This window comes from Dokdonia sp. PRO95 (assembly GCF_000355805.1).
In the GTDB taxonomy this organism is placed as follows: Bacteria; Bacteroidota; Bacteroidia; order Flavobacteriales; family Flavobacteriaceae; genus Dokdonia.
Genome location: NZ_CM001837.1, coordinates 2,114,512 through 2,172,182 on the forward strand (window position 1 = coordinate 2,114,512; position 57,671 = coordinate 2,172,182).

Annotated in this window: 51 protein-coding genes (2 of these 51 only partly in view); 38 read left to right on the top strand and 13 right to left on the bottom strand. The window is 36.0% G+C overall.

The window, feature by feature from the left end; translation table 11 throughout:
- Positions 1 to 728: the start of an ABC-F family ATP-binding cassette domain-containing protein gene (locus D017_RS09550; protein ID WP_035336216.1), read on the bottom strand. The gene continues 1,192 nt to the left of window position 1, outside the view; the window shows 728 of its 1,920 coding nt (coding positions 1-728); its start codon is at positions 726 to 728; its stop codon lies beyond the left edge, outside the window.
- 271 nt (positions 729 to 999) lie between these two features.
- On the opposite strand from D017_RS09550, the gene D017_RS09555 reads away from it, so the two are divergent.
- The 34 genes from D017_RS09555 (at position 1,000) to D017_RS09725 (ending at position 39,114) form a co-directional block, all read left to right on the top strand.
- Positions 1,000 to 1,785, top strand: a complete 786-nt coding sequence (locus D017_RS09555) for a polysaccharide biosynthesis/export family protein (protein WP_035336217.1) — start codon at positions 1,000 to 1,002, stop codon at positions 1,783 to 1,785.
- A gap of 3 nt (positions 1,786 to 1,788) precedes the next feature.
- Positions 1,789 to 4,251: a tyrosine-protein kinase gene (locus D017_RS09560; RefSeq protein ID WP_035336218.1), complete on the top strand. Its 2,463-nt coding sequence runs from the start codon at positions 1,789 to 1,791 to the stop codon at positions 4,249 to 4,251.
- 21 nt (positions 4,252 to 4,272) lie between these two features.
- Complete coding sequence (locus D017_RS09565) at positions 4,273 to 5,133, top strand: ABC transporter permease (RefSeq protein ID WP_225969290.1); 861 nt, start codon at positions 4,273 to 4,275, stop codon at positions 5,131 to 5,133.
- Positions 5,133 to 5,960, top strand: coding sequence for a polysaccharide pyruvyl transferase family protein (locus D017_RS09570; RefSeq protein ID WP_035336220.1), 828 nt, complete (start codon positions 5,133 to 5,135; stop codon positions 5,958 to 5,960). Before D017_RS09565 ends, D017_RS09570 begins: the two co-directional genes overlap by 1 nt.
- Positions 5,957 to 7,246, top strand: a complete 1,290-nt coding sequence (locus tag D017_RS09575) for an ABC transporter ATP-binding protein (protein WP_035336221.1) — start codon at positions 5,957 to 5,959, stop codon at positions 7,244 to 7,246. Before D017_RS09570 ends, D017_RS09575 begins: the two co-directional genes overlap by 4 nt.
- 63 nt (positions 7,247 to 7,309) lie before the next feature.
- Positions 7,310 to 8,128 carry an FkbM family methyltransferase gene (locus D017_RS14975; RefSeq protein ID WP_225969291.1) on the top strand — a complete coding sequence of 273 codons (819 nt, stop codon included), beginning with the start codon at positions 7,310 to 7,312 and terminating at the stop codon, positions 8,126 to 8,128.
- Between the two features lie 7 nt (positions 8,129 to 8,135).
- The gene (locus tag D017_RS09585; protein WP_035336223.1) at positions 8,136 to 8,912 is read left to right on the top strand and encodes a glycosyltransferase family 2 protein; all 777 of its coding nucleotides are present in this window, start codon (positions 8,136 to 8,138) and stop codon (positions 8,910 to 8,912) included.
- A gap of 42 nt (positions 8,913 to 8,954) precedes the next feature.
- Positions 8,955 to 9,971, top strand: a complete 1,017-nt coding sequence (locus D017_RS09590) for a hypothetical protein (RefSeq protein WP_035336225.1) — start codon at positions 8,955 to 8,957, stop codon at positions 9,969 to 9,971.
- Positions 9,972 to 10,117: 146 nt separating this feature from the next.
- Positions 10,118 to 11,599 (top strand): CatB-related O-acetyltransferase, encoded by a 1,482-nt coding sequence (locus D017_RS15195; RefSeq protein WP_225969292.1) that lies wholly within the window; start codon positions 10,118 to 10,120, stop codon positions 11,597 to 11,599.
- The gene (locus D017_RS09605; protein WP_051583861.1) at positions 11,592 to 12,392 is read left to right on the top strand and encodes a glycosyltransferase family 2 protein; all 801 of its coding nucleotides are present in this window, start codon (positions 11,592 to 11,594) and stop codon (positions 12,390 to 12,392) included. The genes D017_RS15195 and D017_RS09605 overlap by 8 nt, the downstream gene beginning before the upstream one ends.
- Before the next feature lie 2 nt (positions 12,393 to 12,394).
- Positions 12,395 to 13,249, top strand: a complete 855-nt coding sequence (locus tag D017_RS09610; protein WP_035336227.1) for a glycosyltransferase — start codon at positions 12,395 to 12,397, stop codon at positions 13,247 to 13,249.
- 5 nt (positions 13,250 to 13,254) lie between these two features.
- Positions 13,255 to 14,034, top strand: a complete 780-nt coding sequence (locus D017_RS09615) for a glycosyltransferase (RefSeq protein ID WP_035336229.1) — start codon at positions 13,255 to 13,257, stop codon at positions 14,032 to 14,034.
- Positions 14,034 to 15,047, top strand: a complete 1,014-nt coding sequence (locus D017_RS09620; RefSeq protein WP_035336230.1) for an acyltransferase — start codon at positions 14,034 to 14,036, stop codon at positions 15,045 to 15,047. Before D017_RS09615 ends, D017_RS09620 begins: the two co-directional genes overlap by 1 nt.
- A gap of 52 nt (positions 15,048 to 15,099) precedes the next feature.
- The gene (locus D017_RS14980; RefSeq protein WP_051583862.1) at positions 15,100 to 16,167 is read left to right on the top strand and encodes a glycosyltransferase family 2 protein; all 1,068 of its coding nucleotides are present in this window, start codon (positions 15,100 to 15,102) and stop codon (positions 16,165 to 16,167) included.
- 2 nt (positions 16,168 to 16,169) lie between these two features.
- Positions 16,170 to 17,114 carry a glycosyltransferase gene (locus tag D017_RS09630; protein ID WP_051583863.1) on the top strand — a complete coding sequence of 315 codons (945 nt, stop codon included), beginning with the start codon at positions 16,170 to 16,172 and terminating at the stop codon, positions 17,112 to 17,114.
- Positions 17,111 to 18,229 carry a glycosyltransferase gene (locus D017_RS09635; RefSeq protein WP_035336231.1) on the top strand — a complete coding sequence of 373 codons (1,119 nt, stop codon included), beginning with the start codon at positions 17,111 to 17,113 and terminating at the stop codon, positions 18,227 to 18,229. The genes D017_RS09630 and D017_RS09635 overlap by 4 nt, the downstream gene beginning before the upstream one ends.
- Positions 18,226 to 19,371: a hypothetical protein gene (locus D017_RS09640; protein ID WP_035336232.1), complete on the top strand. Its 1,146-nt coding sequence runs from the start codon at positions 18,226 to 18,228 to the stop codon at positions 19,369 to 19,371. The genes D017_RS09635 and D017_RS09640 overlap by 4 nt, the downstream gene beginning before the upstream one ends.
- A 30-nt stretch (positions 19,372 to 19,401) precedes the next feature.
- Complete coding sequence (locus D017_RS09645; RefSeq protein ID WP_225969293.1) at positions 19,402 to 20,313, top strand: glycosyltransferase family 10; 912 nt, start codon at positions 19,402 to 19,404, stop codon at positions 20,311 to 20,313.
- Between the two features lie 44 nt (positions 20,314 to 20,357).
- The gene (locus tag D017_RS09650) at positions 20,358 to 21,278 is read left to right on the top strand and encodes a hypothetical protein (protein ID WP_035336235.1); all 921 of its coding nucleotides are present in this window, start codon (positions 20,358 to 20,360) and stop codon (positions 21,276 to 21,278) included.
- A gap of 64 nt (positions 21,279 to 21,342) precedes the next feature.
- On the top strand, positions 21,343 to 22,206 hold the full coding sequence (locus D017_RS14985) for a beta-1,6-N-acetylglucosaminyltransferase (protein WP_051583864.1): 864 nt from the start codon (positions 21,343 to 21,345) through the stop codon (positions 22,204 to 22,206).
- A 109-nt stretch (positions 22,207 to 22,315) separates the two neighbouring features.
- On the top strand, positions 22,316 to 23,479 hold the full coding sequence (locus D017_RS09660) for an acylneuraminate cytidylyltransferase (RefSeq protein ID WP_035336236.1): 1,164 nt from the start codon (positions 22,316 to 22,318) through the stop codon (positions 23,477 to 23,479).
- On the top strand, positions 23,472 to 24,347 hold the full coding sequence (locus D017_RS09665; protein WP_035336238.1) for an N-acetylneuraminate synthase family protein: 876 nt from the start codon (positions 23,472 to 23,474) through the stop codon (positions 24,345 to 24,347). The genes D017_RS09660 and D017_RS09665 overlap by 8 nt, the downstream gene beginning before the upstream one ends.
- Before the next feature lie 763 nt (positions 24,348 to 25,110).
- Positions 25,111 to 26,517 (top strand): UDP-glycosyltransferase, encoded by a 1,407-nt coding sequence (locus tag D017_RS09670; protein WP_035336239.1) that lies wholly within the window; start codon positions 25,111 to 25,113, stop codon positions 26,515 to 26,517.
- The gene (locus D017_RS09675) at positions 26,518 to 27,660 is read left to right on the top strand and encodes a glycosyltransferase family 4 protein (RefSeq protein ID WP_035336240.1); all 1,143 of its coding nucleotides are present in this window, start codon (positions 26,518 to 26,520) and stop codon (positions 27,658 to 27,660) included.
- On the top strand, positions 27,657 to 29,138 hold the full coding sequence (locus D017_RS09680) for a glycosyltransferase family A protein (protein ID WP_035336241.1): 1,482 nt from the start codon (positions 27,657 to 27,659) through the stop codon (positions 29,136 to 29,138). The genes D017_RS09675 and D017_RS09680 overlap by 4 nt, the downstream gene beginning before the upstream one ends.
- Before the next feature lie 86 nt (positions 29,139 to 29,224).
- Positions 29,225 to 30,016, top strand: a complete 792-nt coding sequence (locus D017_RS09685) for a glycosyltransferase family 2 protein (RefSeq protein ID WP_035336242.1) — start codon at positions 29,225 to 29,227, stop codon at positions 30,014 to 30,016.
- A gap of 10 nt (positions 30,017 to 30,026) precedes the next feature.
- Entirely contained in the window at positions 30,027 to 31,058 is a 1,032-nt protein-coding gene (locus D017_RS09690; protein WP_225969294.1) for an exostosin family protein, read from the top strand.
- Position 31,059: 1 nt separating this feature from the next.
- Positions 31,060 to 32,052 carry a glycosyltransferase family A protein gene (locus D017_RS09695; RefSeq protein ID WP_035336246.1) on the top strand — a complete coding sequence of 331 codons (993 nt, stop codon included), beginning with the start codon at positions 31,060 to 31,062 and terminating at the stop codon, positions 32,050 to 32,052.
- 6 nt (positions 32,053 to 32,058) lie between these two features.
- Positions 32,059 to 33,165 (top strand): glycosyltransferase, encoded by a 1,107-nt coding sequence (locus tag D017_RS09700; RefSeq protein WP_035336247.1) that lies wholly within the window; start codon positions 32,059 to 32,061, stop codon positions 33,163 to 33,165.
- On the top strand, positions 33,165 to 34,277 hold the full coding sequence (locus tag D017_RS09705) for a glycosyltransferase (RefSeq protein ID WP_035336248.1): 1,113 nt from the start codon (positions 33,165 to 33,167) through the stop codon (positions 34,275 to 34,277). The genes D017_RS09700 and D017_RS09705 overlap by 1 nt, the downstream gene beginning before the upstream one ends.
- Positions 34,274 to 35,347, top strand: a complete 1,074-nt coding sequence (locus tag D017_RS09710; protein ID WP_035336249.1) for a glycosyltransferase — start codon at positions 34,274 to 34,276, stop codon at positions 35,345 to 35,347. Before D017_RS09705 ends, D017_RS09710 begins: the two co-directional genes overlap by 4 nt.
- A gap of 4 nt (positions 35,348 to 35,351) precedes the next feature.
- Positions 35,352 to 36,698 carry an O-antigen ligase family protein gene (locus D017_RS09715; RefSeq protein WP_225969295.1) on the top strand — a complete coding sequence of 449 codons (1,347 nt, stop codon included), beginning with the start codon at positions 35,352 to 35,354 and terminating at the stop codon, positions 36,696 to 36,698.
- The gene (locus tag D017_RS09720) at positions 36,667 to 37,683 is read left to right on the top strand and encodes a glycosyltransferase family 4 protein (protein ID WP_035336252.1); all 1,017 of its coding nucleotides are present in this window, start codon (positions 36,667 to 36,669) and stop codon (positions 37,681 to 37,683) included. The genes D017_RS09715 and D017_RS09720 overlap by 32 nt, the downstream gene beginning before the upstream one ends.
- A gap of 36 nt (positions 37,684 to 37,719) precedes the next feature.
- Positions 37,720 to 39,114, top strand: a complete 1,395-nt coding sequence (locus tag D017_RS09725; protein WP_035336253.1) for an exopolysaccharide biosynthesis polyprenyl glycosylphosphotransferase — start codon at positions 37,720 to 37,722, stop codon at positions 39,112 to 39,114.
- A 2-nt stretch (positions 39,115 to 39,116) separates the two neighbouring features.
- Here the strand turns inward: D017_RS09725 and D017_RS09730 are convergent, their stop codons facing one another.
- The 11 genes from D017_RS09730 to D017_RS09780 all read right to left on the bottom strand — a co-directional run bounded on the left by D017_RS09730 (position 39,117) and on the right by D017_RS09780 (position 50,342).
- Entirely contained in the window at positions 39,117 to 40,316 is a 1,200-nt protein-coding gene (locus D017_RS09730) for a DUF4105 domain-containing protein (protein ID WP_035338163.1), read from the bottom strand.
- 97 nt (positions 40,317 to 40,413) lie between these two features.
- Positions 40,414 to 40,749 (bottom strand): hypothetical protein, encoded by a 336-nt coding sequence (locus D017_RS09735; RefSeq protein WP_035336254.1) that lies wholly within the window; start codon positions 40,747 to 40,749, stop codon positions 40,414 to 40,416.
- A gap of 423 nt (positions 40,750 to 41,172) precedes the next feature.
- The gene (gene sucC / locus D017_RS09740; RefSeq protein WP_035336256.1) at positions 41,173 to 42,363 is read right to left on the bottom strand and encodes an ADP-forming succinate--CoA ligase subunit beta; all 1,191 of its coding nucleotides are present in this window, start codon (positions 42,361 to 42,363) and stop codon (positions 41,173 to 41,175) included.
- Between the two features lie 93 nt (positions 42,364 to 42,456).
- Positions 42,457 to 42,732: an ATP-dependent Clp protease adaptor ClpS gene (locus D017_RS09745; protein WP_013751571.1), complete on the bottom strand. Its 276-nt coding sequence runs from the start codon at positions 42,730 to 42,732 to the stop codon at positions 42,457 to 42,459.
- A gap of 95 nt (positions 42,733 to 42,827) precedes the next feature.
- Positions 42,828 to 43,688, bottom strand: coding sequence for a 50S ribosomal protein L11 methyltransferase (prmA, locus tag D017_RS09750; RefSeq protein WP_035336257.1), 861 nt, complete (start codon positions 43,686 to 43,688; stop codon positions 42,828 to 42,830).
- A complete protein-coding gene (locus D017_RS09755; RefSeq protein ID WP_035336258.1) occupies positions 43,685 to 45,292 on the bottom strand; it encodes a S8/S53 family peptidase in 1,608 nt (535 codons plus the stop codon). Before D017_RS09755 ends, prmA begins: the two co-directional genes overlap by 4 nt.
- Entirely contained in the window at positions 45,285 to 45,806 is a 522-nt protein-coding gene (locus D017_RS09760; protein ID WP_051583867.1) for a hypothetical protein, read from the bottom strand. The genes D017_RS09755 and D017_RS09760 overlap by 8 nt, the downstream gene beginning before the upstream one ends.
- Before the next feature lie 102 nt (positions 45,807 to 45,908).
- Entirely contained in the window at positions 45,909 to 46,661 is a 753-nt protein-coding gene (gene tpiA, locus D017_RS09765; protein ID WP_035336260.1) for a triose-phosphate isomerase, read from the bottom strand.
- A 243-nt stretch (positions 46,662 to 46,904) separates the two neighbouring features.
- On the bottom strand, positions 46,905 to 47,981 hold the full coding sequence (locus D017_RS09770; protein WP_035336262.1) for an ABC transporter permease: 1,077 nt from the start codon (positions 47,979 to 47,981) through the stop codon (positions 46,905 to 46,907).
- Entirely contained in the window at positions 47,978 to 49,726 is a 1,749-nt protein-coding gene (locus D017_RS09775) for a BT_3928 family protein (protein WP_035336263.1), read from the bottom strand. Before D017_RS09775 ends, D017_RS09770 begins: the two co-directional genes overlap by 4 nt.
- Positions 49,727 to 49,802: 76 nt before the next feature.
- Positions 49,803 to 50,342, bottom strand: a complete 540-nt coding sequence (locus D017_RS09780; RefSeq protein WP_035336265.1) for a DUF1599 domain-containing protein — start codon at positions 50,340 to 50,342, stop codon at positions 49,803 to 49,805.
- 292 nt (positions 50,343 to 50,634) lie between these two features.
- On the opposite strand from D017_RS09780, the gene folP reads away from it, so the two are divergent.
- Complete coding sequence (gene folP, locus D017_RS09785; RefSeq protein WP_035336267.1) at positions 50,635 to 51,459, top strand: dihydropteroate synthase; 825 nt, start codon at positions 50,635 to 50,637, stop codon at positions 51,457 to 51,459.
- A gap of 134 nt (positions 51,460 to 51,593) precedes the next feature.
- Positions 51,594 to 54,227, top strand: coding sequence for a T9SS type B sorting domain-containing protein (locus tag D017_RS09790; protein WP_035336269.1), 2,634 nt, complete (start codon positions 51,594 to 51,596; stop codon positions 54,225 to 54,227).
- A gap of 305 nt (positions 54,228 to 54,532) precedes the next feature.
- On the opposite strand, the gene D017_RS09795 is transcribed toward D017_RS09790, so the two are convergent.
- On the bottom strand, positions 54,533 to 55,561 hold the full coding sequence (locus D017_RS09795; protein WP_051583868.1) for a PorV/PorQ family protein: 1,029 nt from the start codon (positions 55,559 to 55,561) through the stop codon (positions 54,533 to 54,535).
- Between the two features lie 162 nt (positions 55,562 to 55,723).
- Between D017_RS09795 and D017_RS09800 the strand changes: the two genes are divergently transcribed.
- Complete coding sequence (locus tag D017_RS09800) at positions 55,724 to 56,446, top strand: CDP-alcohol phosphatidyltransferase family protein (protein ID WP_035336271.1); 723 nt, start codon at positions 55,724 to 55,726, stop codon at positions 56,444 to 56,446.
- A 46-nt stretch (positions 56,447 to 56,492) separates the two neighbouring features.
- Positions 56,493 to 57,671, top strand: partial view of an aminoacyl-histidine dipeptidase gene (locus tag D017_RS09805; protein WP_035336273.1) — the 5' portion only. The gene runs 285 nt beyond the window's last position; 1,179 of the gene's 1,464 nt are visible here — the first part of the coding sequence; its start codon is at positions 56,493 to 56,495; the stop codon falls past the right edge of the window.

Sequence of the window (57,671 nt, forward strand, 5' to 3'; positions counted from 1 at the left end):
CGCGCATCCTTGTTCTCGAGGTAATAAGCATAGTTACCTTTATAACTATATAGTACACCACCCTCAAGCTCTACAATCTCATTACACACATTCTCCAGAAAGTAACGGTCGTGCGTTACCATAAAGAGTGTGATGTTCTCAGTGCGAAAATAATCTTCTAGCCACTCAATCATCTCTAGGTCAAGGTGGTTAGTAGGCTCGTCTAGTATGGCGAGATCTGGTTTAGTGAGCATCATTTGAGCTAGAGCAAGGCGCTTTTTTTGCCCACCACTAAGTAGCTCAACTTTACGATCCATGTCATTAAGTTTCAACTTGAAAAGGATCTGTTTATATTGTGTTTCAAAATCCCATGCTTGTGCAACTTCCATGGCGTCAAATGCTTTTTGGTAAGCATCTGCATCCTCCATATTGAGGAGCGCCTTCTCGTAGTTTGCAATGGTTTTAAGAATAGGGTTATCGTGAGCAAATATGGTTTCCTCTACGGTAAGATTAGGGTCGAGATCTGGTTCCTGAGGTAAAAACGAAATCACAATACCCTTTCTGCTCACCACTTGACCACTATCTGGAGCTTCCAGTCCGGCGATGATATTGAGGAGAGAGGTTTTACCTGTTCCATTTTTGGCAACAAAGCCTATTTTTTGATCTTTGTTAATACCGAACGCTATGTCTTTAAAAAGATGGTGTTCGCCAAAGGATTTTGATACGTTTTCTACAGAGAGGTAATTCATCAGGAAATAGTGTAGATGCAATACGTTGCACCATTTACGATTAGTTGGTCACATGAGTGCTCAACCAGTATTTTAGTATTGTGGTATGCGTTTACGCTTTCGCGAAAGCAAAAATAACGCTTACAAATAGAAATTACTTGATTTTAAGTCGTTGCGTAGTGTAGTTTTTATTTAATTTCTGATAATTTTAAGCTAATAATTAAGCATCTATCTGTGAACGTTTTATTTTTATCGATGAAGTGCTATATTTGTGATGCCTAACTTTACATAAATGAGATACCTGATCATACTGCTTTTACTCGTAATTGTCGCGAGTACAGCTTCTTGTGTGCCCCTTAAAGATATTACCTATTTGCGCGAGACAGAACGTGCAACTGATAGTATTGTATCTCTACAGCAACAGCAACCACCATATCGTGTGCAAGTAGGAGATATATTAAGCATTCGCTTGAAAGCATTGGATCAACAATTGGTTGACTTTTTTAATCCATCCAGCAATGGAGGAGTTTCACTAGACGAAGGCTTTTATTATGATGGTTTTGCTATAGATACTCACGGAAATATACGTGTTCCCGAACTAGGTGAAATTAACGTCTTGGGAAGAACCACGGACGAAATAAGGGAAATCATCGAAAAAAGACTACTAGCCGATTATATAAAAGACGAGGCAGATTTATTTGTGACTGTAAAACTACCAGGAATACGGTATACACTAGTAGGAGAGATAGGAACCTCTGGAACCCAAAATGTGCTTGCAGAAAAAGTCTCGATACTTGAGGCTATTGCAAACGCTGGAGGCGTACCTCTTACCGGTGACCTTACAGATGTACTGATTATAAGACAATATCCCGGAGGGCAGCGAGTACATCATGTGGACCTTACAAAGATTGATGTGATGCAGTCGCCTTATTATTACATACAACCTAATGATATTATTACGGTAAACCCGCTACCCCAAAAGGCAATTGGTATTGGTACTACGGGGCTTCAGGCATTTACTACCATATTAGGATTAGTAACAACACTAGCCTCTGTAATATTACTAGCAACCCGATAAGTGATGGAAGAAGAATTTGACGTACAAAGCTCTGGTGGTTTCTTTGATTTTAAGGGATTCTTGTTTAGGCTCTTAAGTTTTTGGTGGTTATTTGTAATATCATTGGCTATTGCCTTCTCTATTGCGCACTACATAAATGTGCGTAAAGTGCCTATTTATAGAGAAACAAGTATGATCTCTATAAAAGACGATCAGAATCAAATGTTCGGAGGTAATACAAGTTTGGTTTTTAATTGGGGTGGTACTACAGATAAGGTACAAACAAGTATTATCATGCTTAAATCTAGAACTCATGCAGAGCGTGTTGTTCAATACCTACAATACTACATAAACTACCAGAAACAAGGTAAATACACCATTGAGGATGTGTATGGATACACGCCATTTAAATTAAAACTTAACGACTCATTCCCTCAACTGTATGGAAAAAGAATCACTGTAGTAGACCAAGGCGATGGTAGCATGAGACTTACTATACCTTTTAATGGAGGAAATGCTGCGCTTTTTAATTATAATACCCTTAAGCCATCTGCAATCCCTGCGCCAGCCACAGATTTTGATCAGGTTTTTAAGTTAGGAGATACAATTGATACACCGTTTTTAAAAGGACAATTAATCGCTACAGATGTGTATCCTACCGCCGGTCAGGAGTACTTTGTGAGTATGGGTAATTTTGATGGCACCGCAGGAAGATATCGTGGGATGGGAGTTACTCAAACTCCGCGAGGGAGTTCAACGCTAGAGTTGAGCCTTGTAGGGACTAATAAGAAGAGACTCATTGATTATCTAAATGCAAGTGTGGAGGTGCGTACAGAAGAGCAATTGCGCCAGAAGAATCTATTTGCTACAAAAACTATAAAGTATATCGATAGTAGTCTCAAGTCTAGTAATGTAGATTTAGACAAGGCGCTTAATGATCTTAATTCTTTTCAAAATAAAAATAGTGCCATTACCTTATCAGGAGGCGCAGAACAAATAAGTGAAGAGTTACAAGCTATAGATAACGAGAAAGATGATCTAGCTAGACAACTCGTTTATTATAAGCAACTAGAAGAATATCTAAGAACCCGTACAGATTATACCAATGTGCCAGCTCCATCCGTTACACTTATTAGTGAAGGAAGTATTACAGCTGGGGTGTCAAGTATTATCCAGCTTGCCTTACAACGTAGTAATCTTGCATATACCGCAAAGGAAGGCAACCCGGCTTTTAGAGACCTTGATAGACGTATCGATGCAGAGAAAGCAGTCTTGTTTGAAAATATAAGATCTAGCAAATCTCAGATCAATAGTCAGATTTCTAGTTTAAACAGAGAGATAGGTCAAGCCGAAAGGAAGTTAAGACAATTTCCGAAAGAAGAACAAGAACTTGCAGAGATACAACGCCGTTTCACCATAAGCCAAGAAGCTTATAATTTATATACCGCAAAGCGTAGCGAGGCGGAAATAATAAAAGCGTCAAATGTTTCAGATATCTTATTTATTGATAAAGCAAAGGATGTGGGTAGAGGCCCAATAGGTCCAAATACGCAACTCAATAAAGTGATGGCAGCCACTTTTGGAATTGTTATTCCTTTAGCCTTGGTACTAATTATCTTCTTTTTAGATACAAAAGTTGGCACGCCAGAAGATGTAAAGAAACGCTCAACTATTCCTGTACTTGGAGTGATAGGTAAAAGCAAGCGATCTTCGGGATTAGTGGTGCGTGATTATCCTCGATCTGCAATGGCAGAAGCTTTTAGAGGTTTGCGCTCTGGCCTACAGTTTATGTATAAGAAGAAAGGAGTTGTCGGGGCAAAAACTGTATTAGTGACCTCAAGTGTAAGTGGTGAGGGTAAAACATTTACCTCTATGAATCTTGCTTCCGTTTTCGCTTTAAGCGAAAAGAAAACAGTGCTAGTGGGACTAGATTTACGTAAGCCGAAGATATTTGATGATTTTGAGCTGGAGAATGATAAAGGAGTAGTTAACTACTTGATAGGAGATGCAACACTAGATGAAGTAAAACAGCCTTCTGGTATTGATCATCTAGACGTTATTCTTTCTGGACCTATCCCGCCTAATCCATCAGAGCTTATTATAAGTGACGCGATGGGAGATTTCATTAATAAGCTCAAAGAAGAGTATGACTATATCGTTTTTGATACACCTCCGTTAGGTCTTGTCTCTGATGCATTTGAATTAATGCCTTATGTGGATGCTTCTCTATATATGGTGCGTCAAGGTTATACTAAGAAGGACATGCTCGGTCTGGTTACAGATAAGTATGAAAAAGGACAAATAAAACATGTAAGCTTTGTACTCAACTATTTCCAACAGAAGCGTAAATACGGGTATGGCTATGGTTCAGGCTCTGGGTACGGCTATGGGTACGGCTACGGAACCTATAATAATGGGTACCATGAGGAGGAAAGAAGAGGAGGCTTATTAGGTAAGTTAGGAAGGCTGATAAGAGGTCGTAAGTAGAGAGGGTTTATGGTTGATAAAATGAAAGAGGACGAAGACTGGCTTTACGAGATTAAACCTAAGGGGAGGCTTATAGATTTGAATCTTAAGGAAATTTGGCGCTATAGAGATTTGCTTGTTCTTTTTGTAAAAAGAGATATTGTAACTGTTTATAAACAGACTGTTCTTGGACCTTTATGGTATCTCATACAGCCATTATTTACTAGTGTGGTTTTTACGCTTGTTTTCAACACATTTGCTAATATTAATACCGGTGTTGTTCCTCCATTTTTATTTAATCTTGCTGGAGTTACCTTGTGGAATTATTTCAAAGAATGTCTTAGTACGAGTAGCACTACTTTTACAGCAAACGCAGGACTATTTGGTAAGGTGTACTTCCCTAGGTTTATTGTTCCGGCTTCTAAGGTTATTTCAGGGCTTTTTAAGTACATCATACAGTTATTCATATTTTTTATTTTCTATTTGTATTTCGTCTTTTTTAAGGATGCTTCTATTGCTCCCTCAGTTTATATTTGGTTACTTCCTATTTGCGTTCTTAATATGGCATTATTAGGTTTAGGGGTGGGAATGATTTTGAGTTCTCTTACCACAAAATATAGGGACTTAACCATATTGGTTTCTTTTGGAATCAATTTGTTGATGTATTTGAGTGCAGTAATGTATCCGATAGCAGAGGCTAGAAAGAAGAGCTCTGACTATTCATGGCTTATTGAAGCAAACCCGCTCGCACAAACTATTGAGTTGTATAGGAACCTTTTGTTAGGCAGTGAATACTTAAATTTTAATGGACTTATTATAAGTAGTGTTGTTGCAGTAGTATCTCTTTTAATGGGATTAATTGTTTTTAATAAAACAGAAAAAACCTTTATAGATACTGTCTAATGAGAAATTCAATACGACTATATTGGTGGAGTGAGATACATATCCAAAAGAAGAAAAAAGAGAACTATGGAGACCTCTTAGGGAAATACCTTGTAGAAAAGATCTCAAGAAAATCGGTTAAGTGGGTACGCGCAAATAAATTTCATCTTAAAAATTTATGGAAACCTTTATATGTAACCATTGGAAGTGTTTTAGAGCATATAGGTCCACGTTGTACTGTTTGGGGTAGTGGTATAAACCATAGAGATTCTGTGATTTCTAATGCCACTTTTCTAGCAGTGAGAGGCCCGCTTTCGCGAAAGCGATTACTTAGCATGGGCTATTCATGTCCTGAAGTGTATGGTGATCCAGCGCTATTATTGCCACTTTTCTTTGAGAATACATTTGCTAAAAAAACAAAAATTGGAGTGATACCTCACATCAATGATTATGTAGCTGTAGCACAAATGTTTGCTAATATTCCAGAGGTGAAGGTTATAGATTTTAGAACAAATGACATAGAGTCTACAACTAAAGAAATTCTCTCTTGTGAGCGTATTATAGCATCATCGTTACACGGTGTAATTGTAGCGCACGCTTATCAAATACCTGCCGTTCAAGTAATTTTTTCAAATAAAATTTTTGGAGATGGGGTGAAATATCATGACTATTTTATGTCTGTAGGTTTAGATCCTTACAGAGCATTGACAGTAGATACACCAGAAGATGTAAATCATTGGATTTCTTTTGTTGAAAATCATAAAAATGCACTTCCAGATATAGGGCTCATAGAAAGTTTACAAAAGAAACTTCTTGAGGTATGTCCTTTTAAAGCATTAAATCAATGAACGATATAATATTAAAGGCACAAAATATATCAAAACAATATCGCTTAGGTGTTGTAGGAACTGGAACTTTGGGTCATGACATTAATCGATTTTGGGCAAAGTTAAGGGGGAAAGATGACCCGTACTTACAGATAGGAGCTGTAAATGACCGAAGTGCTAGTGCTAGTTCTGATTATGTGTGGGCATTAAAGGATATTAATTTTGAAGTTAAGAGAGGAGAAATTCTCGGTATTATTGGAAAAAATGGCGCAGGAAAATCAACGTTACTAAAGTTATTATCCAGAGTAACCAGCCCAACTACAGGCAGTATAAAGACTAAAGGTAGAATTGCGAGCTTACTAGAAGTAGGTACTGGGATGCATCCAGAACTAACGGGACGAGAAAATATCTTTTTAAACGGGGCTATTTTGGGAATGACCAAAATTGAAATTACTGCTAAGATTGATGAGATTGTGGACTTTTCAGGCTGTCAAATGTACATTGATACTCCTGTAAAGCGTTATTCAAGTGGTATGCGTGTGCGATTAGGCTTTGCGGTAGCGGCATTCTTAGAGCCAGATATTCTTGTGGTAGATGAGGTACTGGCCGTAGGAGATGCTGAGTTCCAGAAAAAGGCTATAGGTAAGATGCAGGATATATCTCAAACTGGTGGGAGAACAGTACTTATAGTGAGCCATAATATGGGTAGCATACAACAGTTGTGCGATCGTTGTATCGTACTTAAAAATGGCGAAATTAGTTTTGATGGTACTACAAAGGATGGTATCGAAATGTACTTAACAGAAAATGCAGATGATAATACGAGCAATTCTACAGATAACTTTATTATAAACCAGAATGATGATGAATTCAGGTTAGATTCATTTAATATTTATCAAAAAGAATCTCCTGAAGGATTGTATTATACAAATCTGCCAATAACGATTGAGATTAAATTTGAGTTGTTTAAAAGTTTAATAGGTTGTAGGGTGGGGTATGACTTTATCGATGTGAAAACTAACAGTTTACTATTTAGGAGTTATCATGATGATGCGAATACTGAGATAAAAGAGCTAGAAAAAGGAGAGTTTGTATGTAAAAGTGTAATCTCCTCAAACTTACTTAAGGAGGGCTCTTATTTTATCAAGCTGGCCATTGGTGTTCACAACAAAAGGTGGATCATTTATAATGACGGTTTAGGTAAAAATATTGACGTTAAAAATTTAGAAGGAATAAATGCAGTTTACATGGAGGATCGTCCAGGTTTAATAATGCCCTCATTAAATTGGGAGACGATTAAAAAATGATTTACATAACAAAGAATGTTCGATAATATTTTCTACAGGCTAGCTGTTAAGACTGCCAAAGTCTTGAAAAACTATATTTATAAAATTGATTTGAAGAGACATACAATTACTCTTGGACAAAAGGACAAAGAATGGAGTGACTTGTTTAATGGGCAGAGTTCTTTTGTCTATGAATTAAATAATTCTGTAAACATAACCCTATACAGAGACAGTGTTTTATCGCGGTCTATGTACAGAGGGTTTGAAATAGAAGAGATATCTTACTTAGAATATCTTTTGAATGAGGGAGATATTTTTATTGATATTGGGGCAAATGTTGGGTTGTTTTCTCTTTTTGCTTCACCAAAAGTTGGAGCTACTGGGAGGGTAATTAGTTTTGAACCTACACCAATTACCTACAATAGGCTAATCGAAAACATTTCTCTAAATGATTTTAAGAATATAGAAGCTAGACAACTAGCACTTTCTGATAAGGAAGGCGATATGGATTTCTTTATATCTAATAATGGTCATGATGCTTGGAATTCTCTTGCATCTAGTAGCGATAATAAATTACAACAATCCATCAAAGTTTCTGTGAGTACATTAGATAAAGAACTAGAAAGAGTAGATAAGAGTAATATACGTTTAGTCAAAATTGATGTTGAGGGTTGGGAGAAGTTTACATTGCTAGGAGGGTTAAATTTTTTGGAGAATTTTTCACCAATTTTGATGGTTGAATTTACAGAGCAAAATACCTTTAATGCAGGTTACATGGTTCAAGATGTGTACAAGATGATTGAAGAATTAGGGTATAAGTGGTATAGGCTGGAGAATGGTGGATTAGTTCGAGATGTTATGAGATTAAGATATCCTTATGAAAACTTGATTGCAAAAAAATAGGAGAAGTATGATTTTGAGTATTGTCACTGTTAATATGAATGATGTGTTAGGGTTAGAAAAGACTATCACTAGTGTTCAGAAACAATCTTTTGAAGATTTTGAACATATTATTATCGATGGTAATAGTGACGATGGAAGTAAAGAGCTTATTAACAAAACACAAGAAAATTACAGTTATTGGATAAGTGAACCCGATAAAGGGATTTATGATGCCATGAATAAAGGAATAAAAGCTGCTAATGGAGAATATATTCTTTTTTTAAATAGCGGAGATGATTTTTTTTATGACGACGCCTTACAAGATGCAGCAGTTTATCTTAATAAGTATGATTTTGTGTATGCTAATATTAATGTAAAGACTCGTAGCGGGCAATACATAAAGAAATGTCCAGATAAATTGACATTTAGTTATTTATATAAAAATGTTCCGCCACATCAGTCTACATTCATTCGGCTTGATCTTTTTAAAAAAATAGGACTTTATGATACCTCTCTTTCGATTGTTGCTGATTGGAAGTTTTTTATAATAGCTATTAGTAAATACAACGCTACGTATTTTTACCTCGATAAGATCTTTACTAATTTTTATCATGGGGGAATCAGTTCTATTTCAGAAAATGCGAATCTAATTGAAATTGAACGAAATGAAGTTTTAGAATCAGAATTTTCGGTATTTGTAGATGATATGAAATATAGATTTCAACTAGAACGAATTATTAGGAATTTACGTAAATCAAATAAGATTAAATTATTACAATATTTAGGAGTTTTAAGTAGGTTTTAATGGTTATCATTTCTCAAAAAAAAATGTATAGTTATCACAAAAATGAAAAATAAATTTCCTCCTATTATATTTTGTCATTACGGTTGCAGCGATTACTTATGCTATGTATTGAATCAGGCAAGATATTCAAATCCTAATACTAGAATTGTTCTGTTAGGTGATGATAGTAATAAATCTATTGCAGTTAAAGCCAGTGTTGAGCATAGGTGTTTTGATAATTACGCTAATACCAAAGAAATAAATACATTTAATGAAGTATATAAACACGTAGCAGGTAGAAATCACGGTAGAAAGAAGTGGACAAATTTTGTATTCAAGCGATGGTTCTATATTTATTCATTCTTAAAAGAACAAGGTATTAATGATTTTTGGCATTTTGATTCAGATAATATGATTTTGGATAACTTGAATGCACATAGCTATAAATTTGATTCATACGATTGTACTGAGCAATGTGGAAGCTCTTGTTTAAACGGTTATGTTGCAGGAATTAATGTAGTTTTTGGGTATTTGAAGACTATTAATTCGCTTTTTTTAAATGATCAATACATTGCGGAACAAGAAAGCAATTTGATAAATTATCCAACTTTTGCCTTTACCGAGATGCGAGCTTACACAGTTTATAGGGATAAAAATTCAATAAGAAGTACACGCCTTAATAAAATTATTAATGCAGAAACTTTTGATGATTGCATTTGTTTTGAAGATGGGTATGTTCAATATAAATTTCAAATTGATAATAGAAGTTTGAAACAAATCTATTTTAACAATAAAGGAGAAATTTTTTTTAAGAACACTAAGGACGATCAATATGTGAGGGTTGTAACGTTAAACCTGAGTTGGGTACCCATTAAAATTTTTGAAATAGTTACGCAAATTGTGAAAGGTAATTATCAAAATTCAGTAAAATATACGCCTAATAATGATGGAATTTATATGTTGGATTTGACGCAGCTTTCAAAAAATAATAATTATCTCCTAAATTTTTGTAAGTTCTTAACACCTAGAACTTTCAGAAGTAAGATAAGAAAGTACTATAAGAGGATTCGGAAAATATGATTTGTTTGTGGTAATATTTCAAACTTGCTATTTTTTGTTATAATTGAAGCAGATATTCAACAATTACAGTTTTCTTAAATTTAAAACAATAGTTTTTTATGTCCTATGCACCTATCGTCTTATTTGCCTATAATCGTCCTATTCATATGAAGAAGACATTAGATGCATTGGCTCAAAATAGTGAGGCAACCGAAAGTATACTTTATATCTATTGTGATGGTCCTAAGGCTAATTGTAATGAGAATTTATTAGCGAATATAAATGAGGTTAGAGCGATTGCAGATACAGAGTCTAGATTTGAAAAAGTCGAAGTTATCAAACGAGAGGGGAACTATGGACTTGCAGAAAATATTAGAGATGGCGTATCAACAGTTGTAAATCTTTATGATAATGTAATTGTTCTTGAAGATGATATTGTAGTATCAAAAGGTTTTTTGAAGTATATGAATAACGCTCTAGATTTATATAAATATGATGAGCGGATAATGCATATTTCTGGATATATGTATCCTCATAGTGAAGAACTACCAGAAACTTTTTTTTATAATGTGACTTTATGTTGGGGATGGGCTACTTGGAATCGCGCATGGTTCCATTTTAATAATGATGCTATCCATCTTTGGCAAACAATTGAATCTAATGAGCTTTGGAGAGCTTTTGAAAAGTTTGGCGGAGAGCGTTTAAGATCGCAATTAGCTGATAATATAACAGGAAAATTAAACACTTGGTTTGTTAAATGGCATGCCTCTGTATTGTTAAATGGTGGTTATACTTTATTCCCCTCAAAATCACTTGTTCAGAATATTGGATTCGATAATTCTGGAATTCATACTGGGGACCAAAATGATTACTTTCATGCTCAATTAGCTAAAGCAATAGAAGTAGAAAAGATTGAGTTAAGTCAAAATAGTTCTGGAGAAAAAGCAATCAGGAGTTTTTATCAAAACTTAAACAGCGCCTCACAAACTAGACTTTCAAAATCGAAGATTAAAAAAACGTTTAAACTTTTTTTAATTAGTGTAATACCTTCCTTTAAGAAATTATTTGAGGATTCAGTTGACTTTATTAAAATCCGGAGTCATCTTGGTTATAATGTCAAATTAACACCTAAAACTGTTTTAATAGATTCTTTAATAGGTAGCTATACATATGTTTCTCAAAATGCAACATTTAAAAATACTATTGTAGGTAAATTTTGTTCCATTGGTCCAAACTTAATTTCAGGCTGGGGTGTTCACCCTACTATGGGAATTTCAACTCACCCTATGTTTTACTCATTAAATAAACAAAATGGGATAACGTTAAGCACTGAAAATAAATATAGAGAGAGTAAATTAATCACTATCGGTAATGATGTCTTTATTGGGATGAATGTTTTAATTCTAGATGGTGTGACTGTTGGTCATGGTGCAATAATAGGAGCAGGTACAGTTGTTTCAAAAGATGTCCCTCCATTTGCTATCGTAGTAGGTAATCCAATGCGTATTGTGAGATACAGACATTCTGATGATACAATTGAAGCATTACTGAAAATAAATTGGTGGGATTTTCCACCAGAAAAATTAAATGAAGTTGAAAAGTATTTCTTTGATTTAGAGAATTTTATTAATAATAACCTAAGTGAGTAACCTACAAAATAACATAGCTAAAATCTCCATAATCACAATAAACTATAACGACCTTGATGGTCTGAAGAAGACTGTGGAAAGTGTTCAAGAACAAACTTATCAAGATTTTGAGCACATTGTTATTGATGGTGGTTCAGATGATGGTAGTGAAGTTTATATAGAAAAATATAGTACTAGATTTAACTATTCTGTAAGTGAGCCAGATACTGGCGTGTATAACGCCATGAATAAAGGGATTATACAAGCGCAAGGGGAGTATTTACTTTTTTTGAATAGTGGGGATTCATTTTATAAAAAACAATCATTAGAAAATGTAATCAATGATATAGAACCATATGATATTGCCTATTGTAATCAGATGGTTATAGGAAAAGATAAAAAGTATTTGAAAACATATCCAGAAACTTTATCGTTTGCTTACTTCTTAAAAGATAATATCCCTCATCAAGCAACTTTTATGAAAAAAAGTTTGTTTGAAAATTTTGGAGTTTATGATGAGGATTTGAAAATAGTTGCAGATTGGAAATTCTTTATTGACTGTATTTGTAAACATCAAGTTTCATATAAGTACCTTAATAAAACGCTCGTTAATTTTTATTTAGGTGGTATTAGTTCTAATCCCAATAACCAACGACGTATGGAAACTGAAAAGCAAGAAATACTAGCTTCAAACTACAAGGCATTTATGCAAGATTTAGATAATGTGTTGATATATCAGCAAATAATAAATTCTCTAAGAAGATCTAGAATAATTCGATTACTAGTTCAGTTAAAATTTCTCAATAAATTTTAAATATGATTCCAAAAGTTTCCATTATTGTTCCTTGCTACAGACAAGCCCACTTTCTAGATCAGACATTACAGTCGGTAGTGAATCAAACCTTTGTTAGTTGGGAATGTATTATTGTAAATGATGGAAGTCCTGATAATACCGAAGAAGTAGCTCAACAATGGAGCACTAGAGATAGTAGGTTTCATTATATCTACAAGAAAAATGGAGGTCTCCCAGCAGCTAGAAACTCAGGTATCGCTATGGCAAAAGGTACATTTATACTGCCGCTAGATTCTGACGATATTTTACATGAAGATTATCTTAATACAATTATACCTTATTTCGAACAGAACATACATCTTGAAGTAGTATCCTGTTATAGAATGTTTTTTAGTGATCATATTAAAGACACCTTCTACGAGCACAAACCTTGCGGAAAAGACTATCATTCTCTATTATTTGAAAATATTTTAATGCCTTCATCAGTATATAAGAAGTCAAGTTGGGAAAGAGTAGGAGGTTACGATGAGTCAATGCGTAAAGGTTTTGAAGATTGGGAATTCTGGATATCGATTTTGAAAGATGGTGGGGAATTCAAAGTAATAGAGAGATCACTTTTCTATTATCGAAAGGCTAAGGTTTCTATGTTAACAAATACCTTAGCCCACCACGCAGAAGATGTGTCAAAATATGTTTACAAAAAACATCGAGAGATTTATATAGATAAATTTGACACTACGATGGATTATTTATTTTACTTAATAAAAAAACACAGATTGAGTGAAGACAATTTGAAAACATCCTTAGAATATAAAATAGGGAAAGTTATCACAAAACCTTTTAGACTAATAAAAGGGCTACGTAGATCTAAAAAGTGAATTATATGATTTCTGTTGTAATACGTAATAAAAATCAAGAGGTAGCTTTAGCGTTTTTACTTAAAAACCTAAGAGAACGCTATAATGATGATATAGATGAAATAGTAGTTGTAGATAACCTATCTACAGATGGTAGCGAGAAAGTAGCTGCCATATATAATGCACGCTTTGAGACTATTAGAGAGTTTAGTTATGGAGGTAGTGCAAACTTTGCTGCTCAAAAAGCAACTCATGATGTAGTGGTTCTTTTTAGTGCTCATTCATATCCTGTGAGTCATGATTTTTTTAAGCTCATAAAAGATAAATTTCAAAGCAATAATAACCTTGCAGGCTTACGCTGCCTGCATAGTCCTAATGATTACCGCAATTATATCAACAATGTAAGCGCACAGGATGATCCTAATAAATCTGGTTTAATTTTTTCTGGTTCCGCTTTCGCGAAAGCGGTATGGCAAAAACATCCCTTTAATGATAATGTCTCCACTTTTGAAGATAAAGAATGGTCTAAGAGGGTTCTTGAAGCTGGTTACAAAATCGACTTCGTTCCAGCGATATTTAGCTACGAAATTAAACGAACAAAGGCTCAAGAATTTTTTAGATTTAAAAATGATATAATTGGCAACTATCAATTGTGGCATGAAGAGGTTAGTGCTTTTTCTGCATTTAAAGGGCTTTTAGCGACAAGCTGGAGACTTAAGAGAGGGTTTGTTTTAGATTTGTGGTATGCGTTTAAACGCTTTCTATACACGATAAAGTTCTCTTTTAATAAACCAGAAAAATTCTAATGGTTAAGCATAAGAATAACTTTGATTTTCTGAGATTTATGCTAGCCATCTTTGTGCTTATCACACATTCTTTTGCCTTGAAGGGAATGGAAGAAAATCAGGAATGGCTAACTATACTCACAGATAATCAGGTCAGTTTTTCGGCAATAGGTTTAAGCGGATTTTTTACCATTAGCGGTTATTTTATCTATAAAAGCTTAATGCGGAGTGACACTATTAAGAATTATTTTAAAAAAAGGATACTACGCATATTTCCTGGATTATTGGTTGTGTTAATACTATCATTAATAGTTATTCCTTTTTTATACGAGGGGAGAGAGCCATTGTTGAGTAACGTGTCTTACCTTACTTATTTGCCTAATAATCTATCTCTGTATGGTTTCCAAGGTATAGTTACGGGTGTCTTTAATGAGATGCCATATCATTCTGTAAACGGGTCTTTGTGGACTATTCAATATGAGTTTTCATTATACGTGGCTTTAATAGTGCTTTTTTTTCTTAAGTCTTACAAGAAGTTGCAGTTTATCCTATCGATATTAGTTTTTGTATCGATGATTGTCCTCTATAACTTTAATCTTGGAAATATCTATGAGAGGCAGGTGCTTCAGATATTAGGGTTTCACGTATTAAATCTAGGTGCCTTTTTTGTTGCAGGTACCGTACTTGCTCAGGTAAATTTTGATAAATGGAAGCATTCGATAGTATTTTTATCAAGTGGTTTGCTGCTAATTTCAGCTATTTATTTGGGGTTTTATAAAGAGATAAAGCACGTGCTTTTTCCTATATGTATTTTAAGTCTAGGTTTTGTGCCTATTAAACTACTTCAAAAATTTAGTGTTTATGGAGATGCTTCTTATGGTATTTATATTTATGGATTTCCTATTCAACAAATATTGCTCTACTACTTTAATCCGGAAATAGGTGATTTTATTATCTATTCTATTATGATTTCTCTCATCATGGGATATATGTCGTGGCATCTTGTGGAAAAACGCGCATTACAGTATAAATAAAAAGTAGCTTTATTATCTTACGACGCAATGAAAATGACAACACAACGTATCTATGTCTAGCAACCTTACAATAGTAATACCTAATCGTAATCGTGATCTAAAGACGGTAAGACGTAGTATAGCCTCTATAGTATCACAACTGGACCATGTTTCCCGATTAGTGGTTGTAGATTATGGAAGTGAACCGTCATATCAGATAGCGCTGGGTAACTTACTAAAGACTTTTGATAATGTAGTTTTGTTTTTATGTGCTACTCAAGGACAGCTCTGGAATAAGTCAAGGTGTATCAATATGGTATTAAAATCTTGTACGACTTCTCATTTTATGGTTTCAGACATGGACATGATATGGCACCCTAATTTTTCACAAGAAGTAGCATCACTTCTAAAACAAGAAAAAACTATTTATTTCCCTGTTGGTTTTATGCCTGAAATAGAGAGTGAGAAAGATAAATCATTTGATGAGTTTGAAATCAAGGGAGTCTCAGGTGTGGAAGCTACAGGAATAACAATTTTCCCTACAGCGCATATCAAATCAATAGGTGGATTTGATGAGTTTTATCACGGTTGGGGAGGAGAGGATACAGACGTTCATTTAAGACTGCAAAGAGGAGGCTATGATGTAGAATTTATTAAAGATTCCCTGTACTTTAAACATCAATGGCATTCTAAAATGTATAGAAGTGTTAAGAGTAAGTATCCTTTTGCAGAAACGTTAGAGCTTATTAACGGCCAATATCTGAACAGGGTTAAAAAGGGAATAGCTGTTAAAGCAAATCATTTAGGAGAAGTAGGCGTTGTGCCTGAGCCTTATGATTTGAATATGCCCGAGGTTTCTATAGATGTTTATGCTACTAGAGATCAAGTGCTCTCTGCTTTGTATTATATGGATAATTACAAAGGGTATAGAGTTTTTTTCAAAGTTCGTCTACACCCAGAGCGAAAGGATATTGTCAAAAAGATTAAGAGAAAACTTAAAAATAAATCCATTAATTTTATTTCCATCTTAGAAGTAAATAACATAGTTCTAGAATGGATTGTATTCAAGGCTAGAGACTCCTATTATGATTTTAAGCTTATAGGCGAAAACACTGTGGCGCTAGAACTTCACTATAGATAAAGATGAACAAAAAACAAGTTTCTATAGCTGCTATTAGAGAGGAAAAACCTACGTTAAGCGTTTTTGTACTTTGTTACAACCAAGAAGATTATATACTTCAAACTATTAAAAGTATTCTTACACAAAAGACTAATTTCCCTTTTGACATTGTTATTAGTGACGATGCTAGTACAGATGGTACTAGTGAAATATGTGAAAATCTTGCTTTGGCTTACAGTAATATAAAATATATAAGACGTAAAGGTAATTTGGGTTTAATGGCAAATTTTGTTGAAACTGCTAAGGAGTTAAAAGGTAAGTACGTCGCAATATGTGATGGTGATGATTATTGGATTGATAATAACAAACTCCAACTTCAAGTTGATTTTTTAGAAAAAAATACAAATTACAGTGTGGTAGGAACACGCTGTAAGCAGCTCTCTGCAAATAATATTTTAAATGCGGGCAAGACTAAAATGCTTAATCCTATTTCTTTAGAAATATTATCTTGTGATAATATTATAACAGCGCCCACAGTCGTCTTTCTTAATGTCTATAGACTTATAGAATTGCCTTGTTTTTTTAAAAAGTTTCCTTATGGAGATTGGCCTTCTTATTTGCTTGTTATGTCACTCACCAATACTTCGGCTTATAACTTAAATGAAATAACAGCTGTTTATAGAAGTTCTGTGGGTGTATCTGCGACTATGCGGAAAAATCCTATTTTAGTTGCCCAACAAAATATGCACATTATTGCTGAGCTAAGGAAAATGGATATTTTAAATTCTAATAAAAAAGTATTTAAAAGCAGTATTGACTATCAGCGATTAAAGTTGGTTATGGCATACAACAGAGAAAAAAAATACGTAGATGGACTATTGCTGATGCTTCAAATATTGAGTTCATCTTTTTCTTTTGCGCTAATAAAAAAATATCTCTATTCGATAAAAAAATCATTCGTAAAATGAAAATTTTATTCGTATCCATGAACTCTATTCACTTCCGCCGCTGGTCAGATCAGTTGCGAGATAGCGGCCATGAGGTATATTGGTTTGATGTAAAAGATCAAGGATATGCACCATCTATGAGCTGGATGACTCAAATTACAGGATGGAAGAAAGGCTTTTTGAAGAAAAGAGGTCGTACGTTTATTAAAAATAAAATTCCTCAATTATATAAGACTCTAGTTCGAAGGTTTGATCACCCTATAGAGGATGCTTTCGCGAAAGCGTTACAAGACATAAAGCCAGATGTTGTTCATAGCTTTGCTCTATATACTTCTTGTTTGCCTATTCTTTTAACAATGAATCAATTCAATAAAATACCATGGATTTATTCTAGCTGGGGGAGTGATTTATATAATAAGGATAATAAGCCTAACTACTTAGATGAAGTTCCTTTAGTTCTGAAAAGGGTCGATTATCTTATTACAGATTGTCATAGAGATTTTATAATTGCTAAGGAAAATGGTTTTAAAGGAAGATTTTTAGGTGTTTATCCTGGAGGAGGAGGGTTCAATAAGAGGTTGTTTAATCAAGAACGAAACAAAAATAGCTTTATAGTAAAGGGATACCATAATGATATAGGTAAAGCAATACCAGTTCTAGAAGCGTTGATTGACTTATCAAAAAGCCAACCTTTGGAAATTATAATTTTTGGAGCTTCCATTGAGGTTTTAGAGTATCTAAAATTGCAAAAGGATACTGGCACTAGTTTAAGGTACTATGAAAATATATCACGCGATAAACTTTTTAAATTACTAGATAATTCAAGATTTTATATAGGCAATAGTTTAAGCGACGGTATGCCTAACACACTTTTTGAATCAATTTTCTGCGGATGCATCCCAATACAGTCTAACCCAGGGAATGTTACAGAGGAACTTATAACACATGGTGTTAACGGATTTTTAATCGAACATCCATTAAACGTGTCTCATATTAAAAATGTGATTGATGAAGCCCTTAACGATAATAAGAGTATAGGTGACTTCTATGATAATAATGCGGAGTTGAGAGATTATTATGAGCGTAGTAATATCCAACAAAAAGTGATTGATATGTATAATACATTACTTGTATGATTATTGAGAATATAAGATTACACAAACAATATCAATATGATATTCTCGAATGTTTACTTGATGGCAAGCGCCTTTATTTTGAATGTTCACAAATCAAAACGCAAGATAGTAGCGATTTGATGTACGACGCATTTGTGATTGCAGTTTTACCACTGATGTTAGAAAAAAATGAAAATTTATTTGTTAAAGGAAACGTTGATTCTATATTGCTTAGACAAGTAAATGAGTATATACTTCCAAAATTATGTGAAATAAATAATTTTAAAAATACACTTCGGGTTGAGAGCACAAATACCAATGTGATTGATATTTTAAGTAATAAGAATGTTGCCACAGGTCTCTCTTGTGGGGTAGATAGTCTTGCGAGCATAAAAGAATTTAGGGATGAAAATAAACCAATTTCATTTGTGACATTTTTTGACGCGGGAAGTCATGGTTTATACAGTTCTAAGAGTACTGATGAAATTTTTAATTTTCGACTTGAGAATGCTAAGAAAGCAGCGCAAAATATTGGCTCAAAACTTATAATCATAAGAACAAATGCGCATAGTTTTATAGAAGGACGTTTTGAGAGTGCGCATAGTTTTCTCAATATTTCTTGTGCATTTGCCACATTAGGGTTGATTAACGAATATAGGTATGCCTCTGCTTACAAATTTTCTGAGAGCACATTAATACCTGGAGATACTAGTAATTATGATCACCATATATTACCAGAGTTGTATTCTTCATATTTTAAAACTGCCTCAACTTTAAAAAAATATACAAGATTGGAGAGAATTCGAAATATATCTAATCTTAAAATTTCACAAGAATATCTTGATGTATGTACAAATTCATTGAGTGCAAAAAAAAATGGATTTCAAAATTGTTCGTCGTGTCATAAGTGTATGAGGACATTTATGGCGCTAGAGAACTTTACAAAGCTTGACAACTTTTCAAAGATAATTGATGTAGAAAAATATGAATCATCAAAAATGAGGTATATTGATTATCTATTATCAGGTGATTTACCTCTACATGATAAAGAAATTCTGTGTATGCTATATGAGAATAAACTTATAACCTATAAGCATAAGTTGTTTTCCAGATATTCAAAGTTTAAAAAAAGCCTTAAAAGCACTCTTAAAAAAATGTTTTAACACATGACTAAAGTTTACTGCATTGGTAATATGAAATATACTCCTTTTGGAGATTTTAATAAGTTTGATCTCAATTATCTGAATCTAAATAATATTTATGTAACAGATAGCATTCAAGATGCTGATGTATTAGTGGCACAGCAAAGGAAACATTTAATAAAATATTTTTGGCAATATAGACGCAGCAAAAAATATTTATTATGGACTAATGAACCAAGATTAGATGTTTCTGAAAAATTACTTTCTAAAGAAGCTTTCGGTTTGGCATCATTACAGATTATGAATGTGTATAACAGTGAGGTTTTTATAAATGCAGAGCCATCATTTAAAACATATTTTAGTAGCTCAATTGAATATTTACCTAAAACGTACAAAGTAACTAATACTTCAGTTATTGCTCTAATGTCTTATTATAAAGGGCTAAACACAGAATCTATAGTTATAAATGGCCATGACGTTGATTTAATAAAAAAAAGAACTCAAATTGCTTTGTACGGAAATGATATTGGGTCTTTAGATATATACGGAAAAGGATGGCCTGACAATAGATCTAAAGAAGATAGTAGGGAAGGCAATTGGGGACTAAGAAAGCGGAAATTGATGGATACGTATAATTACAACCTCTGTTTTGAAAATACTATAGCTAGTAATTATATATCTGAAAAAATTTGGGATAGTATATCTAATTATTGCTTACCTATATACCACAGTGGTAATAATATTTATGAGTTGTTTCCCGAAGAATCATTTATTGATTATAATCACTTTTCTAATCCTAAAGAATTGTTTGATTTTATAAACAGTATTACACATGAGCAATTTATTACAAGGTTTAACAAATGTGTAGAAGTTTATAATACTTACAAGCAAAAGAGCGATTCATTTTATAATTCTCAAAGGGAGTTAGTTTTAAATAGAATCATTAAAAGGTTAAAGGAATAATATATCCAAAGCGAATAGCTTAAAGTAAGAGATTGACTATAACTATGAATAAAGATTTTTGTTTTAAGAGTGCTTATATAGCGTTGAATTCTAGTTTCAATGAAAAATTAATCTATCCGCTTACTGATCGTGGTCTTGGATCTGAGTTAAATAATCTACTGCTAACAGCCGTTTATTGTTTGGTTAATAAAAAACAATTGGTGCTTTATGATTCTAATTGGAATTCGGGAAGATTTGAAGATTATTTCGAACCTTTTTGTGAAAGATTTAAGGGGATTGTAGAGATCCCAAATTACATTTTTGGTGATGGTGGAAAAAAAAGAAGGATATACAAGAAAATTCATTATTACTTGTATCCCAGCTATCAGTTATTAGATTCATCAGTATGGAAGGAAATACGTAATCCTAAGTTACAATCACAGAAGATAAAGATACCTGAGTTAGCATTTAATGGATCTTCATTTGATCTTCTTTACATTTTGGAGAAGTACCTTCTACAGTATAATACAAAAACCAAAAAAATTATTCATAAAGAGGTTAATAAGAGAAATTGGAACAGATTTTCCGGTATACACGTTAGACGAGGAGATAAATTAATACGTGAAGCAGGGCTTTTTATTGTTAAATGTTATTTAGAAAAAGGGAACGAAAAAGGTTTTGATATGCATGATTTATTTGTAGCATCAGATAACTTTCAGGTGCTAGAGGAACTCGAAAACTACAATTCTTATATTGAATACATTTCTTATTGTGAGCCAAGTGATAATGGACATCATCAAAAGTCATTTAATAATCAGACAATGTCAAACATTGAGAGCCAAGTATTGCGTTTGCTTATAGAAATAGAAATTTTGAGCTTAACGAAATGCTTCGTTGGTACATTCTCCAGTAATATTGGTCGTTTAGTTCATTTAAAAAGAAATACGTTAAACTCCTATTCCTTAGATTCAGATTGGTCTCTTTGATTTATTTATCGCCACGATGGTATATTATTAATTTTACTGATCCAGAAGAATAAAATTATCTTTCATGAAACAGGCCATTTTAATCACTGCTTACAAGGATTTCCCTCAGCTAAAGAGGCTCGCGCAAGAATTTGATGATGAGTTTAATATCTATGTTCATATTGATAAAAAAAGTAATCTTGATGAGGCATTAAAAAAAGAGTTTTTACAAATGTCTAATGTAAGGTATGTCTCTCAAGATTATAAAGTCAATTGGGGTGGGCTTAATCACTTAAAGGCGTATTTAAAATTATGCGAGGTAGCGCTTACATCTGCTGAAAACGGTTTTTTCCATTTGATAACAGGGCAAGATTTTCCCATACAATCAAATAAAGATTTTAGAAAATATCTTGAAAATGGTCAAAACCATCTTTCGGCCTTTACAATGCCTAATAAGGCATGGGCACATGGAGGAATGGATCGGATAGAGTTATTTAATTTTTATGATCTTTTCAACGCAAAAAAAAGTAATAAGTGGATATATCTGACTCAACGATTACAATTGCGCCTCAAGTTTAAGAGATCTATAAAAAAATCTATGGGTCAATTGTATGGAGGTAATACATATTGGTCTCTCACTAGAGAAGCTGTCCAATATGTGATAACTCACACTCAAGAAAATCCTAAATTTTTAAAGCGATTTAATTTTACATTTTGTGCAGAAGAGATGTATTTCCAAACAGTGCTTATGAACTCAAGTTTTAAGGAATCTATTAACCATGATGACCTGCGGTACATGGATTGGAATACGGGTAGAGGTGGAAACCCAGCTTTTCTAGATGAAACAGACTTTGAGAGTATCATAAATAGTAAAAAACTATTCGCTCGTAAATTGAGTCAAGATAGAAATACACTCTTGGAGATACTTAGTAAGTATAGACAGGAATAAAACCAATTGAGAAGTAGAGTTTACTACAAGTGTTTTAACCTAAAAATGCATACTTTTATCGGATAAATAGTTAAGGCGGTGTTAAAGCTTTGACTACAACCCAACCACAATGAAAAGCATCGGTTTTATACCCCTGCGTAAAGGCTCAAAAGGCATTCCAGGTAAAAACAAAAAGAAACTTCTCGGTCGCCCACTATTCTGCTGGGTCTTAGGTGAAGCTATAGCTTCACGTCTTGATACTATCTATATTTATACGGATGATGAGGATATCATCGCTTTTGTAGAAAAAGAATATCACTGGACAGATAAAGTTAAAGCCGTAAAACGTAGCGACGAGAGTGCTACAGATACTGCTTCTACAGAAATGGGGATGCAGGAGTTTGTAGCTGGTTTAAAAGAAGATTTTGATATACTGTGTTTACTCCAAGCAACATCACCTTTTACAACTTCTCAAGATATAAATGCGTGCCTAGATGCAGTAGCGTCAGATACGAATAATGATTCGGCTCTTACGGTGGTAAATACACATAGATTTACTTGGAATGCAGATGGAACACCTCAAAATTATGATGTATTCAACCGACCGCGTAGGCAAGATTTTCATGGGTTACTTATTGAGAATGGAGCTTGCTATGTGACAACGCGTGACGCTATTCGCGAAAGCGGAAACAGAATAAGTGGTAAAATAGCGACGGTACACATGCCAGAGGATAGTCTTACAGAAATAGACACGCTGACCGACTGGAAGATCGTGGAGCAATTGCTAGCCGCTCGTTTAAAAACTAAGAAGCAAAGTAACCGAATTACACATCTTATACTTGATGTAGATGGCGTGTTTACAGATGGCTGTATCTATTATGGTGCAGAGGGCGAACTGATGAAAAAGTTTGATATGCGCGATGGAATGGGACTTGAGATTTTGAGACAATATAATGTTGAGGTAATGGTGATGACATCTGAGGATTCTCAAATAGTTGCCAGCCGCATGAAGAAATTAAAAATAAACGATGTGTATCTAGGAGTGAAAGACAAGTACAGCTTGCTTTCTAGAATTGTGTCAGATAGAGGTCTTTCCTTTTCAAACATTGCTTATATAGGTGATGATGTGAATGATATGGCAAATATTTGTGCTGCAGGTTGGTCACTTACCCCTGCAAATGCCACAATGCCTATCAAGAATCACGCAGATATTATACTACAAAACAATAGCGCAGAAGGAGCAATACGCGAAGCCTGTGACTTTATTATAAAATACAATAACCGATATGAGTAATTACAAAGCGCCTTATACTATTGCTGAAATAGGCGGAAACCATAAAGGCGATATGGAAATCGCAAAGGAGATGATTAAAGTAGCGGCTATCTTCTGTAACGTAGATGCTGTAAAATTCCAGAAGCGACATAATATTGAACTTCTCACTAAAGAGCAATACGAAGCACCACATCCGAACCCTGTAAACTCTTACGGTGATACGTATGGGGCCCATAGAGAATTCTTAGAATTTGATGTAAATCAGCACGCAGAGCTTAAGGCTTTTTGTGAAGAGTTAGGCATTACCTATGCAACTTCGGTTTGGGATACAACGAGTGCAAAGGAAATAGCAGGGCTTCACCCAGAGTTTATAAAAATACCAAGTGCTTGTAATAATCATTACGAAATGCTAGGGTGGTTATGTGAGAATTACAAAGGGGAGATTCACTGCTCCACTGGGATGACTACTAGAGATGAGATAGAGGAACTAGTACAGTTTTTTGAAAAACATAACAGAGGTAAAGACTTAGTACTTTATAACTGTACATCTGGATATCCAGTACCATTTCCAGATGTTTGTTTGCTGGATATTAAAACGCTCATAGAGAAGTATGGCGATCGTGTAAAGCACATCGGCTTTTCTGGTCACCACCTAGGTATTGCAGTAGACGTTGCTGCTTATACACTTGGGGCAAACATTGTAGAACGCCACTATACACTAGATCGTACTTGGAAAGGTACAGATCACAGTGCATCACTAGAGCCAGCAGGAATGAGAAAGCTTTCTAGAGATTTAAAGGCGGTATATCAAGCATTGGACTATAAAGCGACAGACATTTTGCCTATCGAGCAAGTACAAAGAGATAAGTTGAAATATAGAAAGGTTTAAGGTAAATTAAGAGTCTTTGTTTAAGGCAAACTAACAAAAATTAGGAGTCGTCATTTCGACAGAGCATAGCGACGAGAAATCTCATCAGAGTAAGCAGAGAAGAGTGAGCATTGTATCTGAGCTTTTTACTTGAGCTAGATAATGCGATTTCTCCTTAGGTCGAAATGACAGTTTACAAATGGCCTAAGTAAGTTTTGTGTGAAAAATGACGTGAGTGGAGGGTTAAGTAAAATAGGGCTAGCATGAGTACCATGAAAATTAATATTTTACAAATACTCAATATGTTACGTAAGACAATTGCTCCTTTATTTTGCGCCGCAACGAGGGATATTTTTAGCAAAGCTTAATTGAGCCTAGACTTTTTTGGTTATTTTTTTTGGCAATGAAAAAAAGTAACAATGGAGATTGAAAAGAACTAATAGTTGATTTTGATTACTATTAAAACTAGAAATCTCATCAGAGTAAGCAGATAAGAGTAAAAAAGTATTTGAGCTTTTTGCGAGAGCTAGATAATGTGATTTCTCCTTTCGTCGAAATGACAAAAGACTAGAGCAAAATGAAATCTCATTGGGTGAGTATAGCAGATCTCGTCATTTCGACAGAGCGCAGCGACGAGAAATCTCATCAGAGTAAACAGAGAAGAGTAAACAATATATTTTGAGCTTTTTACGTGAGCTTGATAATGAGATTTCTCCTTTGGTTGAAATGACAAAAGAATAAAACCAAAAAAAACCTTATTACAGTAAGTAGCTGTATATGAAATATGATTAAAAAAAATAAAGTTTTCATTCTTTTCCCAGATGGCGTAGGCCTACGCAACTTTGCTTTTACTAAGTTCAAAGAAGTAGGAGAGGCCCAAGGCTTTGACATCACTTACTGGAATAACACCATATTTTCGTTAGAAAAAGAATTAGGTTATAAAGAAGTGAAGATTGAGAACACAAGGATTCACCCTAAAACACCTACACTTAGTCACGCAAGAAAAAGGGTAGAACTTGCGCTTTCGCGAAAGCGTGAAAAAGATAATGTCTATCCTACCTATCGTTTTCCATTGCAGTGGAATAGTATTAAGAAAGCCTTAAAAAGTGCTTTTGTAAAGTATCACGAAACGTTTAGTGCCACACCAAAGGGATGGCAACGAATAATGAACCAAATGCAAGCTGCCGAACGATCTACTGTTCGCTACCAGGAGCTTAAAGCACAACTAGAAGAACACCGTCCAGATATTGTTTTTTGCACCACACAGCGCGCTACACAGGCCATTGCACCTATACTGGCTGCAAAAGATTTAGGAATCAAAACTGCTTGCTGGATATACAGTTGGGACAACCTACCTAAGGGAATGACCACTATAGAGACAGATTACTATTTTGTATGGTCTGAGTTGATGAAGGAGCAGCTCTTACAGTATTACCCAAAAACGAGAGAAGAGCAGATATTTGTAACAGGTACACCACAATTTGAACCACATTACGATAGTAGTATTTTGCTTTCGCGAAAGCAATTTTGTCTAGAGCATAACCTTAGTGAAGAGACACGATATATTTGTTTTTCTGGGGATGATCAAACCACGTCACCACTGGATCAATATTATCTAGAAGACACGGCAATTGCTGTGCGCAAGTTGAGAGAAGAAGGCGAAGATGTAGCTATTGTATATAGAAAAGTGCCTATTGACTTTTCTGGTAGATATGATGAGGTTTTGGCTAACTATAGTGATGTCATAACACCTATAGATCCTTTGTGGAAACCTATGGGGAGTCAATGGAATCAGGTAATGCCTACTAAAGAAGATTTTGCTTTATTAGTAAATACTTGTCATCACTGTGAGCTTGTGGTAAATATATGCTCAAGTATGGTGTTTGACTTTGTGGCGCACGATAAGCCTACTATTTACCCCAATTATGAGCAGCCACAACTTAAAAAAGGAATACGTGATATAGGACAGAACTATAAATACGTACATTTCCGATCTATGCCAGATTATAATACAAGCGTTACTTGGGCAATGAATAAAGAAGAAATTTACGATGGAATTAAAGGCTTACTTAATGGTAGTCTTAATCCTGTGCCTGTTACAAAAAATTGGTTTGGGATTGTAAATAAACCAGAACAGCCAGAGAAGGCAAGTGAACGTATTTGGGAAGGTATACATCAAATCTTAGAGTAAATGCATATAGCCTATTTAACACCCGAGTACCCTCACCTTAAGCTAGGTAATTCTGGTGGAATGGGAACAAGCATAAAAAATCTTGTAACGGCTATCGTTGCTGAAGGACATCAAGTAAGCCTCTTTGTTTATGGTCAAAAAATAGATGAAGTTTTTAGCGAAGGTGGAGTGACATTTCATATCATTAAACAAAAGAGATATGGCTATGGAGGCTTTTTTCTATACCGAAAACATATAAGTCGCTATCTAAACAAGTACTCAGATAATATAGACATCATAGAAGCTCCTGATTGGACAGGAATCACGGCGTTTATGAAGCTTAAGAAACCGTTAGTGATACGTTTTCACGGAAGTGACACCTATTTCTGTCATATTGAGGGACGCTTACAGAAGAAGAAAAATGCTTATTTTGAAAAACAAGCAGTCAAAAAAGCAATTGGTTTTATAGCACCAACCACTTTCGCAGGAGAAGAGAGCATGAGGCTTTTTAATTTGCCATTATCAAAACTGAAAGTAATACACTATGGTCTTGAATTAGCTCAATTTAATAATGACAATCCTGATGATTTTTCTTCTAAGCGACTTTTAAATATAGGTACTCTTATTAGAAAAAAAGGAGTATTTCAATTGGTAGAGATGTTTAATAAAATTATAGTTAATCATCCTGATGCAACGCTCTATTTTATAGGGGCGGATAGTAATGATGTGAAGACGGGTAAAGATTCTACATGGGAACTTATGCAAGAATTAATGTCTCCAGCTTCCAAAAAAGCAATTACATACCTAGGTAAAATACCTTATAGTCAAGTTAAAAATGAAATAGAAAAAGCACATGTTTGTGTGTTTCCATCTTTAGCAGAAACACTGGGCATGGTTACCATAGAATCCATGGCGCTACAAAAGGCAGTTGTAAATACAGATATAGGATGGGCACAAGATCTTATTGAGCACGGCAAAGATGGATTTATGCATCATCCAGATGATGTAGAGGCTTTTGTAAATACGATACAAACGTTATTTCAAGATGCTCATTTAACACAAAAGATTAGCCTAAACGCGAGACAGTCTGTCGCTCAAAAATTCGATATAAGTAAATTAGTACACAAGAATATTGCGTACTATAAAAACGTAATTGCTTCATGATTTTTGTTGAATACGATAACGCTAAAATCACTAGCAGCCTTTGTTGTGGAGAGGAGGTGGTAACAGGATTGTACAGCATAGCAAATATGCATCCTGAGGATGGAATCATAATTCATAGAAAGGGGTGTGATACAGCCGAGTTTGAGGAAGTTATAAATACATATTATTCTGAGGCATTGCTTGTTTCTAATTCTAATACATTTAATGAAGATTTACAATATGTCGAGGACAGGCCTTTTCTAAGTATAAACACTACTGTTTATTATCCAACGTGGGCAAAAGGGACTAGACTTGTTTATATACATTCTTCATTGATCAATCAAGTTCAAGGTCAAGTAACACAAGATTGTGGTTTGCTATATTGGATAAATTCAGTAAGTAAACTTACTAGAGGACCAGGAGTTTTAAGTTATCAAGCTCCCGTTGCACCTATTTTAGAGAAATTGCATATTACAGATGTATATCGTTTTGTCGCAGAGCATTATAAAAAAAGATGGACTTTTTTATTATTAATTAATCATATTTTCTATGAAAAGCGATTTCCTCTGTACGCTTTCGCGAAAGCGCAATTTTATAAACAAAGGCATCCACAATTAGATATAGCCTCACTTCAAAAAAGTCACTCAAGTTCTGAGTATGAATTGATAGCTTATGATGTTGTGATTCCGACGATCGGTAGACCGAGTTATTTGCATGACGTTTTAAAAGATCTGAATAGCCAAAAATTAACACCAGTTAACGTTATTATAATTGAGCAAGACGGGGATGAAAGCGCTCAGTCTCAATTGTCTGAAATTTTAGAGAATGATTGGAATTTTAATATAATACATGAGTTTACCCAGATAACTGGGGCTTGCCGTTCAAGAAATCGGGGTGTTCTTTTAAGTACAGCTCCGTGGTTATTGTTTTTTGATGATGATGTTAGTATTGAGAGTGATTTTATAGCTCGAGCAGTACAATTTATAAATACTACAAAAGCGAAATGTATCACTTTTGCTTGTTTGCAAAAGGGAGAAAAGGAGTTGCAATTAACTTACAAACAATGGGAATCTTTTGGCTCTGGCTGTTCATTAGTGCATAGAGATATTTTTAGTAAGTGTTCTTTTGATATGGCTTTGGAGCATGGTTATGGAGAGGATATGGATTATGGAATGCAAATACGTAATCTAGGGGAAGACATTATATATGCTCCCCAAATACAAATACTGCATCTCAAGGCTCCTGTGGGAGGTTTTAGAAAGCCTCACGTATTTCCTTGGCATAATGAGAATGTCCAGCCTAAACCTTCTCCGCAAATCATGTATTTTAGAAAAAAGAATTTTACTAAAAAACAACTTCAAGGTTATAAAATAATCCAATTTTTTAAAAGTTTTGGCTTCTTCAGAACTAAGAATCCTTTTAAGCATTTTATGAGATTTAGAAAAGCTTGGGAGCAAAGCGAGTTATGGGCTTCAAAATTATTAGAATTGAATAAATAAGTTTAATCTTGTTTTTAATAGTGCAAGTGTTTTGCATGAAACTAATTAAAAACAGAGTGTCTGCCAAAACAAGTAAAAATTAAGAAATGGCAAATAGGCCTAAAATCATAAGTTTTTTAATAACGCATTACAATAGGCCTAAAGACTTGCTTAAATGTCTTGAGGCCATGCGTTTACTTGAACTAGATGACTACGAGATTGTCGTGAGTGATGATGCAAGTAGTCAAGAAGTTTTAAATACGATAAGAGCGTATCCTATAGACACATTGGTAGAAACATCCATAAACGAAGGATTAGCTTCAAATATAAATCGAGGTCTTAAGGCATGTAAGGGTAGTTATGTAATATATTGTCAAGAAGACTTTTTAATCACAGCTGGCTTTAAAGATATATTGCCTAGCTTACTAAGCAATATTGATAATGGAACTGCCGACATGGTAAGACTCACGGCATATTTCCGTTTTAATAAACTATATAAAATTGATGATGACGTCTCTCTAATTCCCAGATTCTCATTTTCGAATTTTTTTCAGAATTATTATAGATATAGTGATCATCCCTATATTGTAAAACGTTCTTTTTATGATACTTATGGTTATTATTTAAACAATACTTCTGGTGGATATGGAGAGTCAGAATATGGAGTCCGCTTATCTAGATCTTCAGTAAAGATTGCTATTACAAATGTCTTTTATGCAAAAGGAATATTAGAAAGTAATTCTGTAATGATGTTAGAGAAAGGTAGGGTAGATGTTTCAAAAAAATACAACAAGAAACTAGTAAAATTACTGAGAGCCTTCAGGTTATATCTTGAATGGATACTATATAAGAAGGAAAAGAGAGGGTTAGTAACTTATAAAAATGAAAGGAACACCTAGTTTTCTGCATATGATCAAATTATACACAGACAGCTCACTTGTTATACCTGAAAATAGAGGAGAGGTACATCCGCTCATTTTTGACTTGCATTATTTTGAAAAAACGCATCAGGATGTAACGTCGCACTACTCGCTAGTAACAAATCCAGAAATAGCAGATGTATTTCTATTTCCTATTAATTACAATAGCATTCAAAATAAAGGGTATCAATCACACTACAAGGCCTTGTATAATTTAGCCAAAAAAAATGATAAAAAATTAATGGTTTATACAGGTGGAGACTATGGTAAAACTTTTAATGACGATACTATCATTGTATGGCGAAATGCTGGCTTTAAAAAATCTAACGATACGCATACCATAATTATTCCCGCATTTATAGATGATCCTTTGCAAAGAAAAGGAATGAACCATGAAGCTATAGCATATGCAGCGAGACCTCAAATTTCTTTTACTGGATTTGCCACAGCGAGTTTAAAAGAAGTACTAAGAGCCACAACAGCTACATTAAAAGCTAATTTGTATAGATTTTGTAATAGAGATCAATCAGATAAGCAAGTGTTATTTAATGCGGCGAGAGAGCGATTTAAATATCTGAAACAATTAGAGCAATCTGAGTCTATAGAAACAGATTTTATTTACCGTTCTAAATATAGAGCGGGCGTAAAAACGGAACAAGAGAGGGCACGCACAACAGATGAATTTTACATGAACATGAGTAAGTCGCCCTACACATTTTGTTTACGCGGTGCAGGTAATTTTTCTGTAAGGTTTTATGAATCTCTGGCGTCTGGTCGTATTCCTGTGTTAATAGACACAGATTGTCAATTGCCACTGGAACATGTAATTAATTGGCATGAACATGCGTGTATCGTGCATGATGACGAAAACCTTTTAAAGGCTTTGGACACTTTTCATAAAAAATACAATCAGGATTCTTTTATCAAGTTACAAGAATCTAATCGTAATTTGTACCAAAACTTTCTAGTACGAGATCGTTTTTTTTGCAGCCTATATAATCATCTTAAATCAATACTTTAAATTGAAATTTTCTCTAATCATTTGTACGTACATGCGTCCTGAGCCACTTGCTACCTTGCTAGCATCAGTGGTAGAGCAGACTATGTATCCCGACGAAATATTAATAATCGATGGAAGTACAGATGATGAGACGGGTGCTCGCTTTCGCGAAAGCGAAATAGAAAATCTCATATATCACAAGGTGCCTGAAGCCTCAAGAGGACTCACAAAACAACGGAATTACGGAATAAATCGTGTAGACCCATCTATGGATATTGTGTGCTTTCTAGATGATGATACGATATTAAGAGATACCTATTTTGAACGAATTCTCGATGTTTATAAAAAATATCCTGAAGCTTTGGGCGTAGGTGGGCATATAGATAATGAGGTGATTTGGGAACAAGTTAATAATGAAAACCCTAGCGATATAAACCATTTTTATTATGATGGTTATAGAAGAACGGAAGGTGCTCGTTTTAAACTTAGAAGGCGTTTAGGCTTAGATGCGGATACGGTTCCTGGAGTTTTGCCTAAATTTGGTCACGGTCGATCTACAGGATTTTTACCTCCTTCCGGAAAAATTTACGAAGTAAAGCAGTTAATGGGTGGAGTCTCAAGTTTTCTGCTTAGTGTATTACAAACAAATAAATTTTCAGAGTATTTTGAAGGATATGGTCTTTATGAGGATGCCGACTATACATTTAGAATTTCAAAATTAGGGAAGTTGTATGTCCACACAGGCGCAAATTTAGGGCACTATCATGCAGCTTCAGGCAGACCTAATCGATTTCAGTATGGTAAAATGGTAACACGTAATGGCTGGTATGTATGGAGGGTGATGCATCCTAATCCTGGATTTAAGAATGTTATTAAATGGTACATGATTAGTACTTTACTTTCTAAAATACGTTTAATAAACGTAATTACTAATTCAGAAAGAAAAGAAGCGTTTACCGAATACTTAGGGCGCACAGTTGGCTTACTAAGCCTTTTTATTAATAAACCTAAATAAAGGGCTGTGCAAGACAATAAAGAAACAATCATAATAGCGACATCCTTGCCTTTTGGTACAATTACGAGTTATTTTCATCATCTAGCAAAGGCCTTTGTTAAAGAAGGATATCGAGTGGTTGTGGTAATAGATAATAATCCAAGTACGCTTCCTAAAGATGAGGTAAACTTGTTTTTTAGGAAATGGCCAAATCATAGACCTACAAAATGGAAGGATTTCACCTTCTTTGTACAATTGCTAAGAGAGTTTAAGCCACTGATGTGTTTATCTAATTTCGGATCCACTAACATTGTTTCAGTAGCGAGTTATTTCAAGGGTGTTCCACATAGATGGAATTTTGTACATACACTAGGTGGGCAGATACGCATAGACAGTGGAAAAAAAGCAAGCTTCAAAAGCAACTTGCTAGATATAAGAAAACGAATCGTTTATCGATTAAATACTCATCTGATTGCAAACTCCCAAGGAACAAGAAATGATGTTATAAAGCGTTTTAATGTAAAAGGTAGTAAAGTATTTGTACATACCTTTTTGATACCTGAGACACAACTATCTTTACAAACGCTAAAGGAACGAAGTAATACGTTATCTATAGTAGGGCGGTTAGCAAAATCAAAGGGACATTTTGAGCTCTTATCACAGTTTAAAGTGTTACTTGCTAAATATCCAGAAATCACACTGAATATCGTGGGTAATGGTAATGAGAGTAAATATCTTGAGAAAGAGGTGGCAAGGTTAGAAATTAAAAATAACGTTATATTCTCTGGAAATAAATCTAATGACCAGATAGGTAGTGTTTATACAAATAGCGTAGCACATATATCAGCAAGCCATGAGGAGGCCTTTGGAATGGTTACTATTGAAGCACTGCGAGAAGGCACACCTGTCATATGCACAAAAACAAGCGGGAGTTTAGATATTCTTGAACCGGGTATTAATGGCGAATTCTTTGAGCATTCTAATCAAAATAGTTTGCTAGAAGCATTTGATAAAGTGATAGCTCACTGGAAAATATATTCTAAAGGCGCTATTCGAACTTTTGAGAATACATATAGCTTAAAGAGTATGCCTTCTCATATTAAGATATTAATTAACAAGCTAAACAATAATTAGTGAAGCTACTTGTAATTACAGACGCGCATCTCATTACCCAAAATGGACAAAAAGTAGCCTATGCTCCTTATGTGAAAGAAATGAACCTATGGATGTCACAAGTAGATCATACTACCTTCATTTGTCCCAATAAAATAAGAGGCCCTTTACTTGGGTTGCCATTTGAAATTCAAGATTTTAAGCAGATAGCCCTGCGCAGGTTAGAATTTCACACACTTATTTCGGCATTAATCTCGTTTCTTACCATTCCATATCAAGCCATAGTGCTATGGAATGCTATGCGCAAGGCAGATCATATTCATCTAAGATGTCCAGGTAATCTTGCTCTACTTGCATGTTTGATTCAAATTACGCTTCCGCGAAAGCGTAAAACGGCTAAGTATGCTGGGAATTGGGATCCTGAATCTAAGCAACCCCTAGCTTATAATATGCAGAAGTGGATACTTTCTAATACCGTATTGACTAAGAATATGCAAGTGCTGGTTTATGGCAAATGGAAGAGCCAAACTAAAAATATTAAACCCTTTTTTACGGCAAGTTATTACAACAATGACAAGGAGCCCATCATAGATCGAAATTTTAAGCAACCTCTGAAAGCCATGTATGTGGGCACTATGGGAGCAAATAAAAGACCTTTAGAAACTGTACAGCTTATAAAATTTTTACGTAGCTCTGGATTAGATATTACCCTTGAGATGTACGGTGATGGACCAGTGGTAGAAGACATCAAGTGGTATCGAAAAGAAAATGGGATTTTAGATCAAATCGTCATACGAGGAAACCAACCTGGGCATGTAGTAAAAGAAGCTTATAAAAATGCAGATCTTCTCATATTATTATCTAAAAGTGAAGGATGGCCTAAGGTTGTCGCAGAGGCAATGTTTTGGGGTGCAGTGCCAATAGTCTCGAGTGTATCATGTGTGCCTTGGATGATTGGAAACGATAAGAGAGGGATACTTATACATGATCCAGAACATATAGATGCTGAATATTTAAGAAAACAGCTAACTAACAAAGAAGCTCTTGTACAAATGAGTAAAGAGGCCGCAGAGTGGTCCAGACAATACACAATGGATACCTTTGCTCAAGAAATCAAAAAGCTATTGCAATGAAAGTGCTCCAACTTATAGATACATTGGATGCTGGTGGGGCAGAGCGGATGGCTGTAAATATTGCTAATGCAATTAGTGAAGAGGGAATAACCTCTTATCTGTGTGCAACCCGACGAGGAGGTAGCTTAGAAAGAGAATTATCTTCTCAAGTAAGTTTTTTAATGCTTGGAAAGAAAAGGAAGCTAGATCTAGTCGCTTTTCGCCGATTTTTAAAATGGGTCAAGAAAGAGCAGATTACTATCATCCACGCGCACTCCACATCACTAATGCTAGCGGTACTGGCCAAAATTAATAATCCTAACTTGAAGATTGTCTGGCATGATCATTATGGGATGAGTGATGCGCTTGAATATAGAGAACGCAAAATGCTTAAATTGCTTGCTAGATATATTGATGTGACAATAGCGGTTAATGAGAAGCTTAGGACATGGTCTAGGGAAGTATTAGGTATCAAGCAAACTTATTTTTTACAGAACTTTGCATCACTTTCTGGAGATGCACTCAACGTTACTACGCTCAAAGGAGAAGAAGGGAAGCGTGTTATTTGCTTAGCAAACTTACGACCACAAAAAAATCATATAGAGCTCATTAAAGCTTTTTCAAAAACACAAGACAGTTTTCCAGAGTGGACATTACATCTTGTAGGGAAGTCTTTTGAAGATGATTGTTATGACCAAATAATCACCGTTATTAGAGAGCATGAGCTTACAGATAAGGTATATCTCTACGATAGTTGTAATGATATAGCGCATATTTTAGAACAGAGCACTATAGGTGTACTTGCTTCTATTTCAGAGGGATTGCCTGTTTCGTTGTTAGAATATGGAAATAGTAGTTTACCTGTAATTGTTACAAATGTTGGACAATGTGCTGCGGTGGTAGGGAATGACGGTATAGTTATTAATAATGTAAGAGAAGAACTGAGCAAGGAGCTAGTAAAATTGTTTCATTGTGATAAAAAAGAAAGAGATCAGATGGGGCTACGCTTTCGCGAAAGCATACTGAAAAACTATAGTAAGAAGGCTTTTACGGGCAAGATGTTGCCTATCTATAAAGGATTGATATCTTAGAGCTGTGAATATATCAAAACAATCTACGTACTTAACCTTTATGGTGATTCATATCATCATAGGCGTATTAGTGTATCTCGTGCGGTCTCTTGCGCTCGTGTATTTTGCAGGTAGTATTCTCTATTTTTTAGTTCAAATATTTAGAGCTGGAAATAAAAATAATGAAGCACTCATGGCAGCGGGATATATGACTGGTGCAGAGGTTTTCTTTAGGATGAGTCAATCTGTTCCTATCTATGAAGCAGGTAAGTATTCGGTAATAGCTTTTATGTTAATAGGACTTTTCTTAAGTGGTACTAGTCGGAAATCGGGAATATATTGGTTGTATATTTTCTTGCTACTTCCAAGTATATTAGTAGCCTCTATGAATCTAAACCTAGGTACAAATGTTAGAAACGCAATTTTCTTTAATCTCAGTGGTCCAGTATGTTTAGGTCTCGCGGCATTATACTGCATTGATAGAAAATTAACGTATAAACAACTTTCTACCTTGACTAGATGGATTTTATTACCTATTGTGGGGATGTCTATTTACATCACTTTAGGAACTCCAGACTTAAGAGAGGCTTTAAGTGGCACAGGAGCAAATTATGCTGCTACAGGTGGTTTTGGACCTAATCAAGTGTCTACAGTGTTAGGTTTAGGAATGTTTCTGTCACTTGTCCAGCTTGTGGTCTATAGTAAGGATAAAGTTTTCTTATTTATTCATCTAGCGCTTACGGGCTTTTTACTTTATAAAGGGATTATTACATTTTCAAGAGGAGGAGTAATTACAGGTATTGGTTGCAGCGTAGCCTTCTTAGTTATTTATTTTGCAGGCTCAAAAGGTGTCGCTCGTAGAAGAATGATGACCTACTTGATTTTATTAGGAGGCGTGCTTGTTGCTGTTAGTGCTTATAGCTCTTTCCAAACCAATGGACTTATTAATAAACGCTATACCAATAGAGATGCCGCCGGCCGGATTAAAAGTGATATTACTACGGGTAGGGCAGAGATTTTTGAGACGGAGTTAAATGCCTTTTACAATAATCCTGTCATTGGAGTTGGGGCTGGTAAAGCAAAAGAATTAAGAGCAGAAGAAACAGGTATTGGAGCTGCTTCTCATAACGAAGTCAGTAGATTATTATCAGAACATGGTAGTTTAGGATTAATTATACTAGGAATTCTTATTATTTATCCACTTGTATATCGAGCTAAGAATAGAAGGAACTATCTATTTTTTGCGGCTCTAGGGTTTTGGTTTATGACCATAAATCACTCATCAATGCGTATTGCTGCGCCAGCTTTTATATATGCTCTTGCCCTTTTAAACGTTGTTCATGAAAAGAAAAAGACTCCTATACGTAGGTAACGCGCTATCCAATAAAGGGAAGACGGTTACCACTATTGAGACGCTTAGTTTATTACTGAGGCAGGAAGGCTATGATGTTGAGGTAACGTCAACAAAACAAAATAAGTCACTACGCATGCTTGATATGATGCGTGCATTATTGCGTTCTCGCAAGAGTATAGACACTGTTCTCATAGATACATATAGCACTGCCAATTTTTGGTATGCGGTGGTCATTGCTCGTTTATGTAGAGCATTCAGTATTCCTTATATCCCTATTTTACACGGAGGTAATTTGCCAGAACGCCTCATTAAGAACAAAAAGACATGTGAGCAACTCTTTTGCAAAGCAGCGGTAAACGTGGCTCCTAGTGGGTATTTATATAACGCTTTCGCGAAAGCGGGTTTCTCAAATATCCAACACATCCCTAACACCATTGAATTAGATAACTATCCATTTAAGGAGCGAGCAGTATTTAAACCCAAATTATTATGGGTACGCTCATTTGCCGAAATTTATAATCCGCTCATGGCCATTCAAGTACTTGAGAAAATACTTCAAAAGTATCCTGAAGCTACTCTAACTATGGTTGGGCCAGATAAGGATGGAAGTCTAGCGCGGTGTGAAGATTATGTGACAAATCATCATTTACCTGTGAAATTTACAGGAAGTCTTTCTAAAGAAGCTTGGACATCTCTAGCGCAAAATCATGATGTTTTTATAAGTACCACAAACTTTGATAATACTCCAGTGAGTGTGATAGAGGCAATGGCACTGGGGTTACCTGTAGTTTCTACAAATGTAGGTGGAATGCCATATCTTATTCATGACACCGTAGATGGGCTATTATCCACTCCAGAGAATGTTTCTGCTTTTTCAGAAAAGATAAGTAGGTTGCTTGAGAACACAATAAGCACAAAGGAAATAGTATTGAATGCTCGTCAAAAAGTAGAATCCTTTGATTGGAATGTAGTAAAAGAGCAATGGCATAAAGTGCTCTGCTAAATTTGTGATATATTTACGGTACTCAACCAACCTCGAATGTCCCTCTTACCTAGTATCCATTTTGATGTGTCAGAGCGTAAAGTCTTACTGCGCATATTTGATATCTTATCTGTTCTGGGGGCACTCTATCTCACAGAATTATTCTTAGATTTTGATTATGTAATAATTAGTAAGGAAAATGCAATAGCAATCATTGTTCTAGTGGGGTATCTGTCCATCTTTGGGACGGTATTTGAACTTTATTTCTTACCGAAGACAGTAAAGTTTCAGACCATGCTTAAGAATGTGATTCTTACCGTTGCAGTTACTGTGTTATTCTACTTGCTAACTCCCTTTTATACTCCCATTCTTCCAGAAAATAGACTACAGATAGTGTACTTCTTCTTGGCAATGATTATAGGTATTTCTTTGTGGAGGTGGTTATACGTGTCTATTATTTCGGCACCAAGATTTTATAAGAAAGCAATAGTTGTAGGGGATTCTTTTAATATTCATAAGATTATTAAAAACTTAGAAGGAGCCGATCCTAATTATAAGATAGCGGGTTATATCAACACAGAGCCTATGTCTATTGCAGATGTGATTTCAACAGAGGCAAAAAGATTTCCTATCAAAAACCTTAGTAATACTATCTCAGAAAATGGAATTTCAGAGATTATTGTTGCGAGTACTTATGAAGACGGTGTTTCCCTTGAGCTCTATAATCAGCTCATATCGCTTTTGAAAGTTGGTTTCCCCATACGGGAGTATATGCAGGTTTATGAAGACATCACGCAACGTGTTCCTGTTGAGTATGTAGATAAAGATTTTTACCGTTATTTTCCATTTAGTCGTAGCAATCAAAACAAATTTTATAGACTTACTCATCGCATTTTTGATGTGGTTATGTCTGTCTTGGGGATTTTATTTTTTATCCTCTTGCTACCGCTAGTGTTTTTCGGTAACCTAATCGGTAATCGTGGGCCTTTATTTTACTCGCAAATACGCATAGGTAAAGGTGGTAATACATTCAAGATTATAAAGCTGCGCACCATGATTGTTAATGCAGAAAAAGATGGTGCTGCATGGTCTACTAAGAATGATTCGCGTATTACATCATTCGGAAAATTTTTAAGAAAGAGTAGAATAGATGAAATCCCGCAGTTTATTAATGTGTTTCTAGGGGAGATGAGTGTGATAGGTCCACGACCGGAACGCCCCGTATTTGTAAAGGAACTTTCTCAGGAGATACCTTTTTATGAGACACGCCATATTATAAAGCCAGGACTTACCGGGTGGGCGCAAGTAATGGGTGGTTATGCAAGCTCTGAAGAAGGTTCTCTAGAAAAGCTACAGTATGACTTATATTATATCAAGCACCGTAACCTCTTTATGGATTTAAGTATAGTCCTTAAAACCATTAGTACTATAGTCAATTTTAGAGGACAGTAATACTAGTCCTCGTTACCATTTGTTCTTGTAACTTTAATTCTTCTAAGCATAAATACATAGCGTATCATAATTGCTAAAAGGAGCGGCAAAAGAGATAGCGCAAATCGCTGGACTCCTATAATCCAGTGAAAGAAAAGCAGCGACATCATAATCACAGCCAATTTCATATAAGGATACACCCATTGTGGCGGCTGTACTCTTTTTACAGCAAATGCCGCTAGTATATGAAATGGGAAGGCCCATAGTAGATTATAATTCCACGCCGTGGCATTGTGATCTGTGCCAAACCATAATGAAAAAACGACAACTCCTACAAGACCTGTGATTAGTAAAATACTCGTGTCTAGACATCCTAGCGGATTTTCATTCTTATGATCTTTGTAGGTTTTGTAAATGATAAACCCTGCTAGAAGTCCAAGTATAAACAATGGACTTAGTAAAAAATTAGCACTATAACTATGTTTTACTTGAGGTGAAAATACCGTTTTGGCTTCTTTTACGAGTGGTAGTGTTCCTGAAGGTGTATTTATCGTAGCTTCTTGAAAAGCATACATAAGCTCATGTGGTAAAAACAAGTACTCTTCTGGAGTGGCAGTTCTATCAATTACAGACCCCAGTGCGATATCAATCCCCATACTTCCCCAAGTATTCCACGATACGTATTCATGTATGAGATCGCGGTGTGTCATGCCAGCTTCTTGGTGATCATAGCTCATTGTCACATTAGCTTCATTTTTAATGATTTCAAATGGTCTTGTCGAGCAATTATCGTAGAAGAAATCATATTTGTAATATTTGTTTTCTTCTTTAGCATTATTCACCAAAAATTCAAAGACATCTTGTTTTTGACCTTGAGTGAGCTCTAGTTCTTGAGACTCAATCCATCGTTGCTGGAGCTTATAACTATATTCAAAATCTTCATACTTATCTACCCCTACTTCATACAATAATTTTCCTCTTGTAAACTTCAGATAGAAGTTAGGAGTTTTAAAGTTAAACTTGCCGTAGTTAAATACGATATCTAACCCTTTTTTATAATCACGTACGTGAATTGCATTGTGTCCAAAAGCATCGTTAAGTACAGCCCCAGGGCCTATGGTGATCAGATTGATAGATGCCTCATCAGATAGGCTAATGAATGTATTCTGTGTAAATCCCAGCGTAGAGAAGCACAGAAAAGCTAAGAGAATCAGGTTTTTCATACCTTGTAAAGATAGTGGAGGTATAAAAATCTCACAATCAATATTGGGCATAAAAAAAGCCGAGCAACGCTCAGCTTTACAAACTAGGTGAAGCTCCTTAAGCTCCTGGGACGATGCGTACTGGTAATGTAAATTGCTCTCCTACTGTTTTTGTGCTTAACTTTTCATAATTAAGACGAGCTTTAATAAAATCTGCTACAAACTCATCATTAGTGTCTACACTTAAAACAACAACTTCTTGCTTCTTATTTACCATTAATGTTACTTGAGCAATAAGCTCCTTAGTAACTTCAAATTCTGGCTTGTTAAGAAGAACTGCTACTTGCTCAGTTACTGTCTTTTCTTTGTTGTCAGATGTTGGCTCTGTTCCAGTTGCAAAGGCTGTGTTTACAGTAAGTAAAGCGGCTACAAATAATACATTTAATGTTTTCATAATTTTCTTTTTTGTCTCGATGTTTACGAGGTTTTTAATGAATTATTACAGTGCAAATAGACGACTTATTTGTCGCTTTTCTATGAGAGTTAGTCAAGCTTAACTGTTCTTTAATGCTGGTTGTGAGTTGTTAACGTATTGGATTTGTTCTGGTAACGCTTTCGCGAAAGCGTGATTATCAACTTCATAATGTATTGATAACAACAGTAAGCATTACGTGAAATATGGAGTGATATTCTATTATAATAGCTTTAGAATCCTTAAAGAAAGTATGGAGTAGTCAATGTTAAGAAAATGACCTATTTTATAGTTGTCTAGCAATAGATTATGTCATCTAATGACATTTATAAAACAAAAAAATCCCACTTTCTATAAAGTGGGATTTGAAGGATGCTACGAGTAACATCTATGTATTAAAAAGTATTAAGCTAGTACAGCCTGTACTTTATCTGCAGCTTCTTTAAACTCAATAGCAGATTGAACGTCAAGTCCAGAATCATCTATTAATTTCTTTGCGATATCTGCGTTAGTTCCTTGTAAACGTACAATGATAGGCACGTTGATAGTTCCCATGTTTTTGTATGCATCAATAATACCTTGTGCCACACGGTCACAACGTACGATACCTCCAAAAATGTTTACTAAGATTGCCTTTACAGCAGGATCCTTAAGTATTAATTGGAAAGCAGCTTCTACACGCTCAGCATCTGCAGTACCTCCTACATCAAGGAAGTTTGCAGGCTCACCACCAGATTGCTTGATAAGGTCCATAGTTGCCATTGCAAGTCCAGCACCGTTTACCATACACCCTACATTACCGTCTAGGTCTACATAGTTAAGTCCTTTCTCACCAGCCTCAACCTCTACTTGGTTTTCTTCACGCTTGTCACGCATTGCTGCATAATCTTTACGACGGTATAATGCGTTATCATCTAGTGATACCTTTGCATCTACTGCCATAATCTTATCGTCACTTGTTTTAAGAACAGGGTTGATCTCAAAAAGTGAACTATCAGAATCTGTGTATGCTTTATAAAGAGCAGCAACAAATTTTGTCATGTCTTTAAAAGCAGCACCACTTAATCCTAAGTTAAATGCAATTTTACGTGCTTGGAAAGGAAGTAATCCTGTTGCAGGATCAATTTCTTCATGAAAGATAAGGTGAGGAGTTTCCTCTGCTACTGTTTCAATATCCATTCCACCTTCTGTAGAATACATAATCATATTGCGACCAGTACCACGGTTAAGTAGTACAGACATATAATATTCTTCTGGCTCGCTGTCACCTGGGTAGTATACATCTTCTGCAACTAGCACTTGGTGAACTCTTTTACCTTCTGCACTTGTTTGTGGAGTAACAAGATCCATCCCGATGATCTGATCTGCAATAGATCTTACTTCATCTAGGCTCTTTGCTAGCTTTACACCACCACCTTTACCACGACCACCTGCGTGAACTTGCGCTTTAATAACGTGCCATCCAGTACCAGTTTCCTCAGTAAGTCTTTCGGCAGCTGCAACAGCCTCATCCGGAGTCTGTGCTACATAACCACGCTGGATACGTACGCCAAAACTATTTAATATCTCTTTTCCTTGATATTCGTGTAGATTCATAATCTTCGTTTAAGATGCTTAATTTGCCTCGCAAAAATAACAAATGCGCCACGAGAGCGCAATAGTTATTGTGATTAATTATAAGTATTGATTTTATACAATTTCTGCACTCAGTCCTGCTTGTAAAAGTTTTGAGCAACGAGGCTCTAGATCTTTATACTCACCAGACTTTACAGAGCATTTTCCTTTGTAATGTACTAGTAACGCACATTGATGTGCTTGATTCTCCTCATGGTCACATGCATAAATAAGCGTATTTATAACGTGGTCAAAAGTATTTACTTCATCATTATACAGAATAATCTCGTGTGATGGAGTTTCTTCTGTTAGTACATCTACGTCTTCTTGATATTTTTCTTGATTACTCATAGCGTTGAGATTTATGATGCAAATTTACAAATTTTAGAGATTACGCTTTCGCGAAAGCATAATTCTAACAATTATTTATCATCAATAATTTGAAATTATCCTCTTTTTTCAAACTTGCAAGCAACCCAATTATTACGCTCATAATTACTTACAAAGTAGAGGCCGTGCTCATTGCACTTTTCTGAAATTAACGGAATGTCTTCTGTGTAGAACCCACTTAATAAGAGTACTCCATCCTCAGAAAGACAACGCGCATACACGCCGATATCTTGTAAAAGAATGTTACGGTTTATGTTTGCGATAATGAATTCGAAATTTTTATCAGATAGCAAAGAGGCCTCGCCTTCGTAAGCGGTTATATGCTTACAGTTGTTGCGTTCTACATTTTCAATAGTATTAAGGTAACACCAATTATCAATGTCTATCGCGTCTATAGGTTGTGCACCTCTCATTTCGGCTAGGATAGCTAGTACTCCAGTACCACAGCCCATGTCAAGTGTTTTTTTACCAGCGACATCGAGTTTGAGTAAATGCTTAATCATCATGTGTGTAGTCTCATGGTGACCAGTTCCAAATGACATTTTTGGCTCAATCACAATGTCAAACTCAACATCAGTTTTCTCGTGAAAAGGTGCGCGTACGGCACATTTTCCGTCTACCTCAATAGGTTCAAAGTTTTTCTCCCATTCTTCATTCCAGTTTACTTGCTCAATTTCTTCGGCAGTGTAGGTGATGTTAAACTCATCAGATTTGAGAATCTGGATATCTGTAAGAAGTGCGGCAAAATCAACTTCACCACTAGGAAACGCTTCTTCTTTCTGGATATATGCAATCACACCACTTGTAGTTTCTGTAAAGCTTTCAAAACCAGCGTAGCCTAGCTCTGCAATGATAATTTCTGTAGCAGGGTCACGTGGCTCAATAGTAAAGGTATATCCTAAATAAATGGGTGTCATTCTTTTATAGTTTCTAAGTTATAAGATGCATTAGGATCAATAGTAAGTATTATAGATCCGTTGTCTCCAGGCAAAAGTACGGTTTCTGCATTGATGAGAATCTTATCTTTTGCAGTAAAATCTACTGTAGTGTCCTCTATAAATTGCTGATTCTTAATCATGATTTTATGCGCGGCATTAATTTTAAAATCCCACCGAGCAAATCGCTGATTTTCAATCATCATATACGTATCAGACTGTAGCATGTCATGAGTCATCTTTACAGCTCTGCCTGTGTGTAATGATCCTGCACCCCATAATCCTTTGAGTGGAGCGTTTGCTTTTATGTGATCAATATTAGTGGCGCTTAATTTTATAATGCTGTTCACTTCATCTACTGAGAGTGATGGGTTAAGTGAAAACATAAGTCCTATAGTTCCAGTGACAAGTGGTGCGGCAGGAGATGTCGCCTGGAACGGATTATGAAATATTTCACCATTCTCTTTATAATTATAGTATTGAAAAATATCATTTCCCGGTGCGACAATATCCACAGAGCTATCTAGATTATTTGTAGAACTGAGGTATAGCGTATATTCATTTTGTGGATCATTATTTTTAAAACCACCTGTACGCGATAAGTGATATTGCTGCTTCTCTGCATAGTATTTTCCGTTCTTCTCTTCAATGAGAAGTCCATCTGAAATTTCGTCATTTTTATGCTGCACACTTCCTACAGATATCACATGCTCATAAGCACCTGGATATCTTAGTTGTTCTCCGTTTGTAACACTATATGCCGCATTATGTGGTACAGAAACAATCACGGTACCAAGGTCGCGCATTTCATTAATGGCTTCCTGCGCAGTCTCATAATAGGTGCGTGATCCCCAGCTGCAATTAATCACTTTTGCGCCTGCTCTTGATAGTTCTAGTAGTTGGCCCAACTCTTTAAAGTTACCATAGGTCGTTGTGTATATGTTGCAGTAATAGCAAATTCCTGCCGCGCCATATCCATTATCACCACGAGCTGCAGCTATTGCAGCGATTGTGTATCCATGACCTTTGGATAGGCTGCTTTTTTTGAACATGGTAGTTTTGCCTGAAAACTCAGGATCTTCTGGGTCTATATAGCCATCAGATATTCCAATAATTACTTCCGGAGAACCTGTGGTGTAGTACCAAGCTTGTGGTACACCAAGGAAATCATAATAGTCTAAAACTGCTTGTGCGCCTAGGTTTTTGCCAGTGGTACTTGTAACGCCGTAATCATTAGGTTCATAAATTTGTAGCGATTCATTTGAGATACTCTCTGCAAACTCAAATAGATCTGGCGCTAGATTCATTAACTCTTCTTGAAACGTTTTACTCTCTGCAAGAACAAAGTATGTGCGTTTGAGTTTATCTCGCTGCGCGTACTTGAATTCTTTTCTAAATACTTTAACCTTGTGCTCAATAAACATTTTTTTGAGTCTTGTATCATTACCTAAGTAGGTTACAATAGAGTCCTTTGTAATTACAGGAATCTCTACGTTTTCAGATGTACTACGTATGTAAAAGCGGTCTTCTTGCGCTTGAAGCAGGCAAGAATAGAGTAGGAGAGATAAGATAATGAGTTTAGCCATTATTCTTGGTGTCAGAAGGAGCGATAGTTTCTTTGAGAACGTGTACGTCTTCGATTAGTTGGTCAATTTGTTTTTCTTTCTCAATGAGGTGCAAGGTAAGCTCCTCGATTTTTTTTAGAAGTAGTGCATTCATTGCGCCTAGTTCAATACCATTTTGTTCAACTTCTGTAGCAGACGGAATTTCGGGTAAGTGCCCATTTTTCTGGATGTAGGTTTCAATTTCGCGTAAGCGTGATAAATTATACCTATCTTCAAATACCGTATCTGCCCATTCTTTTATATCCACCTTTACTGACCTTGCATGTACCTGGCCATTTACCTCAAGCTTAACTTTTGGCTCTTTTTTACCTATGCCCATATTCCCATTAGTTGCGATATATATGGACTTGGCTTCTTGTGCATTTTTGAGAAGTACGAGTGTGCCATCTTCTTGAGTGCTTGTGGTAACTGCTTGTTGTGAGGTGCAACTACAGATGATGAGGAGTAGGACTAGCGATGTAAAAAAGAATTTCATGTGATAAAAGATTAAGCTCTAATGTACTAATACCAATTGATATAAAATAAAAATGCGCTTCCATCTCTGGAGGCGCATTATCAATTCTTAAATTATTTGAGACTATGCAAACGCATTTACAATATCAAAAAAGTCATCTGCTTTAAGGGCAGCACCACCTATGAGACCACCATCAACGTCTGGCTTACTAAAAATTTCTTTTGCATTAGCAGGTTTTACAGATCCTCCATAAAGGATGGATACGTTTTCTGCGACGTCATTGTTATACTTTTCGGCTACAGTTTTTCTTATAAAGGCGTGCATGTCTTGTGCTTGCTCTGGTGATGCCGTTTCTCCAGTACCTATTGCCCACACTGGCTCGTATGCAAGAACAATATTTGACCACGCGCTAGCATCTAAGTGAAATAATGCATTTTTGAGTTGGCTACCCACCACATCTTCTTCTTTTCCTGTTTTACGGTCTTCTAGTTCCTCACCAAAACAGAATATAATTCTCATATCGTTTTTAAGAGCGCTATCTACTTTTTGAGCAAGTAGCTCATCACTTTCGTGAAAATAAGCACGGCGTTCACTATGTCCTAAAATCACAGTGTCTATACCAATTCCTTTAAGCATACCCGCCGAAATCTCTCCCGTAAAAGCTCCACTTTCTGCTTGATGCATGTTTTGCGCAGCAACAGTGATGTTTGAGTCAGAAAGACTATCAAAAGCACTGTAAAGATTTACAAATGTAGGGGCGATAATAACCTCCGCATTTCCTTCATTTTTCTTTTGTTTAAGTGCTGTGATTAAGGTTGCTGTGGCACCTAGGTCATTATTCATTTTCCAGTTTCCAGCGACGATATTTTTTCTCATTATAGTTCTTTTTGATCTCTTCATACAAAGAGATCTCGTTAGTAGTTAATTTCAGAAGCCTCAATGATGAAAACCAAAAATGTAGCATTACATGTGGTTTTAAAAAGGCGTAGGTGTTTTACTTTGTTGTGTTTCGCTTTCGCGAAAGCGAGTTCCTCAAAACCAAATATACTAAGAGTAAGAGAGGTTTACTCTTGATTTAACCCAGTTTTCACGATTACGTTTTCGTAAGAACTATGTAACCTAGCGTAGCCTAATTTTTGGATCTAGCCAGCCGTAGACGAAATCTACAAGAATATTTATGATTACAAATAGCGTAGCGATAATAAGTACGGCACCCATGATAATAGGTAAATCCAGTGTGTTGAGTGCATCTACTATTTCCTTACCTAAACCATTCCACCCAAAAATATATTCTACAAAAACTGCACCTGCAAGCATAGAAGCAAACCATCCAGACACTGCAGTGACTACAGGATTTAATGCATTTTTAAGTGCGTGATTTTTTATAATCTGGTAGGTGGTGAGACCTTTAGCTTTGGCAGTTCTTATGTATTCTTGATTGTAAACTTCAAGAAGCGAGTTGCGCATTAATTGAATTACAACGGCAAGCGGTCGTATACCTAAAACTAGTGCTGGTAAAACCAAGTTCTTCCACTGGATGTGCACATGCTCCCCAAAATCATCCATCTCATACAAGCTACCTGTCATATTGAGATTGGTATATTTATGAAGCGCATAGCCAAAGAGCCAAGCAAAAAGAATAGCGCTAAAAAAACTAGGAACACTCATTCCTAGTGTACTTACAACCTGTATGGTTTTGTCAACCCATGTGTCCCGCATTTGCGCAGAAATAATACCTAAAAAAACACCAATACATATGGCAATCACAATAGCGCTTACGGCAAGAACAATAGTGTTAGGTAACGTCTCGGCAATAACCTCTGTGACGGGTTTACCTGTCTTCTGAAAACTCTCTCTGAGGTATGGATATTTTATTGCTAGCGTCCTATTTCCAATCTCAAATAATGGAGTTGCGCTGTACTTGCCAGAAGCTAGCGACGTATAGTTTTGCTCATCATTAGCATGTAGAGAAAGTAAAGAAAGGTCGTTAATGTAGTATGCGTATTGCGTACTTATAGGCTTATCAAAACCATATTTTGCTCGCACCTTTGCTAGTTGTTCTGGATTTTCATTTTGGTCAAGCATCATACTCGCTGGATCTCCAGGCAGTACGGTAAATAAGAAAAAAATAACGGTTACTACTCCCCACAACGTGAGCAGCGCATAACCTAATTTATATAATAGGTATTTAATCAATTTGATGCCGCCTTACCTTCGAGCATTTGCTGTTTTGCAGCAAGCGCTTCATCAAGAGTTATTTCTTTGTATTCAAAGTCTTGGCCAAAGAGGTCTTTACCATATTGCTCAATAGTTTGAGGAAATCCAGCTGCAGCACGTCTTTCATTTACATCTTGAGGATCTGCTATAGGCCATATAAAATCGGCCATGTTTGGGTATGTTGCTCCTTGAGTACCATAAATTTGAGGTTTGCCATTACTCATAAGTAAGCGGTCTTCCATCATTGCAACAAGTCTGTATGGCAGTTCGCCATCTTTTCCAGCTTTTTTGATGGTATCTATGTACATTGGTATTTTATCAGGATTATGCTGGATTACATACCATGCAGCAGTATTTGTCGGTTCTCCCACGATGCTTTTGCCTGGATATCCTTTCGTTTTTAGGGTATATTCAATACGCTCAAGATTAATACTGTCCAGTAATTCCTGTTGCTTCCAGATAAAATTTTGAAATTCCTCTGGAGCTACGCCTAGCTTTTTAGCTTCGGCATTCTTTTCTTCTCCGTCTTGCAAGTACATCATCCGTCTGTACTTTTGATCGAGAATGGCTATACTATCTAGCTCATGTTTGAGGGTGAAATCAAGGTTAGGCTTACTGTTTTCTAGAGTTTGTAAGCGCAAGTCTTGGGCGTCATTATAGTGAAGCTTTTGTAAGATAGTTCCTTTATGAAGACTAACAATTCCAGGATTTGCACGTACAATAGTTTTTAAAACCGTTTCATCTGTAAAGTAAAACTTAAAAGGAAGTTTAAAATCTTGTACAAACTCATCTGTTACATCTTGTGACGAGGAGCTTAGACCTATGACGTTATATCCTTTTCTAATAGCATCTTCTGTAATGGTTCTAATATTATAATAGCCTTCTCTCTCCGTATTAGTCAGGTTATAAGCAACAATTACAACGAGATTTTCTTTCTCTAGAAATTCTGTAGTATAATTTTCTTCTCCGCGTTCTATTGTAAAATCGTGTACAGGTGGTTCATAACCTTCGGCTGTTTGTACGACCTCGTATGAGATAAACTCTCCATCTACTTGCGGGTAGCCACCTTCTGTGGTAATTACTTCTTCTTTACCGTCAATATTAAATTTCCATTGGTACTCAAACGTAGCTTCTGGTGCGCCTTTTGGAATTCTCATTCCTTCGGCTATGTTTGAGCCTACTTTGTAAGCTCTAAAATCTAACCATGGTAGGTGCTCGAGTACGTGCATACCAAAGAACATACATGCTAAAAATGATACAAAGACAATAGAGGTGTTGATGAGTTTTCCAAAAATAGGCAGGATATATTTCTGATTAAACATCAAGAAAAGGATAAGCACTAGCAAAATCACATCTTTTGCAAAAGACTCCCATGGCACTAACGGAATAGCATCACCAAAACATCCGCAATCTGTCACCTTATTAAAATAAGCGGAGTAGAAGGTGAGAAATGTAAAAAATGCAATCATTGCAAACAGTAGCCACAAGGTGATTTTTTTACGATACCCTACCAGCAAAGCAATTCCTAATAGCACTTCAACCACCACAAGTATGATGGCAATAAGCAGCGCGTAGGGTGATAAGAATTCAAGACCTAACACCTCTGCGCTAAAATATTCTTGAAGCTTATAAGAAAACCCTAGAGGGTCGTTAAGCTTTATAAATCCGCTAAAGATGAAAAGTGCTCCTACAATAAAGCGAGCTATGTGTGTAAGTAGTTTCATATATAATCCAGTAGTACTGGAGGTGTATTAGTCACGTTTTTGCGAAAGCGTAACTTTTATTCATAAATACTAATTCTTATGCATCACCTAAGTGAATCATTGCAAAAACAGCATAATTAATCATGTCTTGATAGTTTGCATCAATACCTTCAGAAACGAGGGTTTTTCCTTTATTATCTTCTATTTGCTTCACACGCAACAATTTCTGGAGAATCAAATCTGTAAGACTGCTCACTCGCATATCACGCCATGCCTCACCATAGTCGTGATTTTTATCCATCATTAACTGTTTTGTGAGTTTTATTTTCTCATCATAAGCATGTGTAGCCTCTTCAAGCTCCATGTCTGGTTGCTCTACCACGCCGCGCTCAAGATTTACTAGCGCCATGGCGCAGTAATTAATGATACCTATAAATTCAGATTGCTGCCCTTCATCTACCTTTTGCACCGCGTTTTGCTGTAAACCGCGTATGCGTTGTGCTTTTATAAAAATTTGATCCGTGAGAGAAGGAAGTCTCAAAATGCGCCATGCACTCCCATAGTCTTTCATTTTTTTAATAAAAAGGTCTCTACATTGTGTGATTACCGCATCATATTGGGCAGAAGTGTCAGGCATGCTATGTTGTTTGATTTTTGGTAAATTTCGGTTAAAATCTTCAATATAAGAAATGAGTTCTTGCTTAGAAAGTAATGCTAGCTATTATCCTTTTGAAGCACAGCGTTTATGGTGTATTTTTGAAGCAGTATCCCGCTTTCTGTTGCAATTCCTCGCGGCGGTTGCACCAGCCAGCTGTGGGATTTTCACTACAATCGGGGCTATGGAGTAGAGGTAGTTTGTGATTAAAAGTAGTTACTAAAGAAGTCAAACTATCACAGAATAAGAGCCAAAGATTTATAAATAATCATCTATGAAAATAAACTGTAAAGGAACGCTAATAGATCTCTCCAAGCCTAAGGTGATGGGAATACTAAACCTCACTCCAGATAGTTTTTATGATGGTGGTAGGTATAAAAATATGGAAGCTGCTATTGACCAAGTAAGAACAATGCTTGATGATGGCGCAACATTTATTGACGTAGGAGCTTACAGTTCGCGACCAGGAGCTGTAGATATTTCGGTAGAGGAGGAGGAGTTGAGATTGATACCAGTGATAGAACAACTGGTGACTTTGTTTCCAGAGATTATAATCTCTGTAGATACCTTTCGCGCAAGCGTAGCAAGAAAAGCAATAGCAGCAGGAGCAGCTATGATTAATGATATAAGTGCAGGGCAGTTAGATCCAGAAATGATGTCTACAGTAGGGGAGTTGGGTGTTCCTTATATAATGATGCATATGCGAGGTACTCCTCAGACTATGAAGGAACTTGCGGTCTATGAGAATATAACAAAAGAGGTGCTGCATTACTTTAGCGAGCGAGTGGCTGTCGCAAGGTCTCATAAAATAAATGATCTCATAGTAGATCCAGGATTTGGATTTGCAAAAACAGCGAATCATAGTTTTGAGTTGCTTAATAAGTTGGCAATTTTTAAACAGTTAGACTTACCTATACTAGCAGGTGTTTCTCGTAAATCTATGATTTATAAGACCCTCGAGACATCACCAGATAAGGCACTTAATGGGACCACGGTATTAAATACAATCGCGATCAATAAAGGAGCACATATATTGAGAGTTCATGACGTAAAGGAGGCTATGGAAGTGGTAACTCTTTGCGAGGCGTGCTTGGTATAGTTTAACCTTCATAGTGACCTTATATTGCTATTACTAGATGGTGTTTTTATTGTAAATTCACTTAAGAAAACGGGTCTTCGTTAACAGGATTTTAGCAAAAAAACGGTATTTTTCACTCCTTAAATAATACTATAATGAGAATCCTACGTGTAGCTTTAATTCTAATAGCTTTTTCTTTTATAAATACCTCGCTTTTTGCGCAGAGTGCCGCTGGTGGATCTACGTTTGAAGACGCAGTTCCTTTTTGTACTAACGATCCAGTATTCTCCACTCCTTTTGAAGCTTGTTTTGCAGGAAGTACAGATTCAAGCTGTAGTAATGTCGCGGAAGCTGGACCAGATTATGGTTGTCTAGGAAGTCAGCCATCACCTACGTGGTATTTCTTGCAAATAGGACAAGATGGAGATATAGATTTTCAAATTACTCAAAACACAGCTATTGATGATGATGGTACACCTACAGGGACTGGTCTTGATGTAGACTATATTATCTGGGGACCATTTTCTGATATCGATGTTTTTGATCAATTAACTGCAGAAAATATTGAGAGTTGTAGTTTTTCTTCAGCAGCTGTAGAGTTCCCAACTATTACTGGAGCTCAAGAAGGAGATTTTTATGTGTTTATGGTCACTAATTTCTCAAACGTAGCAGCTGAGATTTTTATAGAACAAATAAGCGACCCTGCAAGTGCTGGAAGTGGAGCTACAGATTGCTCAATCGTTAGTGCTTCTATAGGAAGAGACCAAGATGTTTGTGAGGGAACCACAGTGACCTTAGATGCTACCAGTGCAGATGCAGTAAGCTACTTATGGACTGTAGATACTGGTGCAGGATTTATGCCTGTTCTAGATGGTTCAGGAAATCAAGTGACAACAGCAACGCTTGACGTTACAACTACAGGTGAGTATCAAGTAACAATAACCAATGTTGATGGTGATGATGGAGCCGATGAAGCGGTGATCACGTTTTTAGAATTACCAAACCCTAATACTACCCCAGATGCTCTAGAAGTGTGTGATACAATTACTGATATTGATGCAGATGGAGACGGCGTTATTGACGCTGGTTCTGGTTCAAATACAGATGGTTTTGAAGTGTTTGATTTAACACCCGCAATTACTCAGATAGCAAACGGAGAACAAGTGGATGTAATAGTCTACACAGATCTTACTATTGCAGAATCAAATCCAGATGACACGTCGCAAGCGATTACAGATGTGACTACATTTACTAATACAGTAGTGGGAACTCAAACGCTATATGCAAGAGTGGAGCGCAACGTACCAGGAAATAGTGATATAGATAGCAATGGAAATTTGTGTTATGTGGTTGTGCCATTTGAAGTAATTGTAAATGCGCTGCCTGTTTTAACGCAGCAAGACACATTTACATATACCATTTGTGAAGCGCGCGACACTACAGATACGATGGCAAGTGTTAATCTTGACAACCTTGCAGATAAGGTTGGCTTGCTCGTTGCACCACAAATAAAAAATGATTTTATAATCACCTATCATGAGCTAGAGCCACAAGCCGCAGCAAATACTGATGCGCTCAGCACGCCTTACGAAGTCACTGACGGTCAAGATTTATTTGTGCGTATAGAAAATGTACAGACGGGATGTTTAAACTTTACGAGCATCGTTTTTACAGTAGGAACACGTCCAGATGCATTTAGAGCCTTAAACTTAGTGCAATGTGCAGATAGTGCGAATAGTATTCCAGGACAGATACAAGTGGCGACTTTTGATCTCACGCAACAAAACGAAACTATTACAGGTAACATAGCAGCTAATACTGTAAACTACTACACGAGTGAGGATGACGCGGAGAATATGGTGAATGTTATTGCTACACCTACTGCCTTTGTAAATACTGAGAATCCACAAACTATTTTTGCCCGTTCTGTAAATGCAGCTCGCACTTGTCAAAGTGATGACATAATTGAGTTTGAGTTGTTTGCGCAACCATTGCCTTACACCAATCTTACAGATGAAGGAGGACCTTTTTGTGTAGATGAGATAACAGGAGAATCGCTTGATTCATTTGTCATTGATGGAACTGTAGAGAGCCCGCAACCGGGTGCTAATTATACATATGCGTGGCGACTTGATGGAAATCCAAATCCAGTGTCGTCCGTTTCTGTCGTAAACGTAGATGCTCCTGGAAGTTATGAGCTAACTATTACTGCAGAATATGGAGGAGGGATTCTCTGTGATTATGTTGCAGAGGCTGTTTATATTGCAGAAAGTGCTCCTGTTTTTGAAGCAACTGTTGTAGAGTCTTCTTTTAACACAGGTGGTTTATATACGGTAGAGATAAGTAATATAACTGGCGCAAATCCCGACTCAGAATATGTATTTGCCGTAGATGATGGGCCTTTTTTCAACAGTACAATCTTAACAAACGTAAGACCAGGGACACATACTATTTTTGGAAAACTTGCAAATGGTAATTGTAGTGTGTCAGAGGTAGAAATAGATATTATAGATTACCCAAGATTCTTTACCCCTAATGCAGATGGCTTCCATGATACGTGGAATATTATAGGGCTAGGAGTAGCACCAAACTTAAACGCAAAGATTTTCATCTTTGATAGATACGGTAAACTCTTAAAGCAAATCAGCCCAGTGGGCGCTGGATGGGACGGTACTTTTAATGGACAGCCTATGCCGTCAAGTGATTATTGGTTCCGAGTAGAGTTTACAGAAGTAGATGAGGAAGGGACACAGAGAACGGTTAATGGTCACTTTACATTGAAGCGATAAGAAATACATAAAACCAATTATTAAAAGCTCTCAGTATCTAATACTGAGAGCTTTTTTAGTTATGATATGAGGTGTAAATTATAATCTAGTTGAGGAGTAGTCTGATTGTTGTAACACAGTTTTGGCAATGTGCAATGAGAGTTAGCAGCGATTAATTTCTTGCGTGAGGGATAGTAGTGGTTACCCTGCAGTGTTGTGGAGCGATAGCGCAGCATCACGAAGCGTATGAACGTATAGCCCGGTCTCTATACTTGAAGAATGAAATGATGAAAGAATAGGGGCACGCCCTAGTAGAAAGAAAGAGACTATCTAAAAAGTTCCCAATCTAGTTTTACAGAAAATACGTTAGAATATATAGCAGCGCTCTGATCACCTATGTCTGTGAGTGCATAATCTACGTGAATGCCTTTGTACTTAAAACCTACACCAATGTTAGGCTGGAAGCCCACCGTTGTAGTATTATCAAGTGCTGTGAGTTCTTGAAAATTACCTACACCTGCTCGCACATACACCAGCTCTGCATAACCAAATTCAAGGCCTAGGGCAGGAGTAGCACTTACAGACGAGCTAGAGATGATATCATTAGTTTGAGTAAATCTAAAATTCATATCTAGTTCTGCTCTTAAGGAGTAGTCATAATGGAAAATCCACTGTCTTCCCATACCTATTTGAAGTTTTGGGATGGTGATTTCTGTCTTTTCTGGAAGTTCTTGATTTTGCCCTTCTACGGCATCGCTTATGGTAGCAAACTGCTCTTCATCTATGCTCCAAGCATTTACGGTAGTGGTGATGTCACGCGCCATAAGTCCAAAATCCCAGTCGCCTCTCTTAAATTGTAGTCCTACATCAAGACCAAAACCCCAACTATTTGCAAAGTCGCCTATCACACGACGTACCACCTTTGCATTCACCCCTAGATTTAAACCATCTAGTGGCAGCGCGCGTGCATAAGAGACCGTAAAGGCATAGTCTGCGGTAGAAAATAAGCTTATACGATTATAATCTATGTTTCCTTGATCGTCTATAAGTTGGGTAGTATTTAAAATATCATCAACTCCAAAACGTATTACAGAAATACCTACGGCACTTTTATCATCAAGAGGTTTTGCAAAAGCGATGTAATCATAATTTGCAATATTTGCAAAATAGGAGGCGTGCATTAATGAGATCTGATTATCTTCTAGATTCACTAGCCCTGCAGGATTCCAGTAGCCCGCATTTACATCACTTGTACTTGCCACCACAGCATTACTCATACCAAGAGCGGCAGCGTCTACACCAATATTTAAAAACTCATTTGAGTAAGATCGCACTGCTTGAGAAGCAGCAGTCATTGTAATAAGTATAGATAGTATGGTAAGCGATTTTTTCAATAGCAGGATTTGTGAGACAAATATCTCACTTTTAGTACACATTGTAAACAATAAAACCGTCTAGATATTGCCTGTAGTCACATTACTATAGATATCTTCCCTATTTTTACCGAAAATTATAAAATGTCTATAAAGAGTTACGTACCTAATGCCATCACAATGGGCAACCTTTTAAGCGGTTGTGTCGCAGTCGTATTTGCTGTAAATGACAGGCTTGAACTTGCTGCAATATTTGTAGCTCTTGGGATTTTCTTTGATTTTTTTGACGGATTTTTTGCGCGTATTCTCAATGCCTCTAGTGAGGTAGGATTGCAACTAGACTCACTGGCAGATATGGTGACTAGTGGTGTAGTGCCTGGTGTGGTAATGTATCAACTACTAGAAGATGCTAGCGGTATCCCTTGGGGAGCAGCACTTGAAGAGCAGCACTTTCACTTAGGGTATATAGGTTTTGCAATAACGATGGCTTCGGCATATAGGCTAGCAAAATTTAATGTAGATGATCGCCAGACTAATTCTTTTATAGGACTTCCTACGCCTGCAAATACCTTATTTATACTAAGCTTGCCGCTTATATTAATGTTTGAAGAGTACGCTTTCGCGAAAGCGTTATTAGAAAACCCATATGTCCTTATATTACTTACCGCATTAAGTTGTTTTATGCTCAATGCAGAACTTCCATTATTTGCGTTGAAGTTTAAAAACTGGTCTTTTGGCCAAAATAAAGTGCGCTACTTATTCTTACTTGCAAGTGTATTATTACTGGTGTTCTTTCAATTTTTAGGAGTTCCTCTTATTATTATCTTATACATTCTTCTTTCCTTAGTTTTTAGGGAGCAATCATAGGTCTAGCTTATTTCAAGCTATTATCTTTGTGAAAAATTTGAACACAATGGATAATCAAGAAATAAGAAATCTCGAGCCAAAAGCACTCTGGAATAAATTTGCCGATCTTAATGCTGTACCACGACCTTCTAAAAAGGAGGAACGTGTGATTGCGTTTATGAAAGATTTTGGTACTAAACTAGGTCTAGAAACGATAGAGGATGAAGTAGGGAATGTGATTATAAGAAAACCAGCCACTGCAGGTCACGAAGATAAAAAGATGATTGTGATGCAGTCTCACCTTGATATGGTGCATCAAAAAAATAATGACACCGAGTTTGATTTTGACAATCAAGGTATTGAGATGTATGTAGATGGTGACTGGGTACGTGCGAAAGGCACTACATTAGGAGCAGATAATGGTCTTGGAGTGGCGACCATAATGGCTGTGCTTGAAAGTACTACCATAGAGCACCCCGCTATTGAGGCGCTTTTTACAATAGATGAAGAGACTGGGATGACAGGAGCAATGGGTCTTAAAGGAGGAATTCTTAAAGGCGATATCTTACTTAACCTTGATACAGAAGAAGATGATGAGATAGGTGTAGGTTGTGCAGGTGGTGTAGACATCACGGCTACACGTACCTATACAGAAGAGGGACTGGATGACGGCCTTGTAGGTTATGAAGTAAAAGTGGCAGGTCTTAATGGAGGCCACTCTGGGATGGATATAATAAAAGGCCTAGGTAACGCAAATAAGATGATGAACCGTCTCTTATACAATGCCGCGGAAAATTTTGAAATACGTATATCTAGTCTAGATGGCGGTAGTTTACGTAACGCAATACCAAGAGAGAGTGTGGCTATCATAGCTGTAGACGAAAATCAGAAAGCTGCTTTTGAAGCAGATTTTACAGATATGGCGGCAGCAATACACGGTGAATATGCTTCACTAGAAAAAGAGCTAGAGCTTTCTATCAAGCAAATAGATCTCGATGATAATGTGATGAGTCTTGAGTCACAAGCACAGTTCCTTAAAGCTATCTACGCGGCACATAATGGTGTGTACAGAATGAGTCCAGATATAGCAGACCTAGTAGAGACATCAAATAACATAGCGAGAGTTATAGTAAAAGATGGAAGTATAAAAATAGGATGTCTTACTCGCTCATCTGTAGATAGCTCTAAAGATGATCTTGCAAATACACTTACAGCTACTTTTGAGCTTGCAGGTTTTGGTGTAGCG

Bases quoted from the DNA above. Each gene is read 5' to 3' on its own strand.
- D017_RS09555 (WP_035336217.1), top strand. From the start codon at position 1,000: ATGAGATACCTGATCATACTGCTTTTACTCGTAATTGTCGCGAGTACA.
- D017_RS09560 (WP_035336218.1), top strand. From the start codon at position 1,789: ATGGAAGAAGAATTTGACGTACAAAGCTCTGGTGGTTTCTTTGATTTT.
- D017_RS09565 (WP_225969290.1), top strand. From the start codon at position 4,273: ATGAAAGAGGACGAAGACTGGCTTTACGAGATTAAACCTAAGGGGAGG.
- D017_RS09570 (WP_035336220.1), top strand. From the start codon at position 5,133: ATGAGAAATTCAATACGACTATATTGGTGGAGTGAGATACATATCCAA.
- D017_RS09575 (WP_035336221.1), top strand. From the start codon at position 5,957: ATGAACGATATAATATTAAAGGCACAAAATATATCAAAACAATATCGC.
- D017_RS09585 (WP_035336223.1), top strand. From the start codon at position 8,136: ATGATTTTGAGTATTGTCACTGTTAATATGAATGATGTGTTAGGGTTA.
- D017_RS09590 (WP_035336225.1), top strand. From the start codon at position 8,955: ATGAAAAATAAATTTCCTCCTATTATATTTTGTCATTACGGTTGCAGC.
- D017_RS15195 (WP_225969292.1), top strand. From the start codon at position 10,118: ATGAAGAAGACATTAGATGCATTGGCTCAAAATAGTGAGGCAACCGAA.
- D017_RS09610 (WP_035336227.1), top strand. From the start codon at position 12,395: ATGATTCCAAAAGTTTCCATTATTGTTCCTTGCTACAGACAAGCCCAC.
- D017_RS09615 (WP_035336229.1), top strand. From the start codon at position 13,255: ATGATTTCTGTTGTAATACGTAATAAAAATCAAGAGGTAGCTTTAGCG.
- D017_RS09620 (WP_035336230.1), top strand. From the start codon at position 14,034: ATGGTTAAGCATAAGAATAACTTTGATTTTCTGAGATTTATGCTAGCC.
- D017_RS14980 (WP_051583862.1), top strand. From the start codon at position 15,100: ATGTCTAGCAACCTTACAATAGTAATACCTAATCGTAATCGTGATCTA.
- D017_RS09630 (WP_051583863.1), top strand. From the start codon at position 16,170: ATGAACAAAAAACAAGTTTCTATAGCTGCTATTAGAGAGGAAAAACCT.
- D017_RS09635 (WP_035336231.1), top strand. From the start codon at position 17,111: ATGAAAATTTTATTCGTATCCATGAACTCTATTCACTTCCGCCGCTGG.
- D017_RS09640 (WP_035336232.1), top strand. From the start codon at position 18,226: ATGATTATTGAGAATATAAGATTACACAAACAATATCAATATGATATT.
- D017_RS09645 (WP_225969293.1), top strand. From the start codon at position 19,402: ATGAAATATACTCCTTTTGGAGATTTTAATAAGTTTGATCTCAATTAT.
- D017_RS09650 (WP_035336235.1), top strand. From the start codon at position 20,358: ATGAATAAAGATTTTTGTTTTAAGAGTGCTTATATAGCGTTGAATTCT.
- D017_RS14985 (WP_051583864.1), top strand. From the start codon at position 21,343: ATGAAACAGGCCATTTTAATCACTGCTTACAAGGATTTCCCTCAGCTA.
- D017_RS09660 (WP_035336236.1), top strand. From the start codon at position 22,316: ATGAAAAGCATCGGTTTTATACCCCTGCGTAAAGGCTCAAAAGGCATT.
- D017_RS09665 (WP_035336238.1), top strand. From the start codon at position 23,472: ATGAGTAATTACAAAGCGCCTTATACTATTGCTGAAATAGGCGGAAAC.
- D017_RS09670 (WP_035336239.1), top strand. From the start codon at position 25,111: ATGATTAAAAAAAATAAAGTTTTCATTCTTTTCCCAGATGGCGTAGGC.
- D017_RS09675 (WP_035336240.1), top strand. From the start codon at position 26,518: ATGCATATAGCCTATTTAACACCCGAGTACCCTCACCTTAAGCTAGGT.
- D017_RS09680 (WP_035336241.1), top strand. From the start codon at position 27,657: ATGATTTTTGTTGAATACGATAACGCTAAAATCACTAGCAGCCTTTGT.
- D017_RS09685 (WP_035336242.1), top strand. From the start codon at position 29,225: ATGGCAAATAGGCCTAAAATCATAAGTTTTTTAATAACGCATTACAAT.
- D017_RS09690 (WP_225969294.1), top strand. From the start codon at position 30,027: ATGATCAAATTATACACAGACAGCTCACTTGTTATACCTGAAAATAGA.
- D017_RS09710 (WP_035336249.1), top strand. From the start codon at position 34,274: ATGAAAGTGCTCCAACTTATAGATACATTGGATGCTGGTGGGGCAGAG.
- D017_RS09720 (WP_035336252.1), top strand. From the start codon at position 36,667: ATGAAAAGAAAAAGACTCCTATACGTAGGTAACGCGCTATCCAATAAA.
- D017_RS09725 (WP_035336253.1), top strand. From the start codon at position 37,720: ATGTCCCTCTTACCTAGTATCCATTTTGATGTGTCAGAGCGTAAAGTC.
- D017_RS09730 (WP_035338163.1), bottom strand. From the start codon at position 40,316: ATGAAAAACCTGATTCTCTTAGCTTTTCTGTGCTTCTCTACGCTGGGA.
- D017_RS09735 (WP_035336254.1), bottom strand. From the start codon at position 40,749: ATGAAAACATTAAATGTATTATTTGTAGCCGCTTTACTTACTGTAAAC.
- sucC (WP_035336256.1), bottom strand. From the start codon at position 42,363: ATGAATCTACACGAATATCAAGGAAAAGAGATATTAAATAGTTTTGGC.
- D017_RS09745 (WP_013751571.1), bottom strand. From the start codon at position 42,732: ATGAGTAATCAAGAAAAATATCAAGAAGACGTAGATGTACTAACAGAA.
- prmA (WP_035336257.1), bottom strand. From the start codon at position 43,688: ATGACACCCATTTATTTAGGATATACCTTTACTATTGAGCCACGTGAC.
- D017_RS09755 (WP_035336258.1), bottom strand. From the start codon at position 45,292: ATGGCTAAACTCATTATCTTATCTCTCCTACTCTATTCTTGCCTGCTT.
- D017_RS09760 (WP_051583867.1), bottom strand. From the start codon at position 45,806: ATGAAATTCTTTTTTACATCGCTAGTCCTACTCCTCATCATCTGTAGT.
- tpiA (WP_035336260.1), bottom strand. From the start codon at position 46,661: ATGAGAAAAAATATCGTCGCTGGAAACTGGAAAATGAATAATGACCTA.
- D017_RS09775 (WP_035336263.1), bottom strand. From the start codon at position 49,726: ATGAAACTACTTACACACATAGCTCGCTTTATTGTAGGAGCACTTTTC.
- D017_RS09780 (WP_035336265.1), bottom strand. From the start codon at position 50,342: ATGCCTGACACTTCTGCCCAATATGATGCGGTAATCACACAATGTAGA.
- folP (WP_035336267.1), top strand. From the start codon at position 50,635: ATGAAAATAAACTGTAAAGGAACGCTAATAGATCTCTCCAAGCCTAAG.
- D017_RS09790 (WP_035336269.1), top strand. From the start codon at position 51,594: ATGAGAATCCTACGTGTAGCTTTAATTCTAATAGCTTTTTCTTTTATA.
- D017_RS09795 (WP_051583868.1), bottom strand. From the start codon at position 55,561: ATGACTGCTGCTTCTCAAGCAGTGCGATCTTACTCAAATGAGTTTTTA.
- D017_RS09800 (WP_035336271.1), top strand. From the start codon at position 55,724: ATGTCTATAAAGAGTTACGTACCTAATGCCATCACAATGGGCAACCTT.